Origin of the sequence: Rahnella sp. BIGb0603 (assembly GCF_024808755.1) — a bacterium.
Lineage (GTDB): Bacteria > Pseudomonadota > Gammaproteobacteria > Enterobacterales > Enterobacteriaceae > Rahnella > Rahnella contaminans.
The window spans coordinates 1,032,477-1,090,147 of sequence record NZ_JANUEX010000001.1; the positions used below are offsets into that span (position 1 = coordinate 1,032,477).

The 57,671-nt window shown below is 52.4% G+C and carries 55 protein-coding genes and 1 other RNA gene (2 of these 56 cut by a window edge); 19 read left to right on the forward strand and 37 right to left on the reverse strand.

What is annotated here, in order from left to right; all coding sequences use genetic code 11:
* Window positions 1-2,967, forward strand: the 3' portion of a protein-coding gene (gene sbcC / locus M2403_RS04920; RefSeq protein WP_259228622.1) for an exonuclease subunit SbcC. 291 nt of this gene lie to the left of the window's left edge; only the last 2,967 of its 3,258 coding nucleotides appear in the window; its start codon lies beyond the left edge, outside the window; its stop codon occupies window positions 2,965-2,967.
* Window positions 2,968-3,020: 53 nt separating this feature from the next.
* Here sbcC and mak read toward each other — a convergent pair whose 3' ends face one another.
* Window positions 3,021-3,941 carry a fructokinase gene (mak, locus tag M2403_RS04925; RefSeq protein WP_259228623.1) on the reverse strand — a complete coding sequence of 307 codons (921 nt, stop codon included), beginning with the start codon at window positions 3,939-3,941 and terminating at the stop codon, window positions 3,021-3,023.
* Between the two features lie 210 nt (window positions 3,942-4,151).
* On the opposite strand from mak, the gene rdgC reads away from it, so the two are divergent.
* Window positions 4,152-5,066 carry a recombination-associated protein RdgC gene (rdgC, locus tag M2403_RS04930; protein ID WP_101075448.1) on the forward strand — a complete coding sequence of 305 codons (915 nt, stop codon included), beginning with the start codon at window positions 4,152-4,154 and terminating at the stop codon, window positions 5,064-5,066.
* Window positions 5,067-5,135: 69 nt separating this feature from the next.
* Here the strand turns inward: rdgC and ppnP are convergent, their stop codons facing one another.
* From ppnP to M2403_RS04970, 8 genes are all read right to left on the reverse strand, one after another.
* On the reverse strand, window positions 5,136-5,426 hold the full coding sequence (ppnP, locus tag M2403_RS04935) for a pyrimidine/purine nucleoside phosphorylase (protein WP_101075794.1): 291 nt from the start codon (window positions 5,424-5,426) through the stop codon (window positions 5,136-5,138).
* A 194-nt stretch (window positions 5,427-5,620) separates the two neighbouring features.
* Window positions 5,621-6,298, reverse strand: coding sequence for an AroM family protein (locus M2403_RS04940; protein ID WP_165059273.1), 678 nt, complete (start codon window positions 6,296-6,298; stop codon window positions 5,621-5,623).
* A gap of 5 nt (window positions 6,299-6,303) precedes the next feature.
* Window positions 6,304-7,233, reverse strand: coding sequence for a DUF1177 domain-containing protein (locus M2403_RS04945; protein WP_259228624.1), 930 nt, complete (start codon window positions 7,231-7,233; stop codon window positions 6,304-6,306).
* Window positions 7,234-7,366: 133 nt separating this feature from the next.
* On the reverse strand, window positions 7,367-8,944 hold the full coding sequence (locus M2403_RS04950; RefSeq protein ID WP_259228625.1) for an OPT/YSL family transporter: 1,578 nt from the start codon (window positions 8,942-8,944) through the stop codon (window positions 7,367-7,369).
* A 68-nt stretch (window positions 8,945-9,012) separates the two neighbouring features.
* On the reverse strand, window positions 9,013-9,777 hold the full coding sequence (locus tag M2403_RS04955; protein WP_152327841.1) for an IclR family transcriptional regulator: 765 nt from the start codon (window positions 9,775-9,777) through the stop codon (window positions 9,013-9,015).
* Between the two features lie 556 nt (window positions 9,778-10,333).
* Window positions 10,334-10,858, reverse strand: a complete 525-nt coding sequence (gene aroL / locus M2403_RS04960; protein ID WP_165059270.1) for a shikimate kinase AroL — start codon at window positions 10,856-10,858, stop codon at window positions 10,334-10,336.
* Between the two features lie 276 nt (window positions 10,859-11,134).
* On the reverse strand, window positions 11,135-11,713 hold the full coding sequence (locus M2403_RS04965; protein ID WP_259228626.1) for a class I SAM-dependent methyltransferase: 579 nt from the start codon (window positions 11,711-11,713) through the stop codon (window positions 11,135-11,137).
* A gap of 250 nt (window positions 11,714-11,963) precedes the next feature.
* The gene (locus tag M2403_RS04970) at window positions 11,964-12,239 is read right to left on the reverse strand and encodes a DUF1471 domain-containing protein (protein ID WP_259228627.1); all 276 of its coding nucleotides are present in this window, start codon (window positions 12,237-12,239) and stop codon (window positions 11,964-11,966) included.
* Window positions 12,240-12,666: 427 nt separating this feature from the next.
* On the opposite strand from M2403_RS04970, the gene M2403_RS04975 reads away from it, so the two are divergent.
* A complete protein-coding gene (locus M2403_RS04975) occupies window positions 12,667-13,581 on the forward strand; it encodes a DUF808 domain-containing protein (RefSeq protein ID WP_259228628.1) in 915 nt (304 codons plus the stop codon).
* Between the two features lie 55 nt (window positions 13,582-13,636).
* On the opposite strand, the gene M2403_RS04980 is transcribed toward M2403_RS04975, so the two are convergent.
* A complete protein-coding gene (locus M2403_RS04980) occupies window positions 13,637-14,404 on the reverse strand; it encodes a class I SAM-dependent methyltransferase (RefSeq protein ID WP_208949872.1) in 768 nt (255 codons plus the stop codon).
* Window positions 14,405-14,544: 140 nt separating this feature from the next.
* Between M2403_RS04980 and M2403_RS04985 the strand changes: the two genes are divergently transcribed.
* From M2403_RS04985 to sseA, 3 genes are all read left to right on the forward strand, one after another.
* Window positions 14,545-15,336, forward strand: a complete 792-nt coding sequence (locus M2403_RS04985; protein WP_152327835.1) for a helix-turn-helix transcriptional regulator — start codon at window positions 14,545-14,547, stop codon at window positions 15,334-15,336.
* Window positions 15,337-15,468: 132 nt separating this feature from the next.
* Window positions 15,469-16,017, forward strand: a complete 549-nt coding sequence (locus tag M2403_RS04990) for a GNAT family N-acetyltransferase (protein ID WP_165059266.1) — start codon at window positions 15,469-15,471, stop codon at window positions 16,015-16,017.
* A gap of 34 nt (window positions 16,018-16,051) precedes the next feature.
* Entirely contained in the window at window positions 16,052-16,897 is an 846-nt protein-coding gene (gene sseA / locus M2403_RS04995; RefSeq protein ID WP_165059265.1) for a 3-mercaptopyruvate sulfurtransferase, read from the forward strand.
* 49 nt (window positions 16,898-16,946) lie between these two features.
* Here sseA and M2403_RS05000 read toward each other — a convergent pair whose 3' ends face one another.
* The 6 genes from M2403_RS05000 to purL form a co-directional block, all read right to left on the reverse strand.
* Window positions 16,947-17,744 (reverse strand): phosphate/phosphite/phosphonate ABC transporter substrate-binding protein, encoded by a 798-nt coding sequence (locus M2403_RS05000; RefSeq protein WP_259228629.1) that lies wholly within the window; start codon window positions 17,742-17,744, stop codon window positions 16,947-16,949.
* A gap of 15 nt (window positions 17,745-17,759) precedes the next feature.
* Complete coding sequence (locus M2403_RS05005) at window positions 17,760-18,767, reverse strand: fatty acid desaturase (RefSeq protein WP_259228630.1); 1,008 nt, start codon at window positions 18,765-18,767, stop codon at window positions 17,760-17,762.
* Between the two features lie 103 nt (window positions 18,768-18,870).
* Window positions 18,871-20,172 carry a bifunctional glucose-1-phosphatase/inositol phosphatase gene (gene agp / locus M2403_RS05010; RefSeq protein ID WP_259228631.1) on the reverse strand — a complete coding sequence of 434 codons (1,302 nt, stop codon included), beginning with the start codon at window positions 20,170-20,172 and terminating at the stop codon, window positions 18,871-18,873.
* Between the two features lie 173 nt (window positions 20,173-20,345).
* A complete protein-coding gene (gene pagP, locus M2403_RS05015; protein WP_165059262.1) occupies window positions 20,346-20,918 on the reverse strand; it encodes a lipid IV(A) palmitoyltransferase PagP in 573 nt (190 codons plus the stop codon).
* A 236-nt stretch (window positions 20,919-21,154) separates the two neighbouring features.
* Window positions 21,155-21,709: a lipid IV(A) palmitoyltransferase PagP gene (pagP, locus tag M2403_RS05020; RefSeq protein WP_405047805.1), complete on the reverse strand. Its 555-nt coding sequence runs from the start codon at window positions 21,707-21,709 to the stop codon at window positions 21,155-21,157.
* A 346-nt stretch (window positions 21,710-22,055) separates the two neighbouring features.
* A complete protein-coding gene (gene purL, locus M2403_RS05025) occupies window positions 22,056-25,949 on the reverse strand; it encodes a phosphoribosylformylglycinamidine synthase (protein ID WP_259228662.1) in 3,894 nt (1,297 codons plus the stop codon).
* A gap of 275 nt (window positions 25,950-26,224) precedes the next feature.
* Between purL and mltF the strand changes: the two genes are divergently transcribed.
* Window positions 26,225-27,685, forward strand: coding sequence for a membrane-bound lytic murein transglycosylase MltF (gene mltF / locus M2403_RS05030; protein WP_259228632.1), 1,461 nt, complete (start codon window positions 26,225-26,227; stop codon window positions 27,683-27,685).
* A gap of 21 nt (window positions 27,686-27,706) precedes the next feature.
* On the opposite strand, the gene tadA is transcribed toward mltF, so the two are convergent.
* The 4 genes from tadA to murQ form a co-directional block, all read right to left on the reverse strand.
* Window positions 27,707-28,219, reverse strand: coding sequence for a tRNA adenosine(34) deaminase TadA (gene tadA, locus M2403_RS05035; protein WP_152327825.1), 513 nt, complete (start codon window positions 28,217-28,219; stop codon window positions 27,707-27,709).
* Between the two features lie 151 nt (window positions 28,220-28,370).
* Window positions 28,371-29,009: a phosphatidylglycerophosphatase C gene (gene yfhb / locus M2403_RS05040; RefSeq protein ID WP_152327824.1), complete on the reverse strand. Its 639-nt coding sequence runs from the start codon at window positions 29,007-29,009 to the stop codon at window positions 28,371-28,373.
* 4 nt (window positions 29,010-29,013) lie between these two features.
* Entirely contained in the window at window positions 29,014-30,375 is a 1,362-nt protein-coding gene (locus M2403_RS05045; RefSeq protein WP_152328027.1) for a PTS transporter subunit EIIC, read from the reverse strand.
* Window positions 30,376-30,396: 21 nt separating this feature from the next.
* The gene (gene murQ / locus M2403_RS05050) at window positions 30,397-31,302 is read right to left on the reverse strand and encodes an N-acetylmuramic acid 6-phosphate etherase (protein WP_259228633.1); all 906 of its coding nucleotides are present in this window, start codon (window positions 31,300-31,302) and stop codon (window positions 30,397-30,399) included.
* Window positions 31,303-31,444: 142 nt separating this feature from the next.
* Between murQ and M2403_RS05055 the strand changes: the two genes are divergently transcribed.
* A complete protein-coding gene (locus M2403_RS05055) occupies window positions 31,445-32,293 on the forward strand; it encodes a MurR/RpiR family transcriptional regulator (RefSeq protein WP_152327822.1) in 849 nt (282 codons plus the stop codon).
* A gap of 31 nt (window positions 32,294-32,324) precedes the next feature.
* On the forward strand, window positions 32,325-32,648 hold the full coding sequence (locus M2403_RS05060) for a YfhL family 4Fe-4S dicluster ferredoxin (protein WP_405047806.1): 324 nt from the start codon (window positions 32,325-32,327) through the stop codon (window positions 32,646-32,648).
* A gap of 21 nt (window positions 32,649-32,669) precedes the next feature.
* Here the strand turns inward: M2403_RS05060 and acpS are convergent, their stop codons facing one another.
* The 7 genes from acpS to lepA all read right to left on the reverse strand — a co-directional run bounded on the left by acpS (window position 32,670) and on the right by lepA (window position 39,305).
* On the reverse strand, window positions 32,670-33,050 hold the full coding sequence (gene acpS, locus M2403_RS05065; protein ID WP_152327820.1) for a holo-ACP synthase: 381 nt from the start codon (window positions 33,048-33,050) through the stop codon (window positions 32,670-32,672).
* Window positions 33,050-33,781: a pyridoxine 5'-phosphate synthase gene (pdxJ, locus tag M2403_RS05070; RefSeq protein ID WP_165059255.1), complete on the reverse strand. Its 732-nt coding sequence runs from the start codon at window positions 33,779-33,781 to the stop codon at window positions 33,050-33,052. The genes acpS and pdxJ overlap by 1 nt, the downstream gene beginning before the upstream one ends.
* A gap of 101 nt (window positions 33,782-33,882) precedes the next feature.
* On the reverse strand, window positions 33,883-34,617 hold the full coding sequence (gene recO / locus M2403_RS05075) for a DNA repair protein RecO (RefSeq protein WP_152327818.1): 735 nt from the start codon (window positions 34,615-34,617) through the stop codon (window positions 33,883-33,885).
* A gap of 11 nt (window positions 34,618-34,628) precedes the next feature.
* Window positions 34,629-35,534, reverse strand: coding sequence for a GTPase Era (gene era / locus M2403_RS05080; protein ID WP_152327817.1), 906 nt, complete (start codon window positions 35,532-35,534; stop codon window positions 34,629-34,631).
* Window positions 35,531-36,211, reverse strand: a complete 681-nt coding sequence (gene rnc, locus M2403_RS05085) for a ribonuclease III (protein WP_013576719.1) — start codon at window positions 36,209-36,211, stop codon at window positions 35,531-35,533. The genes era and rnc overlap by 4 nt, the downstream gene beginning before the upstream one ends.
* Window positions 36,212-36,499: 288 nt before the next feature.
* Entirely contained in the window at window positions 36,500-37,477 is a 978-nt protein-coding gene (lepB, locus tag M2403_RS05090; protein WP_165059253.1) for a signal peptidase I, read from the reverse strand.
* Window positions 37,478-37,505: 28 nt separating this feature from the next.
* Entirely contained in the window at window positions 37,506-39,305 is a 1,800-nt protein-coding gene (gene lepA, locus M2403_RS05095) for a translation elongation factor 4 (protein ID WP_152327815.1), read from the reverse strand.
* A 422-nt stretch (window positions 39,306-39,727) separates the two neighbouring features.
* On the opposite strand from lepA, the gene M2403_RS05100 reads away from it, so the two are divergent.
* Window positions 39,728-40,546: a hypothetical protein gene (locus tag M2403_RS05100; RefSeq protein WP_152327814.1), complete on the forward strand. Its 819-nt coding sequence runs from the start codon at window positions 39,728-39,730 to the stop codon at window positions 40,544-40,546.
* A 58-nt stretch (window positions 40,547-40,604) separates the two neighbouring features.
* Here M2403_RS05100 and rseC read toward each other — a convergent pair whose 3' ends face one another.
* Genes rseC through rpoE form a run of 4 tightly spaced genes read right to left on the reverse strand, consistent with a single transcriptional unit; the run spans window position 40,605 to window position 43,300 of the window.
* On the reverse strand, window positions 40,605-41,069 hold the full coding sequence (gene rseC, locus M2403_RS05105) for a SoxR-reducing system protein RseC (protein ID WP_152327813.1): 465 nt from the start codon (window positions 41,067-41,069) through the stop codon (window positions 40,605-40,607).
* A 27-nt stretch (window positions 41,070-41,096) separates the two neighbouring features.
* On the reverse strand, window positions 41,097-42,047 hold the full coding sequence (gene rseB / locus M2403_RS05110) for a sigma-E factor regulatory protein RseB (RefSeq protein WP_152327812.1): 951 nt from the start codon (window positions 42,045-42,047) through the stop codon (window positions 41,097-41,099).
* The gene (rseA, locus tag M2403_RS05115) at window positions 42,047-42,694 is read right to left on the reverse strand and encodes an anti-sigma-E factor RseA (protein ID WP_152327811.1); all 648 of its coding nucleotides are present in this window, start codon (window positions 42,692-42,694) and stop codon (window positions 42,047-42,049) included. The genes rseB and rseA overlap by 1 nt, the downstream gene beginning before the upstream one ends.
* 30 nt (window positions 42,695-42,724) lie before the next feature.
* Window positions 42,725-43,300 carry an RNA polymerase sigma factor RpoE gene (rpoE, locus tag M2403_RS05120; RefSeq protein ID WP_101075416.1) on the reverse strand — a complete coding sequence of 192 codons (576 nt, stop codon included), beginning with the start codon at window positions 43,298-43,300 and terminating at the stop codon, window positions 42,725-42,727.
* A gap of 214 nt (window positions 43,301-43,514) precedes the next feature.
* On the opposite strand from rpoE, the gene nadB reads away from it, so the two are divergent.
* Window positions 43,515-45,116 (forward strand): L-aspartate oxidase, encoded by a 1,602-nt coding sequence (gene nadB, locus M2403_RS05125; RefSeq protein ID WP_206738866.1) that lies wholly within the window; start codon window positions 43,515-43,517, stop codon window positions 45,114-45,116.
* A gap of 46 nt (window positions 45,117-45,162) precedes the next feature.
* On the opposite strand, the gene M2403_RS05130 is transcribed toward nadB, so the two are convergent.
* Entirely contained in the window at window positions 45,163-45,909 is a 747-nt protein-coding gene (locus M2403_RS05130; protein ID WP_405047807.1) for a tRNA(1)(Val) (adenine(37)-N(6))-methyltransferase TrmN, read from the reverse strand.
* Window positions 45,910-46,065: 156 nt separating this feature from the next.
* Here M2403_RS05130 and srmB point away from each other — a divergent pair, with 156 nt between their 5' ends.
* Window positions 46,066-47,394, forward strand: coding sequence for an ATP-dependent RNA helicase SrmB (gene srmB / locus M2403_RS05135; protein WP_095924878.1), 1,329 nt, complete (start codon window positions 46,066-46,068; stop codon window positions 47,392-47,394).
* Window positions 47,395-47,481: 87 nt separating this feature from the next.
* Here srmB and grcA read toward each other — a convergent pair whose 3' ends face one another.
* On the reverse strand, window positions 47,482-47,865 hold the full coding sequence (grcA, locus tag M2403_RS05140; protein ID WP_112288177.1) for an autonomous glycyl radical cofactor GrcA: 384 nt from the start codon (window positions 47,863-47,865) through the stop codon (window positions 47,482-47,484).
* 337 nt (window positions 47,866-48,202) lie between these two features.
* Between grcA and ung the strand changes: the two genes are divergently transcribed.
* Window positions 48,203-48,889, forward strand: coding sequence for a uracil-DNA glycosylase (gene ung / locus M2403_RS05145; protein ID WP_259228636.1), 687 nt, complete (start codon window positions 48,203-48,205; stop codon window positions 48,887-48,889).
* 56 nt (window positions 48,890-48,945) lie between these two features.
* Here the strand turns inward: ung and grpE are convergent, their stop codons facing one another.
* Window positions 48,946-49,533, reverse strand: a complete 588-nt coding sequence (grpE, locus tag M2403_RS05150) for a nucleotide exchange factor GrpE (RefSeq protein WP_152327807.1) — start codon at window positions 49,531-49,533, stop codon at window positions 48,946-48,948.
* 137 nt (window positions 49,534-49,670) lie between these two features.
* Between grpE and nadK the strand changes: the two genes are divergently transcribed.
* The 3 genes from nadK (at window position 49,671) to bamE (ending at window position 52,765) form a co-directional block, all read left to right on the forward strand.
* Window positions 49,671-50,549, forward strand: coding sequence for an NAD(+) kinase (gene nadK / locus M2403_RS05155; RefSeq protein ID WP_104923140.1), 879 nt, complete (start codon window positions 49,671-49,673; stop codon window positions 50,547-50,549).
* A gap of 97 nt (window positions 50,550-50,646) precedes the next feature.
* Window positions 50,647-52,308, forward strand: a complete 1,662-nt coding sequence (recN, locus tag M2403_RS05160; RefSeq protein WP_217153998.1) for a DNA repair protein RecN — start codon at window positions 50,647-50,649, stop codon at window positions 52,306-52,308.
* 112 nt (window positions 52,309-52,420) lie between these two features.
* Entirely contained in the window at window positions 52,421-52,765 is a 345-nt protein-coding gene (gene bamE, locus M2403_RS05165; RefSeq protein WP_152327805.1) for an outer membrane protein assembly factor BamE, read from the forward strand.
* A gap of 77 nt (window positions 52,766-52,842) precedes the next feature.
* Here the strand turns inward: bamE and M2403_RS05170 are convergent, their stop codons facing one another.
* Together M2403_RS05170 and M2403_RS05175 are read right to left on the reverse strand one after the other, a co-directional pair.
* Window positions 52,843-53,127 carry an RnfH family protein gene (locus M2403_RS05170; RefSeq protein WP_165059232.1) on the reverse strand — a complete coding sequence of 95 codons (285 nt, stop codon included), beginning with the start codon at window positions 53,125-53,127 and terminating at the stop codon, window positions 52,843-52,845.
* Window positions 53,120-53,554 (reverse strand): type II toxin-antitoxin system RatA family toxin, encoded by a 435-nt coding sequence (locus M2403_RS05175; RefSeq protein ID WP_152327803.1) that lies wholly within the window; start codon window positions 53,552-53,554, stop codon window positions 53,120-53,122. Before M2403_RS05175 ends, M2403_RS05170 begins: the two co-directional genes overlap by 8 nt.
* 156 nt (window positions 53,555-53,710) lie before the next feature.
* On the opposite strand from M2403_RS05175, the gene smpB reads away from it, so the two are divergent.
* The 3 genes from smpB (at window position 53,711) to M2403_RS05190 (ending at window position 56,052) form a co-directional block, all read left to right on the forward strand.
* Window positions 53,711-54,193, forward strand: a complete 483-nt coding sequence (smpB, locus tag M2403_RS05180; protein WP_101075405.1) for an SsrA-binding protein SmpB — start codon at window positions 53,711-53,713, stop codon at window positions 54,191-54,193.
* 49 nt (window positions 54,194-54,242) lie between these two features.
* Window positions 54,243-54,606, forward strand: a transfer-messenger RNA (tmRNA) gene (gene ssrA, locus M2403_RS05185).
* Window positions 54,607-54,810: 204 nt separating this feature from the next.
* A complete protein-coding gene (locus M2403_RS05190) occupies window positions 54,811-56,052 on the forward strand; it encodes an integrase (RefSeq protein ID WP_259228637.1) in 1,242 nt (413 codons plus the stop codon).
* A 246-nt stretch (window positions 56,053-56,298) separates the two neighbouring features.
* Here the strand turns inward: M2403_RS05190 and M2403_RS05195 are convergent, their stop codons facing one another.
* Window positions 56,299-57,671: the 3' portion of an AAA family ATPase gene (locus tag M2403_RS05195; protein WP_259228638.1), read on the reverse strand. Its footprint extends 1,567 nt past the window's final position; the window shows 1,373 of its 2,940 coding nt (coding positions 1,568-2,940); its start codon lies off the right edge, out of view — the gene reads right to left on this strand; the stop codon is at window positions 56,299-56,301.

The following is a 57,671-nucleotide window of genomic DNA, read 5'->3' on the forward strand; positions in this document are numbered from 1 at the left end:
CGCCGGGCCAAAAACTCGCCGGACGGCAATTTACAGGCGCCGAAAGTGGAACTGGCACTGCTGGCCGATGGAAAAATTCTGGCCGACAAAGTGCGCGATAAACTTGATGCCATCGCCGAGCTGACCGGGCTGGATTTTGGCCGTTTCACCAAATCAATGATGCTTTCACAAGGCCAGTTCGCCGCGTTCCTGAATGCCGATGCCAACGACCGCGCGGAATTGCTGGAAGAACTCACCGGCACCGAAATCTACGGGCGGCTTTCTGAGCGCGTGTTTGAACAACATAAAGAAGCCAAAAATCAGCTCGACGGTTTGTATCAGCGTATGGCAGGTATCGAGTTGCTCAGCGAAGAGCAGCGTCAGGCGTTCGAAACGGAACTGGCCGCGCTGAACGCGCAGGAAATTATCCTCAGCCAGCAGGCGCTTCAGCGCCAGCAGGATCTGAACTGGCTGCAACAATGGCAACAGGTGCAGCAAAAATATCAGCAATCTCAGCAGCAGCTGACGGCGGCAGAGCAGGAAAACCTCGCCGCAGCGCCGCAGTTGCAACAACTCGCGCGCAGTGAACCGGCTGAAAAGCTGCGTCCGCTGCTCAGCGACCGGTTGCGCTGTGAGAAAGAAACACAGGAGTTACAGCAAGCGCTCACGCAACTGGTTCAGCAACAGCAACAACAGGCCGCACAGATGACACCGCTGGCTTTGGCGCTGGAACAGGCGAAAACCGCTCGCCAGAAACAGGCCGGAGAGCAGCGCCAGCTACAGACGCTGATGGACGAAAAAGTTCTGCCGCTGGATAGCGAAATTGCCCGGTGGCACAAATCACTGACTGACACGCAGCAGGCCGTCAGTGAAGTACAGAAACAGGCCAGTGAGCATAACGCGACGCTGGCGAAAATCACCGAAGAACGGCAGAAACTGGAGGTACAGAGTCAGCAGCATCAGGCGAAACACACCACGCTGACCGCCGCGCTTGAGACTCAGCAACAGCGTCAGGTTGAACTGGAAAAACAGCAGCCGCTGACGGCGTTGCAGAAGCGGCAATCTGAACTGGCGCAACTGCGTCCGGTACGCCAGCAGCTGTTCTCACTCGCACAGATTTTCCCTCAGCTCGACTCACGTGTCCGTCAGCAGCATCAGGATTTTGCGCAGAATCAGACGGCAATCGCGGAAGAAGAAGAACGCCTTGGCAAAATCCGTCTGCAATGCCAGAAACAGCTCGAGCATCTGAATGATGTCAAAGCGCGGCTGAAAAGCGAGGAACTGATCGTCAGCCTGACGGCAGAACGCGCGAATCTGCAAAGCGGCCTACCCTGCCCGCTGTGCGGTTCCACCTCGCATCCGGCGATTGAAAGTTATCAGGAGATCAAACCGTCTGAAACCGCGCAGCGTGTTGAGAAAATGCAGCTGGAATTTGATGCAGCGAAAGCCAGCGGAATCGAGCTGGCCGCGAAAATTAAAAGCCTGAAAGAACACCAATTGCGCCTGCAAACGCAGCTTGAGCACGACCAGCAGCAACTGAACGCGCATCTCGAAAACTGGAAGAAAATCAGCGCTCCGCATGGTCTGACGTTCACCCTGAATGATGCGGCGGACATTCAGCAATGGCTGGCGTCATGCGATCAGGAAGAACAGCAAACGCAGGAAACCCTCCGCCAGCATGAACAGCTGGCCCGTGCGCTGCAACAGGCGAAAGATGCCCTCAGCGAAGCCGCCGGCGAACAACAAAAAGTCCAGCAGCAGAGTGCATTGCTGGCAGAGCGTTTTACGCTGACGCAGCAAAACCTGACGAAGTCTCTGGAACAGCTTGAACGCCTGCAAACCCAGTATGCGGATGGCGAGAAAACGCTGAAGGAACTGACGGCGCAGCGCACAGAACTCTTCGGCGCCCGTCAGGTTACGCAGGTTCGCGAGCACTTACATCAGCAACAACAAGCCGCCGAGAAAGCGGTCAGCGAAGCCGAGACTGCCCTTCACCGGGCGCAGGAACTTCGCGACAAACTGGCCGGTCAGCTCGCCAGCACGCAACTGCAACATCAGCAGGCCACGGCCCGTCTGCATCAGGCACAAACAGACTGGCAACAGGCGCTGGCCCACAGCGAGTTTGCGGATGAAGACGCAGTGAAACTCGCGATGCTCGACGACGCATTACGCCAGCAACTCCTTCAGCGTAAAGACCAGTTGCAGAAACAGCGGGTACAGGCTCAGGCGTTGTTAAGCGACGCGAAAGAGACACTGGAGAAACAGCGGCTCGCACGCCCGGCGCATGTGAGTGAATACGAAAGCGATCTCACGGCGCTGATGGCCGAGCAGGAGTCGCTGTCACAAAGCCTGAAAGCGCTGCAACAGCGCACCGGCGAAGTGAGTAATCAGCTTAAATTCGATAAGGAACGCAGCGGCAGCCAGCAGCAGTTAATCGCGCAGATTGCGCAGGCGCAGCTGACCTGTGATGACTGGGGATATCTCAATCAGATGATTGGCTCCAGCGATGGCGCGAAATTCCGTAAGTTCGCGCAGGGGCTGACGCTGGATCATCTGGTGTATCTGGCGAACCGCCAGCTGGAAAAACTGCATGGCCGTTATCTGTTGCAGCGTAAAACCAGCGACGCGCTGGAGTTGCAGGTTGTCGATACGTGGCAGGCAGACGCCGTGCGTGATACCCGCACGTTATCCGGCGGCGAGAGCTTCCTGGTCAGTCTGGCGCTGGCGCTGGCGTTGTCAGATCTGGTGAGCGATAAAACCCGCATCGATTCGCTGTTCCTCGACGAAGGTTTCGGTACGCTCGACGCCGACACGCTGGACACCGCGCTGGACGCCCTCGACAGCCTGAACGCCTCCGGTAAAACCATTGGCGTGATCAGCCACGTTGAAGCGATGAAAGACCGCATTCCGGTGCAAATCAAAGTGACCAAGGTGAACGGGCTGGGCGTCAGCCGCCTGAGCAGTGAATTTAAAGTCCCGTCGCAGTAAACGATACAGCCGCATGATGCCGTGACATCATGCGGCTTTTGTCTGCCAGAAAATTACAACGCGAAGCGCGACTGCGGCCACAACCAGGCTGCACCGCGAACACCGCTGGAATCGCCGTGAACCGCTTTAAGGATCGGCGTTTCACATTCGCCGCCAAAGACCCACTGTTTGATCAGCACGGGAACGGTCTGGTACAGACGATCGACGTTGCTCATGCCGCCGCCAAAAACGATGACATCCGGATCCAGAATATTCACCACGTTGGCCAGCGCTTTAGCCAGACGACGCTCGTAGCGGCCCAGCGCCAGCTCCGCCGTTTCGTCGCCCTGCTCAACAAGCTCAATAATTTCCGCACCTTTCAGCCGCTGGCCTGACAGCCGGAAATAATCTTCTGCAAAACCGGTGCCCGACACAAACGTCTCCACGCAGCCGGATTTGCCGCAATAGCACGGCACGTCGCGGGCAAACTGAATTTCGTCTTCATCCTGCCACGGCAGCGGGTTGTGTCCCCATTCGCCTGCATTGCCGTTGCCGCCCGCGTGCGCCACGCCGTTAAGCGCAATACCGGAGCCGCAGCCGGTACCAATAATCACGGCAAACACGGTGTGACGGCCTGCGCCTGCGCCATCAGTGGCTTCGGAAACCGCCAGACAGTTCGCGTCGTTAGCAATATGCACTTCGCGTTTGAGCAACAGCGCCAGATCTTCATCCAGTTGCTGACCGTTCAGCCAGACCGAATTGGCATTCTTCACTTTACCGGTGAACGGCGACAACGTGCCTGGGATCCCGAGTCCTACGCTGCCGCGCTGGCCGGTGCCTTTCTCAGCATCCAGCACCAGTCCTTCAATCGCTTTCAGCGTGCGTTCGTAATCATTTCTTGGCGTATCCACCCGCTTGCGGAACAGTTCTTTCCCTTCGCCGGATAACGCGATGACTTCTATTTTTGTGCCGCCTAAATCAATGCCAATTCGCACGTTTTCTCTCCTGTTTCTGCCGGTAGGGTCAGTTATTTTTGAGGTTAAATCAGTGTAGAAGCTCGCTGCTGTCGTCACCAGAATAAGCTGTTATGCAATGTTTCATGCTGCGGTGATTTCTTAACGACGACCGGCGCTCAATTGGTTATCATGCCGCCCTGCATTCATTTAATCAGCGTACCACGAGTGCGCCGGGACAGGGATAACGCCATGTTATGGTTTAAGAATTTGTTGGTATACCGTTTGAGCCGTGAAGTTTCGTTATCTGCTGACGAAATGGAAAAACAGCTCAGCGCTTTCACCTTTACCCCGTGCGGCAGCCAGGATATGGCGAAAACCGGCTGGGTTTCACCGATGGGTTCCCACGGTGGCGACGCGCTGACTCACGTTAACGGCGGTCAGATCCTGATCTGCGCCCGTAAAGAAGAAAAAATCCTGCCTTCTCCGGTCATCAAACAGGAGTTACAGGCGAAGATTGATCAGCTTGAAGGTGAGCAACACCGTAAGCTGAAGAAAACCGAAAAAGATTCCCTGAAAGACGAAGTGCTGCACAGCCTGATGCCGCGCGCATTCAGCCGTTTCAGCCAGACATTCATGTGGATCGACACCGTTAACGGCCTGATCATGGTCGATGCCGCCAGCGCGAAAAAAGCGGAAGACATGCTGGCGCTGCTGCGTAAAAGCCTCGGTTCACTGCCGGTTGTGCCATTAACCATGGAAAGCCCGATCGAACTGACGCTGACCGAATGGGTGCGTTCAGGCCAGACGCCTGCCGGTTTTGCCCTGCAGGACGAAGCCGAGCTGAAAGCGATTCTTGAAGAAGGCGGCGTGATCCGCTGTAAGAAACAGGCGCTGGTCAGCGACGAAATCGCCACGCACATCGAGAATGGCAAACTGGTCACCAAGCTGGCCGTCGACTGGCAGGAACGCATTGCCGTTGTTCTGGCCGACGACGGCAGCATCAAACGTCTGAAATTCAGCGACGTGATCCGTGACCAGAACGAAGACATCGATCGCGAAGATTTCGCCGGACGTTTCGATGCTGATTTCGTGCTGATGACCGGTGAACTGGCTGCATTAATCCAGAATCTGATTGAGGCGCTGGGCGGCGAAGCCCAACGTTAATTTCAGGTCTGCAAGAATAAGAAAAGGCGCTCATTGGCGCCTTTTCTTTTTTTGCTGTGTCTGAATGATTTATTTGGTCAGATACTTGCAGAGATACGACGTGGTTTCGCCGACCTGCAAATTGAATTCACTTTTACCCGGAATGTAGAAGGTTTCGCCCGGTTTGAAGACCTGCCAGTCCGGAGAACCCGGGATCAGCACTTTCAGCGAGCCGCTGATGACGGTCATTTCTTCCGGCTTAGCGGTGCCGAAAGTGTATTCGCCGACGGCCATCACGCCAACGCTGGCTGAACCCGTACTGTCGCTGTCAAAACCAATCGACTTAACTTTCCCGTCAAAATACTCATTATTTTTCAACATAGATTGGCCCTTTGCGATAATTTTCAGAGCCTCCATATTAGGGGCACAAACCTCATTCTGTCACTGATTATTACCGCTTTATCTGCACCAGACGACACCGCCCGCAAAGCGGCGTCGCTGATTTGATTTTAGCGTCGCACAGTGCCATTGTGGGTGGCTATCCGCTCCGCACATAACCGCTTTACTCCCCGGCGTCAGACGATCAGTTCCGCCGCCAGTTTTGCCATCAGCACGTTCGACAACAGAACCGGAATGCTGAGATGTTTTTTCAGCAATTCGGCGTGATGCCGCGTGTAACCAATACAATCGAGTACCACCACTTCCGCACCCTGCTGCGCCAGACGCATCGCCGCTTCGATAATGGTCTGGTCATCGGAAATATACGGGCTGGCCACCGCAAAGCACGGCGGTTTGGACAGCTTCCGCCATTTGCCAGACTGCTCGACGATCTGCTCTTCGATCGGCACGACAATTCCTGCGCGATGCCCGCCGACAATCGCACCAATCAGTGGCGGGATAATCCGGTCAGGCTCGAGCAGAAGCGCATTGCGGGCGTGCAGCTTTTTAAATTCGCCGGTACACAGCAGCAAAATAGTCATGCAGCCGAGCGCTTCCAGAACGTCGATTTTTTCCTGTAATCCGCGCTCAACCCGATGCGCCGCCATGGTGACCTGCGAACCGTCCAGCAAACGCGAAACCAGCACCGCATCGCCTTCCGCAGGCGCATATCGCTGCTCAATTTGCTCCGTGCTCATTCCGTCCAGCAGGCCCACGTGGGTCACTGATTTGGCCGGCAGATGCGCCATCAGCAGCGGCATAATATCGCTGCGCGGCGCCTGTCCAATGGTTAACGTCGCAAAGGTCGTGATCATAAGGCTTACTTCCGGTTTTGCAGGTGGCGCAAGCTTCCGTACAGCGACAACAGGAGTTGATATTCGTCGGCATCAAAGAACTGGCACGTACCGCGCCCGAATTCTTTTGCGACTTCCACGGCAAACTTCGCCGCCAGGGCGATATCCACTTCATGGCTCGCGCCGGTACCGCAGCCCGGCACCACAGATTCTGCCGTGATCGCAACGCCAACCACCGGAACGCTGGTCGCCGTTGACGGCTGCAAAATGCTGTTGAGGTGATGAACGCCGTTGCCGTAGGGCGTAATGTCCTGTGTGGTGACAGGGAAAGTGACCGCCGGCTTGCCGCTGGTCATCTCCATAATGCGCACAAGGTCTTCGGAAACACGCAGGATGTAGCCCTCTTTCACCGTCGGCGAAATGGCGTAACCCTTGTGATTGATAATGCGGTTGCCCTTGGTGGTATCGATGGAAAGGATCGCATCCACGCCGTCGACGACTTCGTTGTCATTCATAGTCACGTCGTCGATCGGCGAATCCATGAAATCTACCGGATCGTGCGGGCGGGTTGGCGCGTTCGGGCAGATGTGGGTAGTGATAATGACATCGCCTTCCAGCGTATCGCCTTTACGCTGCATGTCCGCCAGTTTCAGCGCACAGGTTACTGCAGCAATCGCTCCGTCCGCGTCGGACACCAGACCAATACGCGTCGGGCGTGCACCAATCCCGCCCAGACGGCCGATAATCCCCAGTGTCGGTGCAGTGCCGCCGCTGCTTTTTCCTTTGCTGCCAGGCACGGTGATACGGACGAAATCCGTGCCGCCTTTCGGGCCATCCGCACGGTTTGTTCTGGCGATGACGCCCGGATAACGGGCAAATAAATCCACAACATCCTGACCGCTGACGTGTGCGCTATCCATCAGTTCAAATACCGTTAATATCTGTTGCAAACTCATCACAAAATCCTCTTAAAACTTCGTGACCGGCGCACAGGCGCAAAAGCCAAAACGGTCACGAACGCTGTTCATCATCGGAACAGTCAGTGTTTAATGCTGGCCAGATAACGGCCCTGGTGTTGGCAATAACGCTTTACTTTTTGGCACTGAAAACCGAGGTGAAGAAGCTGTAAAGTGCGTCACCGGCAATAAAACCTGCCGCCAGCACTTCCATTGGCGTACGCCCTTTTTCACCCCAGATACGAATAATGATGATGCGCAGCACGATACCGCAGACTACCGCCCAGCCCGCCATCACGCTGTTGATCAGAAGCCCGGTCGCCAGCAGTACGCCGAGCTGGCGTTTTGGGCCGCCAATCAACTGAATCAGCGCGCCCGGAATCGCCCAGATAAGCAGGCTGTGGGCAATACCCGGTTGAGCGCCCGCCTGTATTGTTTTGGCGTAAACGCGTGCGACCGGCGGCACTAAATCCTGCGCGAAGTAGCCGTAATGGGCGTACCACACCACAGGGATCGCAATGATAAAAGCCAGCAACGCGGCGAATAACTGAATGCGACGCCCCGCCAGTTCGGCCCGTAAGTCTTTACCATAACCGCGCAGAATGAATCCGGCTTTCAGGTCGAAGCCCATATCGGCAAACGCCGGGCCGGTCGCGGCGGTAAAGCCGGTCAGCACGCAAAGTGCCAGCGGCGGGAAACCAATCAGAATGCCGATAATCAGCGTGATCAGCGCCACGGCAAACGCCGGGAACCAGCCGGAATGCATGGCCGCAATGCCGACGATCAGCTCGTGGAAGAAAGCGGCAAAGGCGGCGTATGCCACGAACGCAATCAGCATGCCGACGGACATTTCGCTGTATAACCCCCCGGCCAGTGCCAGCAACGCAGCAATCGCGATATAGCCGAATGCGCCCAACCCCAGCGCCGTACGCACTTCTTTCGCCGGCTGAGTAAATGTCGTGCGGGCATCGGCATTTTTAGCGCGAACCACCTGAATCACCTGAATCAGCGAAACCAGCCCCGCGCCGACCATCATGCCGTGCGGAATGTACAGGGCATTAAGATCCAGCCCGCCCACCGGTTGTGCGTAAGCGCGGATCAGCAATCCGATGCCGAACATACTGAGCGCCCAGATATTACCGATGAATGCCGTCCCAAACGCCGCCATCGGAATTTTCAGTACCGCGCCACCGAGCCCGATCACCACGCCCGCCACCAGCAACCACGCCTGACGCCCGCCGTTATCGCCGGCTTTGATCGCTTCCGCCGCCGCCACGCCCGGAGGCCAGGCGTTACTGGCCGGGAAAACTTTGGTATCGAAGAGTCGGTAAAGCAGATAGGCGTCCAGCAGCATCGCGGCGGCAACACCGATAAACATCGGCATAATCAGCTGCGGCTGTCCGAGAACATAAGGCACGGCAATCGGCATCAGCAGGCTATTTGCTGCGCCAAAAGTTGCGGAAGAAATGACGGTTTGCGCCAGATTCTGGGTGTGGATTGAACGGTAGCGCTGAAAAGCCTGCATCGGAATGCGGGCCAGCAGCATGGCAAACAGCGCGCCGATAATAGAGGTATTAGGCGTAACACCTAACGTCGTTATTAACTGGACCCCGATGATAGCGCCTAAAATAGACAGAATAATCATCACGATGAGCGTGCCAATATCCTTTAGCGGATTTTCCTTATTATCTTTTGCACGTTGGTCTGACATAAGGCCCCTGGTGTTGGCTAAAAATGAATAAATAATCCGGGTCCGTTACTGGTCCTTGCGATGAAAAATCATTGCCAGTACTCATCACCCAATTTTTCGGCGACTTGCCGGGTCACAGCAATTAATCCTTCTTTTATGCCTTTCGGAATATTTTTACCCTGTTCGGGAGAAGGGAATGACAAACAAAGCCCTACCGTTTCATTTCTGTGTTTATTAAAAATGCTGGTCGCTAAAGAACTGATGCCCTGAAGCGTTTCATTATTGGCAAACGATAATCCTGTCTGCCGGACTTCCGCCAGCCTGGTCAAAAGAAGATCCATATTTGCAGGGGAATTGACGGAGTTAACCTGATATTCCCCGTTAAAACGCTGAACCACGTCTTCGTCGCTAAAACGCGCCAGGATCGCACGGCCAATGGCGGTCTCATGCGCTGGCAGCAGGCTTCCGGCTGGCGTCACTACTTGTAAATAGGTTCTGCCGGGGAACATACGCATGACCATAATGTCGCGCCCTTCCAGCATCGACACATAGCCCGTGCATTGCGTCAACTGACTCAGTTGCGTCATATACGGTGAAACAGAATCCACCAGCGGCACGGATAAATAATGGCTGGAGACTGCCAGCAATAATTTACCGATCCGGTATAAGCGGCTGTCCTGATCGCGTTCCAAAAGCCCTTGCGTTTCCATCGTCATCAGTAAACGTGAAACGGTACTTTTCGGTAATTTTAAATTTTCGACCACGTCACTGAATGACAAGCCGGGATGTCCCTGCCGGATCCCCTGGGTTGAAAATAACTTCAGCACCGCAGCCGCATTTTCTAAAGTGGTCATAAAGGAGTAAGTTCCGGTATATGGAACAGGGTTCCTGTTAAGTTAAATAAAAACTAAAGCTGATACGTGTCAGCGTCAAGACGTTTATTTAACCGCCAGAAGAAGACAGATAAATGAATATGCTTAAAGAAATTCCTAAAGCAATCGAATGGCGAGGAGAGGGAAATGAATGCCGAGTATTTATGAAGTGAACGATGTAAAACTCAGCAGATTATTTTGATTAAATATTACGCAAAATATACAACGCGATAGAAGCTTCGACCAGAATGATCGTGATCGACCAGATCGCGGGCATGGCTTTACTGTGCTGGTTAAAGAAAGACATCAGGGGTTTCATCATCGGGTCCGTTGTGGGTTTTCAGCGTCACGGCGCTGCGTCTAAGTAATCACCTGAGTTATTAGTTTACGCCCGCTCATACACCAGTACAATACTTAGGCGAATGTGATCCCTGTCACGAGAAATGGCCCGTTTTGTTTACAGCTTAACACCGGATTTCAGGCAAAAAAAAACGGGCCTCAGAGGACCCGTCGTGATGACGTTTTACCGCCGATGACGTTAGCGCGCCATCGGCAACGCCAGTGCATTCATGACAGAATTCACTACCCGCGCAGGATCCTGAGTACCATCCACCACGTGGTGAGCGGCTTCCTGATATAGCGCTTCGCGTTCGTTCAGCACCTGCATCATTTCTTCGGTGATAGGCCTGCCGGTCAGTGTCGGACGCTGATCTTCCTGCGGAGCATCTTCCAGACGATTTGCCAGCGTCGTTGCTGGTGAACGCAGATAAATAACCGTTCCGGCTTCCCGCATAAAATCACGGTTTTCCTGCGCCAGCACCGCGCCGCCCCCGGTCGCGATCACAGTCAGCGGTGAGCAGACAGCTTTCAAGGCTTCGGTTTCACGGCGACGGAACCCCTCCCAGCCTTCACGGTCGACAATATCTGCCACGCTGAGGCCTGAGGTGCGTAACAGGTACAGATCGGTATCGACAAATTTGTAGCCCAGCGCTTTTGCAAGCTCACTGCCAACTGTCGTTTTACCCGCGCCACGCGCGCCTACCATGAAAATGGGTTGTGTCATTACCGCTATCCTTTATTCCCCGAAAGTCCCGTATCTCACCTGATGAAAATCCATCATCAATATGAAGTCTTTGTCGCAAAAAGTGGTCTGGTGTACTGGTTTGCGCTGTACTCGCGAGATAGTACAACAAAAAAGCCTCACTGGCAGATTTTTGTCACCTGCCGGTGAAGCTTCTGTAGCGTTTTATTTACGCCATTCAGGGCATCATACTGAAAAATCCTTGTAGCGCAATGCCCTGCAAACCTCTCAGACAGCAAGAATGTCTAAGTGGCTGTATCAGCGGGGTTTACAGATATACACAATGGCCGGTGGAAAATTCTTCACCACGCGGATTTTTTTCCAGATGAAATAGCGCGACAGCAGTTTCTCAGACATCTGGCTGTACTGAAACAGAACCAGCACGCCGTCTTTGCTTTTCAGCTGCTGCTGCGTTTTTTGCAAAATCTTCATGCTGGTTCGCACCGGCATCGACAACAGCGGCAGGCACGAAAACACCGCGTCGTAATCCGTGCTCATGTGCTCGGCAGAATGCGCCATCACCTGCAAACGCCGGTCTTCCATCTGATTAAGCTTTCGGACAAACGCGGGCTGAATTTCAAACGCTTCCAGCTTCGCATCAGCGCGCATCCGGCTGAGGATCCGCCGGGTCAGTACGCCATCTGCGGCGCCCAGCTCTGCGATATCCAGCGACGTCGTCCAGTCAATCTGGCTCAGCATCGCATGGCACAACCATGGCGAGGACGGCATCAGCGTCCCCATCGTCCGTGGTGAGGTAATAAAATTCTGCAGATAAAAAAACTGGTTCTGAAGCGAAAGACCGGTGTTCTTAATTGTCATTCTTGCGGTATTCAACATATTAACTCCTCCTGAGGAATCAGACCCCCATTAAGCCAAAAAATTCTTAAGAAATGATTAATAAGGGGAATAAACATCAGAAATTTTTAACTCAGAAAAATCACATGGGATGATTCTCAAAAAGGTCAAAAATAACAGAGGTGGCACAAATAATAAAAAGGCCAATGTCAGGTGACATTGGCCTTCTCACACTTATTAGCTAAATAACGTCTTAATAAAAATTTTTCGTTATCAGCAGATAATTTTAATCTTATTTATACAGCTCAACGTTCGCACGGGTCAGGCTGGAATCACCGGGAGTACCGGCACCGACTACGCGGTAATGTGTCGCGCCTTTATCGCTGGCAATCTGTTCCAGCTGGTCATGCAGGCTGCCAGGGACTGTGCTTGGTGCACTCACTGAAACCATACCCAGTGACTGGTAGTTACCACTTTGCGCCTGCATTTCAGAGATAGGCGTTGCGGCAAGTGCTGAGAATGAAGCGACGGTAATTACAACTGCAGTAAACATAGGTAAGAGTTTCATAATACGCACCTTTCTTTTGTTAGTTTCGTTAATTAATGGAGCGGAAGTAATCCGTGGAATTAATTATCGGCGAATCAATGAAAGGGGACGTAATGCAACGTAAAGAAGTTTAACCATTGTGGTAAAAATAAGGAGAGAATGAAAGTAAACATTTCCTGCCAGATAACTGGCCGAAATTCAAAGATATTTAATGGAGAAAGTATGGAGAGTTTTCAAAGTTATTTATAACCTGCACAACATTCGCACAAATCGACGAGAGAGTGCAATCGCTGTTATGATTATTTTTTAGGGTTTTACTTGTCGCCGTGATCACCTGCACAGCCGTGGCGACAGAAGAACGGTTTTCGCGTGTGCGAAAACTGATTTTAACAACAAAATTCCCTGCATCTTCTCTGCGGAATGATGACCGGGACATAAGGGAGTGTTTATGGCGGGTGGCAGCCTTCTGGCCTTGATCGACGATATTGCATCCATACTTGATGATGTAGCCGCAATGAGTAAGGTCGCGGCAAAAAAAACAGCCAGTGTGTTGGGAGACGATCTGGCACTGAACGCGCAACAAGTTTCCGGTGTTAAAGCCGACAGGGAATTGCCGATTGTCTGGGCGGTGGCAAAAGGTTCGATGGTCAATAAGGCCATTCTGGTACCGCTGGCGCTGCTGATCAGCGCGTTCATTCCGTGGGCAATTACGCCGCTGCTGATGATTGGCGGTGCGTACTTATGTTACGAAGGCTTCGAGAAAATCGCGCACAAACTGATGCCCGGCGATCATCATGAAGAGAAACCGGCGACACCGCAGGTAAAAGATGAGGCCGATGCCAAAAAACGGGAGAAAGAAAAGGTAAAAGGTGCCGTGCGTACCGATTTCATTCTTTCTGCTGAAATTATCGTGATTTCGCTGGGTATCGTCTCATCCGCGCCGTTTATCAATCAGGTCACCGTTATGGTGCTGATTGCCGTCGCCATGACCATCGGCGTTTACGGGCTGGTCGGCGCGATAGTCAAAATTGACGACGCGGGTTTGTATCTCAGTAAGCTGTCGGGCGAGAGCAGTGTGATGAATGGCGTACGCGCGTTCGGCCGCGTCATCGTGAACGCCGCCCCGTGGCTGATGAAAACCCTTTCTGTCGTTGGCACAATCGCGATGTTCCTGGTGGGCGGCAGTATTATCAGCCACGGTTTGCCGTTTATGCACAGCCTGATTGAACCGCTGACCCACGGCCACGAAAGCTGGATCAGCACGCTGATTACCGGCGCAACGGATTTAGTAGTCGGCCTTATCGTCGGTGCCGCCGTTCTGGCACTGGTAATGCTCGGGCAGAAGATGTTCGGGAAGAAATAGCGCAGCATAGGTTTCGCCCTCCTCTCACCGGAGGGCGAAACCCCTTTCAGGCACTTTACCCCTTAGAAGCCACCAGCATCATAATGTCGCTGGTAAACGAACCGTCGGGCTGGATCTCAAAGTGGCGGGCAACGTCGTCTGACATCTTTTTTTGCAACTCGCGGATGGCGACGGAGAAATGCTCCGGCGTGCGCATGCGGGCAATCCAGCTGGTGAATTCCAGCACCAGACGGTCGGTCGTGACTTCGCCGGCAATCAGACCGGCTCCGGACGCCATTTCCAGCCATTCGCCCGGAGAATAGTTGCGGACGTGCGAGGTGTCGCGCAAAACCTCGACCGTTTGCAGATAGATATCCAGCAGCGGATGCCCCGGCGACACCACGTCCATCATGATAAATTTGCCGCCCGGTTTCAGCACACGCGCCACTTCACGCAGCGCCAGCCCGACATCGTGCCAGTGGTGCGCGGAATACCGGCTGATAATGATATCTGCACTGGCGCTGGCGAACGGCAGTGATTCTGCCACCCCCTGCTGAGTGGTGATATTTTCCAGTTGCTTATCTTTCGCCGCCTGCGCCACCACTTCCAGCATTTGCGCCGACAAATCATAGGCAATCACATTTTTTACGGCGCGCGCTGCAACAAAACTGGCGTGCCCTGCGCCGCAGCCCAGATCAATGACCTGCGCATCCGGGAATGGCGCCAGTAAAACGGCCAGACGTTGTAAATCTGCGCCCTGCGAGTGAACGGCGCTCGTCAGGTAATTTTGCGCCTGCGAACCAAATTGCTTATCGACCGCCTGACTGTGGGTATTTGTTGTCATTTTCATTGCTCCTGTTTGCCTTATTATTTTCGTCGAAACGCCGGTTTCAGATGACCTCAAAATCACTATAGGCATTGTTCTATACGGGTACAATATGAGCATTTATACTGGTATGAGTTACTTCCAGCCTGAGAAAAAATATGATTGATAACGTAGAGTCGCTCAGCGGCCCGGGAGCTTTAGGCGCCTTTTTACGCACGCATCGCGAACGCGTCACGCCGGAAATGGTGGGCCTTCCCGGTTCTGCACGACGCAGAACCAGCGGGCTGCGGCGCGAGGAGCTGGCACAAATCAGCGGCATCAGCGCCACGTGGTATACCTGGATTGAACAGGGGCGCGATGTGTCTATTTCTGCCGCCACGCTGGACAGGCTGGCGAAATCCCTGCAAATGGAACCGGCCGCCCGCGAATATTTGTTCAGTCTTGCGTCGGTGAAAGATCCGCTTGCCGTGCCCCTGTCCGGCGCACCGGATGACAGCCTGAAAAATTGCGTCAATCAGATCACAGGCCCCGGTTATCTGCTCGACAGTTGCTGGAATGTGCTGGCGTGGAATCCCCCCGCAGGTGCGTTATTCAGCGGCTGGCTGGGAAAAGTTGAACGGCCTAATCTGCTGGATTTTATGTTTCTGCATCCGCTTTCCCGGCAGCTGGTACCCGACTGGGCAGAACGCGCTAAACGCGTGGTGGCAGAATTTCGTGCTGAGACCAGTCATTACGCTCATTCCGACGCCGTGCGTCAGAAAGTGATCAGCCTGCGCGGGCAAAGCAGCGAATTCAATCAGTGGTGGACGCAGCAGGAAGTGCTGGCGCGCGAAGGCGGCGCGCGGCGTTTTAACCACCCGCTCAGTGGCGAAACGCGGTACCGGCAGCAAACGTTTTTCCCGGCGGGTTATGCCGATTGCAAACTGGTGATGCTGGTGCCGGAAAGCTGAATTGCGCTGACGGACAGCCTGCTGTTTTTTCTCACTTATTTGATCTCTACGCTAATTGACATCCAGCGGCCGGATATGTGAGGCTGATTTGATTGGTTTCATAGATGATTTCCGGCTTCCAGGACACCGCAGATGATGACACGCCAGATTTATCAGGACGAAAAAATCGAGATCCGCGCCGCAACCGAACTGGAAGCGATCACGCATTTTGCTGCCGTTCAGGCTTCCGTCGCCGAGATTGGCGAGTGGGAATCCTGGTGCACAGATAAATATTCGCTGGAAGACAGCCGGAAATATCTCACCGACAGCGAGCACAAACGTCATCGCGGCACAGAATTCAATTTCTGTCTGTTTGAACGCGCCACCGGCAATCTGATTGGCAGCGTGGGCATCAACCGCATCAGTCAGGATTATAAGTTTTCTAATCTCGGCTACTGGATCCGCACCGGTTATACCGGTCAGGGTCTGGCCACGCTGGCGGTCAGGGCCACGGCGCAGTTCGCGTTTAAAGAGCTCGAACTGACGCGACTGGAAATCGTCGCGATGGACGGCAATGACCGCAGCCGCCGCGTCGCGGAAAAAGCGGGCGCGACGTCCGAAGGTTTACACCGCAACCGGCTTTATTATCATGGTCAGCCGCGCGACGCCTGGATGTATTCCCTGATCCCTGGCGATCTCTGAGGCTGGCTCCACAAAAAAGATAAGGCAACAGAACATGACTTTCTCTACCCATACCGTTTCTACCGACTGGCTGGCGAAGAATCTGAATTCACCGGACGTGGTCATTATCGATTGCCGTAAATCGAAACCGGGTATTACTCCGCCGATTGATTTTCATGGCAAATATCTCGAGGCGCACATTCCCGGCGCCATTTATGTCGAGGTCGACAGTATTTCCGACTGCACCACCGGCCTGCCGCACATGATGCCAACAGCAGAAGAATTCTCCGCGTCGATGAGCCGCCTTGGCGTGGCCGATACGCAAACCATCGTGCTTTACGATGAAGGGGATTTGTTCTCCGCCCCGCGTGTCTGGTGGATGCTGACCAGTTTCGGCGCGAAAAGCGTGCGCGTGCTCGATGGCGGGCTGAATGCCTGGATTGCCGAAGGTAAACCAACTCAGAGCGGCGAACACACCCGCGTGCCGTCGACGTTCAATGCCAGACTGGTGCGCCCGGTCGTCGCCAGCGCGCAGCAGGTGAAAGATGCCATCGGTAAAGTGCAGATTATCGATGCACGCTCGCAGGCGCGTTTCAAAGCCGAAGCACCGGAACCGCGTCCGGGACTGCACGGCGGGCATATTCCACAGAGCCTCAGCGTACCGTTTACCGAACTGACGCAGGAAGGTCGCATGAAATCGCCGCAGGAGCTGAAAGCAACATTTGAACGGTTGGGGGTGGATCTGAATAAACCGGTGATCACCAGCTGCGGTTCCGGCGTTACCGCCGCGGCGCTGGCTTTCGGGCTTGACGCGCTGGGCGTGAAAGATGTGCTGTTGTATGACGGTTCATGGGCCGAATGGGGCGATGTGAACGAAGATTTCCCGATAGAAACGCACTGATTATCCGCGGGATCTGACAGACAAAACCGGACGCTGAAGCCCGGTTTTTTTAGCTGACAGATTCCGGCATCAGCTCACGCACGCCAAACTCCTCAGCAATTCTTTTCATCTGCCTGATCACTTCATACGCCGGTCGCGGCACCTCGGTAAACGCTTCAATCAGCAACGGTTTACTCACCGGTTCGCGGGAAACTTCATGCAATGCCTGTCTCAGCATCGCCAGATGTTCAGGGGACGTCTGCGCGGAGGTGATCAGCGGAAGCCCCGGCACGGCAGCCGTTTGCCCGACGACAACCAGCCCGCTGACCCGTTCAGGATCGGTGCGACGCAGCAGTTCGAGAGTCACGCAGTCAATCGCCGCAATGTCGGCTTTATGCTGCTGCACGTACAGAAGTGATTCGAGATGGCTGCCGGTTGCCAGCGCCTCAGAGAAGTATTTTCCGTTTTCGGCCAGCGGCGCAACCAGTGCGCGCAGGCTGTTGTAGCCTGACTGCGAATCTGTGCTGTTGAAAGCCAGCCTGCGATGGCGAAAGCTGGTCAGATGTAAGCCGCTGTGTTCTTCACGCGCCAGCAGAAAGCTGCGGTAGCGAAAACCATCACAACCGGGCGCACGGTAACTGAATGTGCCAACCAGCTGCACCTGCGGCAGGCTTTCCACCAGCGGGAAACCGCAGGTCTGGCTCAGCAACAAATCTTTACTCTGCCAGTGCGCCAGCAAATTCGTCGGCCAGCTCAGTGAAACCGGCAGCGGTTTCATGCCCAGCCGCTTGAGTTTACCCAGTAAAGCGACGGTGAAAATTTCCACGTCCAGCGGAGAAATGGCGTACATCGGTAAAGACATCAGCATGATCTGGCAGCTCCGTCAGGGGGTGTCCTGCTGATAATCATAGTCGCTGTGACTGTTTTCTGCTGCCGGATCTCCCGCAGCAAACGGATGCATTTCCACCGCGACCGGCGCGCGCGTATGCTGCCGGAACCACTCGCGGTAGCCTTTTACGACAAACCCTTCGCTGCGCCGGATATACGCATCGCGGTCAGCAAAATATATCTGCCTCAGCGCAAACCACGGCACGCCCGGCAAATCATGATGTACCAGATGATAGTTGAGATTCAGAAATAACAGGCGCCAGACAAAACCGGCTTCGTTGAGCGTGGAACGTGTTTCGGGTGAGTGTTCAGCGCGATGCTCATAGAACGAGCGCACTTTCGTCAGGCTCAGGGCCGGATAGCTGATTGCCAGCACAAACCAGCCCGGAGATACCCCCTGGCGCGCCATCCAGACCAGCAACAGCGCCAGCAAAATCCCATGAACCAGCCACATCGCGACGGTACGCCATTCACCGCGAAAGACGGCCAGCAGTGCGCCAGTCAGCGTGCTGAAAATATCCATCAGCGGGCCGAGTATCATCCGGCCAGGCAAGGTATTGCGCAGACGGACAACGGCCATCATCGCAGGCGTCAGGCTTTCCCAGCTTCTGCGGCTGAAATAATAGGCTTCGGGATCGTCACCGGGGATCGTCAGATGTTCATTTTTGTGATGCTGCAAATGCGTGTCGCGGTAAAGCCCGTAGGGATACCAGACCGCCAGCGGCAAGGTGCCGAGCAGCTGGTTCAGCCAGGCTTTACGTGTGGGATGGCCGTGAATAAGTTCGTGTTGCAGCGACATATACCAGGCGGTAAACCCGATGAGCAAAGGCGTGCCGAGCCACGGACCGAGGCTGTTCCAGAAGTACACCACGGAAAACCAGCCGCCGTAAATGGCGAAAATCAGGCACCACGTCGGTATTTCCAGCCGCCACCAAAGGCTGCGGGAACGCGCTTTAATTTCGCCCCGTTGGTGCGGGCTAAGATAGAAAGAAGAGGACGCCATAATGTGCCGGAGTAAGAAAACGTCGGCACATTATCGGATGACAGTTTGCTGCCGCTAACTAACTTAAAACACTATCTATTGCCAGTTAGCGGTTAAAGCCGGCTCAGCCCTGCAAATCTTTCCGTACGGCCTGAGTGAACTGTTCCATCGGGCAGAAGCCCTGCTTATCCACTTTGCAGCCTTCGATTTGCAACGTGACGCGCTCAGGAGGATTTTTCAGGCTCAGGGCTACGTTGTTACGGATCTGACGTGCTGTCGGATAAACGTATTCGATCTTCATCAGATCTTTATCCGCTTTCTTGTCATGCCAGCGCTGGAAGACCACCGTACCGCTGATTGGCGTACGTTCAAATTGTCCCGGCAGGGTGTAATCCTGCGTTTTCAGTGCCGCAAGCAATGAAGCGATGTTCGAATCATGCCCGACCAGCAGAGCCAGTTTTGCCTGCTGTGCAGCTTTCTCATCCGCGGTCGAGGCCTGTTTCGGATCAAGCGCGCCGGAGATGAACGTCAGTAAAGGCTTCGCGGCATTGGCAGCAATCGCCGGAGAGCCAAACAGCGTTTCGTGATACAGATTTTTGATGGTTTCCAGTTTCGTCCACTGATCGTCTGTGCTGATTTTCCCCCACGCTACATCCTTCAGCGGGAAACCTTCGTAATACTGCAGCATGAATGCATCTGCCGCACCGGTTGCCATACGCAACGGCCCGGTAATTCCCGGTTCTTTACCCTGCGTCAGCACTACATCCGAAGGCTGAGACGCCAGATCGCATTGCTGTTTCTCTTTGCAGATTTTGCTGTTTTTATAATCGAGAATATTTTCGAGCAACGCATAGTTCGGCTTCAGACGCTGATTCAGGCCCGGCAAACCGCCCTCGCCCGCGTGCTGGCTGATGGAATTCAGCGCACTGGTTTTAAAACTGTCATTCACTTCGGCGGTAATGATCGGGTTGAATACCGGATCCATTTTGCCAATTTCTACACGGTTGATGACCGGCACATCACAGCCTGGAAATGCGCCGGTGGTGATATGTTTCGCGGTATCAATTGTACGCGGCAGGCTGTTGGCATAGGCGAAAACCTGCTGAGTTTCCGGGCAACCCGCAGCAGGCAGAAGCTTATCTTTCGCCAGCCATGCGCGAAGGTAATGCCCCATATGCTCGGAGATTTGGCCGCCTTTCGGGGTCAGTAAACCCCCTTCTGTTTTCCAGACCGGCCAGGTGTGCGTGGTAGATTCCGCCAGGACATCACCATAATTCACCAGCGGTGCACGGATGCCGTGACGGCTGAGAACCAGTACCTGTTGCAGTTCCAGGTTATCGGATTGTGCGGCCTGAGCGGCGGGCAGTGAGAGTGGTAACAAGCAGGCAAGTGCGGTTAAAGCGAGATAACGCGGCGTTGTTTTCACGAGTGATCCTCTTTATGAATATTCCCTGAAATAAAAAAGTACCGCACTCATTCTGCGTTCAACAGATTGATAAGTGCGGTGAATTTTCAGCATAGGTGAATATTGAGAAAAAGAGGGAGATCGTGCTCACAACCCCGGCCTGCATTGTCACAAAAGTGTAACAATGCAGAGCATCAGAACTGATACCTCAGCCAGGCGAAGAACACGTTCCCGTTGTTGTAGGTTCCCGGAATATACGTGGCCTGGAAAGTCAGCTTGTTATAACCGATGGAGGCCAGCGGTAAAACGATAGGAATAGGAATATACTTATAGTCATCACGCGCCGTCACGGCGGCCGTATAACCCAGACCTAAACGGAAATCTTTATCCTGCGCAGGTGTCCATATTTTCTCCCAGCCATAACCGCCGATCGGCTCCCATTTATTGTGCGAGTCTTTAAACGCCATAAAATAAATGCCGTTCCAGTTTCCTTTATCATCATAACGGGAAATACCGTAACCGCCGCCCCATGGTCGCTCGTTATATTTGTCAGTTTTCTCTTTATCGTAGGTCAGCCGGTTATGCCAGGTAATAACCGGCAGATACAAATCCTGAGAATCAGAGTCATTCCAGGTGGTGGAGACCTTGTCTTTAAAATCGGACCAGACATTGGCTGCCAGCGATTTGTATTGCACGGTATCCGGATCGCTGACCGGATGTATTCCACTGTTGTTGGCCCACAGGTTTGGGCTAAAAATTACAGACATTAATAAACCGACATCCCTGAGATTTTTCTTATTTACCATATTCAACGTCACTCCTTATCGAAGCAATATCATAAACAAAGCATAAGAAAACAGGTTAAACAGGGTTGTAACAAAAAACGTTTAGACACTTAATTACCTGAAAATTAAGGGGTGCAAACTTAAATTATCAGAATAGTCTGTAATGCTTCTGACTGTTTTAAATTTAATAAAGGTATTTATTAAGTAAAGAAATTCAGTTAAAACTGAAAGCGGAACCAGCCAAACAGAACATTGCCTTTTGTATTCGTCCCCGGCACGTAGGTCGCCTGGAATGTCACCCGCGAATATCCGGCAGACACCAGCGGTAACACCATAGGGAAAGGCACGTAATCATAGTTGTCACGTGCAGAGATGGCAGCAATGTATCCGGCTCCCAGGCGAAATTCCTGATCGCTGAAAGGCTGCCATATCTTTTCATATCCATATCCGGCAACGGGTTCCCAATGATTAAAGGAATCTTTAAACGCCATGGCATAAAGCGCGTGCCAGTTTCCTTTATCGTCATAACGTGAAACGCCGTAACCGCCTCCCCACGGATGTTCATTATATCCGTCAATTTGTTTTTTACTGTGCGTGTGACGATTATGGCGGGTTAATACCGGAATAAAGAGATCTTGCTGTTGAGGTTTATTCCAGGTTTCAGCGATATTATTTTTAAATGAAGACCACAGCCCGTCATTTTTTTCGTGTGAAGACATTTCCTGCTGCTGATAATTAGCAACATTTTCCTGCGCCTGTCCATTAATGGACATTAATAATGTACACGTCAAAAGTGAATAAGAGAGTATTGCGCGAGAATTCGCGGAGATTATATTTTCCATTGGCGTAAATGCCCTGTTGAGTTGACCAGGGCATTATATGGCGCTTAACACATATAAATATTTAATAATATATTCAGTAAATATAAACTACAGAGACCAAGAAATGCTATTTCATTGTAAAACAGCCGGTTACAAATTTACCCAGCGGCCGTTTTTGACATATCTTCTTACACTCACGAAATTAATATCATGATTAGTTTATTTTTTGATATTCAGACATAAAAAAAATCCGCAGGCTTTCGCACTACGGATTTTTATTACTGAAGTTTTTTAATGATTAGCCCAGCTGTTTACGCGCGTTGCGGAACATGCGCATCCACGGGCTGTCTTCACCCCACTCTTCCGGGTGCCATGAGTTGCTGACGGTGCGGAAGACACGCTCAGGGTGCGGCATCATGACGGTGACGCGGCCTGAGAGGTTAGTGACAGCGGTGATACCGTTCGGAGAACCGTTAGGGTTGGCCGGATAGTTTTCAGTCGCCTGACCGTTGTTGTCGACAAAACGCAGCGCCACCAGATTGCTGTGTTCGATCTGTGCCAGATGCGCAGCATCACGCACTTCCACATGGCCTTCGCCATGGGAAACGGCGATTGGCATACGTGAACCGGCCATGCCCTGCATGAACATTGACGGGCTGGCGGTCACTTCTACCAGGCTGAAACGCGCTTCAAAGCGATCAGACAGGTTGCGCACAAAGCGCGGCCAGTGTTCAGCGCCCGGGATCAGTTCTTTCAGATTCGACATCATCTGGCAACCGTTACACACGCCAAGCGCCAGAGTCTGCGGACGGTGGAAGAATTCAGCGAACTCTTCACGCACGCGGTCGTTGAACAGGACAGACTTCGCCCAGCCTTCGCCCGCGCCCAGCACGTCACCGTAAGAGAAACCGCCGCACGCCACCAGCGTGTGGAAGTCCTGCAAATCACGGCGACCGGCCAGCAAATCGCTCATATGCACGTCAACCGCATCGAAACCGGCGCGATGGAAAGCCGCCGCCATTTCAACGTGGGAGTTAACGCCCTGCTCACGCAGCACGGCCACTTTCGGACGCGCACCTTTCGCAATATAAGGCGCAGCCACGTCTTCGTCCGGCGCAAAATTCAGTTTCACGTTCAGGCCAGGATCAAGATCGCGGGTTTTGGCCTGATGTTCCTGATCGGCACATTCGGGGTTATCGCGCAGGCGCTGCATCTGCCAGGTGGTTTCTGCCCACCAGGTACGCAACGTGGTGCGGCTTTCGCTGTATACCGGCTTATCGTCCTGCGTGATGATGAAGCGGTCACCGGTTTCAACAGTACCGAGGTAATGCGTGCAGTCTGCCAGACCGAACTGTGCCAGCGTATGTTCGACGGCTTCACGGTCAGAAGCGCGAACCTGAATCACTGCACCCAGCTCTTCGTTAAACAGCGCCGCCAGAGAATCGTTGCCCAGAGCGGCGATATCCGCCGTCAGGCCGCAGTGACCGGCAAAGGCCATTTCCGCCAGCGTGACCAGCAAACCACCGTCGGAACGGTCATGGTAGGCCAGCAGTTTCTGTTCAGAAACCAGCGCCTGCATGGCGTTGAAGAAGCCACCTAGCTGTTCAGCACTGCGCACATCCGCTGGCGTGTTGCCGAGCTGACGATAAACCTGCGCCAGCGCCGTCGCGCCCAGTGCGTTGTGACCGGCACCCAGATCCACCAGCAGCAATGCGGTGTCGCCTTTATCGGTGCGCAGTTGCGGCGTCACGGTATGACGCACGTCTTCGACGCGGGCAAATGCCGTGATGACCAGAGACAACGGTGACGTCATCTCGCGTTGTTCGTTGCCTTCCTGCCAGCGGGTTTTCATCGACATGGAGTCTTTGCCCACCGGAATGGTGATACCCAGTGCCGGGCAAAGCTCTTCGCCCACCGCTTTCACCGCGGCATACAAACCGGCATCTTCGCCCGGGTGACCGGCCGCAGACATCCAGTTAGCAGAAAGCTTAACGCGTTTCAGGCTGCCGATTTCGACCGCGGCCAGGTTCGTCAGTGCTTCACCGACGGCCATGCGGCCGGAAGCGGCAAAGTCCAGCAAGGCGATTGGCGCACGTTCGCCCAGAGACATCGCTTCACCGTGATAGCTGTCGAGGCTGGCGGTAGTGACCGCGCAGTCAGCCACCGGGATCTGCCACGGTCCCACCATCTGATCGCGTGCAACCATACCGGTCACGGTGCGGTCGCCGATGGTGATCAGGAAGGTTTTCTCCGCCACAGCAGGCAGATGCAGAACGCGGTTTACCGCTTCGGCAATCTGAATATTTTCGCCGTTGAGATCATCGCCCTTCGCTTTGAGCGTGGTGACGTCACGGGTCATTTTCGGGGTTTTACCCAGCAGTACGTCCAGCGGCATATCAATCGGCTGGTTATCGAAATGGCTGTCTTCCAGAGACAGATGCATTTCTTCTGTGGCTTCACCGATCACCGCGTACGGTGCGCGCTCGCGTTTACAGATCGCATCGAACTGCGCCAGCTGAGCCGGTGCAACCGCCATGACGTAACGTTCCTGCGATTCGTTACACCAGACTTCCAGCGGGCTCATGCCCGGCTCGTCGTTCAGGATGTCACGCAGCTGGAAGCGGCCGCCACGGTTGCCGTCGCTGACCAGTTCCGGCATCGCGTTGGATAAACCGCCAGCGCCAACGTCATGGATAAACAGAATCGGGTTGGCTTCACCGAGCTGCCAGCAGCGGTCGATCACTTCCTGGCAACGGCGTTCCATTTCCGGGTTATCGCGCTGTACGGAAGCAAAATCCAGATCCGCGTCAGACTGGCCGGAGGCCATTGAAGAAGCCGCACCGCCGCCCAGACCGATATTCATCGCCGGGCCGCCGAGCACAATCAGTTTCGCGCCAACGGTGATTTCACCTTTCTGCACGTGATCAGCACGGATGTTGCCGATACCGCCCGCCAGCATGATCGGTTTGTGATAACCGCGCAGCTCAGGGCCATTGTGGCTGTTGACGTTTTCTTCGTAAGTACGGAAGTATCCCAGCAGCGCCGGACGACCAAATTCGTTGTTGAAGGCTGCGCCGCCCAGCGGGCCGTCAGTCATAATATCCAGCGCGGTAACGATACGATCCGGCTTACCGAAATCTTCTTCCCACGGCTGTTCGAAGCCCGGAATACGCAGGTTAGAAACCGAGAAACCGACCAGACCGGCTTTCGGTTTTGCACCGCGACCGGTTGCGCCTTCGTCACGGATTTCGCCGCCGGAACCTGTCGCCGCACCCGGCCACGGAGAGATCGCCGTCGGGTGGTTATGGGTTTCAACCTTCATCAGGATGTGCGCCTGCTCCTGATGGAAATCGTACAGACCGTCTTTCGCATCGGCGTAGAAACGGCCGACCTGCGAACCTTCCATCACGGCAGCGTTATCTTTGTACGCAGAAAGCACGTGATCAGGCGTCTGTTCGAAGGTGTTTTTGATCATCTTGAACAGGGATTTCGGCTGCGTTTCGCCGTCGATAATCCAGTCAGCGTTGAAGATTTTATGGCGACAATGCTCTGAGTTTGCCTGTGCGAACATATACAGTTCGATGTCAGTCGGGTTGCGCCCCAACGACGTAAAGGCCTCCATCAGGTAATCAATTTCGTCCTGCGCCAGCGCCAGACCCAGTTTGGTATTAGCGGTTTCCAGCGCGATACGGCCTTCGCCGAGAATATCGACATGCTGAACCGGTGCAGGCTGTTGCTGCGCGAACAGCGCGCTGGCGTCTTCGAGTTTGCCAAAGACGGTTTCCATCATGCGATCATGCAGCAATGCGCCCAGCTGCGACCATTGTGCTTCGGTCAGTTCAGGAGCCTGAACATAAAACGCCAGACCGCGCTCAAGGCGAAGAACCTGAGATAAACCGCAGTTGTGTGCAATATCAGTCGCCTTGGAAGACCACGGAGAAATGGTGCCAGGACGCGGGGTAACCAGCAGTAAACGACCTGTTGGCGCATGTTCAGCGAGAGAAGGACCGTATTTCAGGAGGCGTTGCAGCTTGGTTTGTTCGTCCGAATTCAGCGGCGCGCTGACATCGGCAAAGTGTACATATTCGGCGTAAATATCATTGACCGGAAGGCGTGCTTCCTGACAGCGGGATAATAATTTGTTAATGCGAAAAGCCGACAAAGCGGGCGAACCACGCAGTATTTCCATAATCACAGATCTCTCGTCTTCGAAGACACTGACCACAGTGCTTCATTGGGCGCAACAGGGGGAAAACGCGGGCTATTATAAAGAAAGCTTGCGGCATACGAAACCGTTTGCGTCGGGAATATTGATATTCACTCATAACCTTATAAATATTGCGGTTAATATGAATAATGTTGCAGACTGCCGTTTTGTTGAGCAAAATGCGTCAGCACTGGGGATATAACCATAGAAACTGCACAGCACATCGTAAAAAAACAAGAGCGCCGCAGCGAGATAACTATTTGACGCGACTAAAAATTAACTATGTTCTGATGGGGATTGCCGCCCTGTTGCTGGCGCTGGCCTTATGGCCTGCCGTCCCGTGGCACAGAGGCGAAGGCGACCAGTTGGATCAGATAAAATCCCGTGGAGAATTGCGCGTAAGCACGCTCAATTCTCCACTGACTTTTATGGACTCCCCGGAAGGAAATCTCGGCTTCGATTACGAACTGGCTAAACGCTTCGCAGATTATCTGGGCGTAAAGCTGGTGGTGAATCAGCACACCACGATCGAGTCCATGTTCGACGATCTGGACAACAACAAAACCGACATGCTGGCTTCCGGGCTGGTGTATAACAATGCGCGCCTGAAAAACTACCGTGCCGGGCCGGAATACTATTCCGTTTCTCAGCAACTGGTTTACCGGCAGGGAACCGCGCGCCCGAAAAGTTTTGCGGATGTGAAAGGTACGCTGGTGGTTTCCGCCGGCAGTGCGCACATCCTGACGCTGGAAGCCGCCGCCAAAAAATACCCCAATCTGACGTGGACTACGACGGACAAGCTCTCGCCGCGCGATCTGTTGCAACAGGTTGAGAACGGCAAACTGGATTACACGCTGGGGGATTCCGTCACCATCGCCCTGATGCAGCGCGTTTATCCGCGTCTGGCCGTGGCTTTTGATGCCACGGAAGATGAGCCGGTGACCTGGTATTACCGCAAGGAACCGGATGACGACAGCCTTTCTGCGGCGATGCTGGACTTTTTCAGCCAGATTTCCGAAGACGGTACGCTGGAGAAACTTGAGGAGAAATACCTCGGGCACGTCGGCGATTTTGATTATGTCGATACGCGAACTTTCCTGAACGCCATCGACAGTACGCTGCCGGTTTTACAACCACTGTTTGAAAAATACGCGGATAAAATTGACTGGCGGCTGCTGGCGGCGATTGCCTATCAGGAATCCCATTGGGATCCGCAGGCAAAATCTCCGACCGGCGTGCGCGGCGTGATGATGCTGACTCGCACCACAGCGGATGGCCTGAATGTCGATGACCGGACCGATGCCGAGCAAAGTATTCGCGGAGGCGCTCTGTATCTGTCGCACCTGATGGATAAGATGCCGGAATCGATTCCTGAAGATGAACGGATCTGGTTTGCGCTGGCAGCATACAACATGGGTTACAGCCACATGCTCGACGCCCGTAAGCTGACGGCGCAGCAAAAAGCCAATCCGGACAGCTGGGCCGATGTGAAGCAGCGTCTGCCGATGCTCAACCAGAAGCGCTATTTCAGCCGCACAACGTATGGCTACGCGCGCGGCACGCAGGCGTACAATTATGTGGAAAACATCCGCCGCTATCAGCTCAGTCTGGTCGGGTATCTGATGGAGAAAGAGAAGCAACAGGCGCAGAAAGCGGCGTTGCAGGCTCAGCTGGGCCAGGGTTATCCGGTCGTGGACGCAAAAGAAGCCCTGGCGCCGTAGCATTTATAGCAACGAGCGGGCTTATTCTTCAGAGGTATTACCGGCTTGCGCAGCGCGCTCTGCCAGCCGCAGCGCCTTTTTCTGGCTGCGGCGTAAACGAAAGAACGCGCTCAGCTGTTCGGAACATTCTTCCGCTAAGACGCCCGGCAGAATTTCTACTCGATGATTCATGCCCGGATGGCGCAAAACGTCCAGCAGGGAACCGGCGGCACCGGTTTTGGCATCCGCTGCGCCATACACCACGCGACGGATACGGCTGTGGATCATCGCCCCTGCGCACATAACGCAAGGCTCAAGCGTGACGTACAGCGTGGCGTCCAGCAGACGGTAATTTTGTACAGCACTTCCGCCGAGGCGCAGCGCCATAATTTCCGCATGCGCAGTCGGATCATGATGCCCGATAGACCGGTTCCAGCCTTCGCCAATCACCTGATTATCCAAAACCAGCACAGCCCCCACCGGCACTTCGCCTTCATCCTGCGCTTTCAGCGCCAGATTCATGGCATATCGCATCCAGTGTTCGTGTTCTTTCATTTCTGCAAACCCGTTACATAACTCTGCGTCCGACACTTCAACCTCAATCTCTTTTTAGCGGCCAGCAGTATACCTGCGTCATCCCAATGCAAACAGGCCGGAAACCGGCCTGTTTTAGAATGATAGTTAAGACGAAGGTCCGGCGGCGGAATTATTCCAGTTGCTGGAGTTCGCCCTGCTTGCTGACGCGAAAGCGGTGCTCGCAGAAAAACAGCAGCGGGTTGTCCTGTTTGCTGTCGCTGTAGCCACTGTAAAGTTTCAGCGGAGAACCGATGCGGCGTTCAAGCTGAACCACTTTCTCCTCACCCAGGCAGCGCAGAGGCAGCACCCAGCCGCCTTTACCGCGCGCAATGCGGCTGCCCACCAGACGCACTTTAGGCAGAAACAGCGACGCGTTATACACCTGCTGAACCAGATTTTCCGGCGATCCGGTGATCAGCCACACTTCGGTATCATCACTGTCGAGGTATTCACGCAGCCGCCGCTGTACAACCGGGAACTCCACCACTTTGTGGCGAAACGCGGTGACAAACTGCAATTCCAGCGCTTTAAGCCGGGCTTCGCTGTGACCAAAAGTGATCGACCAAAGTAGCAAACTCATCGGCCAGCGCGCGGCCCGCCCGTGCATCAGCAATCCAATCGCCACCAGCGGCAAGACCGGGATCACCAGAATCAGGTTCTGCGGCATCCGCCGGAGCAAAAACCGCAAAAAACTCCCGAACATGTCCTGCTGGTGCAGTGTTCCATCAAGATCAAAAAACACGACCCGTCGATCAGGCTTCGTACTCAATCCGTTACTCCTCGGGATCGTTGAACCCCATCAGCCAGGTAAAAATAAAACCAGCCAATACCGTAATGACTAAACCGGCGAGATACAACATGACTTTGCCGGAAATAATGGTCAGCGCCAGCGGCAATCCGGAAATACCAAAAGTGATCACCGTCGCGACTTTCCAGTAACAGATTAGCGCACCGCCGACCGCGCCGCCTAAACAGGCACCGATAAAAGGCCGCCCCAGCGGTAATGTCACCCCGAAAATCAGCGGTTCGCCGATACCTAAAATACCGACCGGCAGCGCGCCTTTAATCACTTTTTTCAGCCGCGCATTGCGGGTTTTCATGTATACCGCCATGGCCGCCCCAACCTGCCCGACGCCTGCCATCGCCAGAATAGGCAGTAACGGGTTAGAACCGTGCGCCTGAATCAGTTCAACGTGGATCGGCACAAGCCCCTGATGTAACCCCGACAAGACCAGCGGCAGGAAAGCGCCCGCCAGCACTGCGCCAACCAGCAAACCGCCTTTATCTATCGCGATATTAACGCCGTGCGCGATGCCGTCAGAAATGAAACCGCCGATCGGTTGCAGGATGACAATAGCGAGCGTGGCAGTAATCAGCGTGGTAATCAGCGGATTCAGGATCAGCTCCACCGATTCCGGCAGTAAATTACGCAGCCGTTTTTCAAGCCAGCACATCAGGGCTACCACTAAAAGCACGGCAATTACTCCGCCGCGTCCCGGCTGCAACGTTTCGCCAAACAGCGTAATTTGCGCCAGCGCCGGGCTGGAGAGAATGCCGGCCATTACGCCGCCCATCGCCTGTGAACCGCCGAACACGCGGGCCGCATTCACGCCCACGAGAATATTCATGATGGCGAAAACCGCGCCGCCAAAAATCGCTAACAGCCCGAGAATATTCGGGAAATCCGTGGCAATGGAACCGGCAATATCTGGCCGCTTGAGCAGGTTGATAATGCCCATGATCAGCCCCGACGCGATAAAGGCCGGTATCAGCGGAATAAAGACATCAGCCAGTTTGCGCAGCGCCCCGCTCATCGGCGCGGAGTATTTGGCTTTCGCGCTGGCTTTGTTACGCGCGATATCATTCTGAACCGGCGCATCGGTGGTTCTGAGCAATGTGCGCATGGCATCCACGACTTTCGCCGCCGCACCCGGCCCGACGATAAACTGATGCTGATCCCCCTGCTTAAGGTAGCCTTTAATGCCTTCCAGTGTTTTCAGGCGGGTCAGATCCAGACGCGCGTCGTCATGCACTTCCACACGTACGCGGGTCATGCAGTTTTCCAGTTTACTGATATTTCCTTCGCCGCCGACACCCTGCAAAATCTGTGAAGCCAAGAGATTCGTTTTATCCATCGCCATGCTTTTCTCTCCGTATTATTCCGCCAGAGCAGCGCGCAGGAATCCATTATGGTGACTCAGGCGTGCCTTCGCTTCGGACGCATCAATACCTGCCAGCAGCATCAGGATAGCCGGTTTAACGTCGAAATCGGTTTGCGATAATGCCTGTTCAGCGTCTGCGCGCGAGGCTCCGGTGGCTTCCACCACAATGCGGCAGGCGCGGTCGACGAGCTTCACGTTGGTGGCTTTTACATCGACCATCAGGTTCTGGTAAACCTTGCCGGTTTTGACCATCGCACCGGTCGAAATCATATTCAGCACCAGTTTTTGCGCCGTGCCGGATTTCAGACGGGTCGAACCGGTCAGGGCTTCCGGGCCAACCACCGGTGAAATTTCGATGTTTGCCTCGCGGGCAATCGGGGAATCCGGGTTACAGGAAATGGCGACCGTCGCGCATCCCAGGTCCGTTGCGTAGCGCAGTGCGCCAATCACGTAAGGCGTGCGGCCGCTGGCAGCAAGCCCGACGACGGTATCTTTGTCCGTAAGGTTGAGTTTTTTTAAATCTTCAACGCCCAGCGTTTCGCTGTCTTCCGCACCTTCCACGGCTTTCAGCATCGCGCCAGGGCCGCCGGCAATCAGCCCGACGACCATCCCGTGCGGCACGCCAAAAGTCGGCGGACATTCAGATGCATCGAGAACGCCGAGGCGGCCACTGGTTCCGGCACCGAGATAAATCAACCGGCCACCGGCTTTAAAAGAGGCCGCCGCGCTGTCTACCGCTTTCGCAATTTCCGGTAAAACTTTCTGAATCGCTTCCGGCACTTTACGATCCTGCTGGTTGAAGCAGGTCACCAGTTCAAGCGTGGACATCTCATCCAGATTCATGGTTTCCGGGTTACGTGTTTCTGAAACAAGGGTTCCCAGGTTAGCGTTATGGCTCATGATGTTCTCCTGAATATTTAATTCAAATTAGTTACGTGATATTTGAATATTTTATTCATCATTGCGAGGAATATTTGCTATTTTAGATAACATAATCCGTAAAACGTGATGTCAGTATTCAGAGAGGCTGGGAAAAACCACCATGAGCTGCATGATCCGCATCCGCCAGCTTTACCCGACACTGGCACAAAATGACCGAAAACTGGCTGACTTTTTACTGGCGCAGCCGGAACAGGCGCGCCATCTGAGTTCACAAAAACTGGCTGAAATGGCCGGTGTCAGCCAGTCCGGCGTGGTGAAATTCGCTCAGAAGCTGGGCTACAAAGGCTTCCCCGCGCTGAAACTGGCCATGAGTGAATCGCTGGCATCTCCCAATAACAGTGAGCCGGTTACCGTCCATAATCAGATTCTGAGTACGGACAGCCTGCACGTTGTCGGGGAAAAGCTGCTGGCCGAAAAGCAGTCTGCGCTGCGTGCTACGCTGGATATCAACAGCGAGCCGCGTCTGCAAATAGCCCTTTCAATGCTGACAGATGCCAGAAAAATTGTGCTGACGGGCATCGGCGCGTCAGGGCTGGTCGCGAGAGATCTGGCGTATAAATTGCTGAAAATCGGCGTCACAGCCATCGCGGAATCCGATACGCACGTGCTGATTGCCACCGTTCAGGCACTGTCAAAAGACGATTTATTGCTGGCGATTTCTTCCAGCGGTGAGCGCAGTGAAATCAATCTGGCGGCACGGGTGGCGAAAGAGAGCGGCGCAAAAGTGCTGGCACTGACCGGCTTCTCGCCAAATTCATTGCAGCAGCAGGCTGACCATTGCCTGTATACGGTCGCCGAATTACCGGCAACGCGCGGCGCGGCTCTTTCGGCTACCACCGCGCAATCTTCCCTGACAGATTTACTGTTTGTTGCACTGGTTCAGCAGGATACAGAGCATGCGCCGGAACGGATCCGCCACAGCGAAGAGCTGGTGAAAAAGCTGGTTTGATCAGGATCATTTGAGATGTGGAAAGGCGCGGGTGCGGATCCTACGCCAGCGCAATTCTGCTATACTGCGCGCCCTGATTATTGAAGATACGAGAAAGACTATGGCCCTGCTGATCACACACAAATGCATAAATTGCGATATGTGCGAACCGGAGTGCCCGAATCAGGCGATCTCGATGGGCAATGAGATCTATGAAATCGACAGCGATCGCTGTACGGAATGTATCGGTCATTACGATAAACCGACCTGTCAGAGTGTCTGCCCGATCGACAATACGATCATCATCAATCCAGCACATAAAGAAACTAACGAAGAGCTGTGGGATAAATTCGTGATACTGCATCACACCGTATAATTCACGGCGTGATGCACTGAATTAATTTTCGATAATTACGGTTGCACAGGCATAACGGCGTTCATCAGCCAGTGTGACATGCACCGATTTCACGCCCATTTCTGCCGCCATTTCCGCTGCGCGCGCATGGAATACCAGCCCCGGTTTCCCGAGACTGTCATTGACCACTTCAAACTGCTCAAACGCCAGACCGTTGCGGATCCCGGTTCCCAGCGCTTTTGCTGCGGCTTCTTTGACGGCAAAACGCTTGGCCAGAAAGCGAACCGGCTGCTGATGTTGCTGGTAAACAGCCCATTCATTCGCGCACAGAATACGGCGCGCCAGCCGGTCACCACTGCGTTCAATCACAGCTTCGATACGGGTTATTTCAACGATATCCGTACCTAAACCTAAAATGCTCATTAACGGCGTGCTTCCCGCATCAGGTTTTTCATTTCGCGCACGGCACCAGACAACCCGTCAATCACCGCCTGACCGATAATCGCGTGGCCGATATTCAGCTCATGCATTTCCGGCAGCGCCGCAATCGGCTGCACGTTATGGTAAGTCAGACCGTGGCCCGCATTAACCTTCAGGCCTTTGCCTGCGGCGTACGCTGCACCTTGTTTGATGCGTTCCAGTTCAGCCAGACGCTCAAGATCAGTTTGGGCTTCAGCGTAAGCACCGGTGTGAATTTCAATATAAGGCGCACCGACGGCAACTGCGGCGTCAATCTGACGCAAATCCGGGTCGATAAACAGGGAAACCAGAATGCCCGCTTCGCTGAGACGGGAAACGGCGACTGTCATTTTGTCGAGCTGACCAGCCACGTCCAGCCCGCCTTCGGTGGTCACTTCTTCGCGTTTTTCCGGCACCAGGCAGCAGAAATGCGGCAGAATTTCACAGGCGATCCCGACCATTTCATCGGTCACGGCCATTTCCAGATTCATACGGGTCTGGATAGTCTGGCGCAAAAGACGCACATCACGGTCGGTGATATGGCGGCGATCTTCTCGCAGGTGAACAGTAATGCCGTCCGCCCCCGCCTGCTCGGCGATAAACGCAGCCTGGACCGGATCAGGATAAGCCGTACCACGCGCATTACGCAGTGTCGCGATGTGATCAATGTTAACGCCCAACAGCAACTCAGCCATAACAGCTCCAGATTTTTGAATGGATTGATTTAAGAATGGAACAAAAACGTTTTACGCAGTTTACACCTTAGCGGATGTCGGGGTGTAGAGCAGAGTCTGAATTAACCGACAGAATTGTCAGAAGATGAGACGGGCTTTTTAACCTGAAACTGGCGGAACAGCTCACGGCTTTTCAGCGGTTTCCCGCCGAGATACGGCTTCAGCGCCATGCGCGTGAAACGTTTGGCAGCGCGCAAGGTAACGACGTCAAATTCACGGCTGGCGAGGGCTTTTAAATCCCTGCCGGTGAAACTGGAATTGTCGATAACCAGGCTGGCGATAAACCCTTTCTCTTCGCGGTAACGGTAAGTCATGGTGTCACTGACTTCTTCGCCGCTGCCAGCGCAATGCAGAAAATCCACGCCGTAGCCCAGATGGTACAATAGGGATAATTCGAACTGGCGCAGGGCATATTCCGGCGAGCCTGTGGCACCGGCCAGATTTTGCAGGCAATTCAGATAATCGAAGAATAAGGCGGAATAGTTCGCTTCCTGCTCGAGTACGCGGGAAACCAGTTCATTAACGTACAGGCCGCTATAAAGCATCAAACCAGAAAGGGGAAGTGCCAGAGAAACCGGCTCGGCGTTGCGCAGGGTTTTGACTTCTCCGCGACCGCTCCAGCGAACCAGTAAAGGCGTAAAAGGCTGCAGGCAGCCTTTCAGATTGGACCGGCGGCCACGCGCACCTTTAGCCAGTATGCGTACCCGCCCTTGTCCCTCAGTGAAGAGATCCAGCATCAGGCTGGTTTCACTGTAAGGTCGCCCATGCAAAACAAATGCGCGTTGCCAGCCTTCCATAGGCGCGGACCTTATAAGTCGTCTACATAACCCAGGCTGCGCAATGCACGTTCGTCATCTGCCCAGCCGGATTTGACCTTAACCCACAACTCAAGATGGACTTTCGCTTCGAACATGTTTTCCATGTCCTGGCGGGCTTCGATGCCAATCGTCTTGATTTTAGAGCCTTTGTTACCGATAACCATTTTCTTCTGGCCTTCACGTTCTACCAAAATCAGGCCATTGATATCGTAACCACCACGCTCGTTAGTGACGAAACGTTCGATTTCAACGGTGACTGAATACGGCAGCTCTTCGCCCAGGAAACGCATCAGTTTTTCACGGATGATTTCAGAGGCCATAAAGCGCTGTGAACGGTCGGTAATGTAGTCTTCCGGGAAGTGATGAATCGCTTCCGGCAGACGTTTGCGAACCAGAGCAGCGATGGTGTCTACGTTGGTCCCTTTCTCAGCAGAGATAGGCACGATATCGACGAAGTTCATTTGCTCGCTAAGGAACTGCAAATGCGGCAGTAATTTAGATTTATCGGTGACGTTATCAATCTTGTTGATAGCCAGCAGAACCGGCGATTTCAAATCACGCAGTTTGTTGACGACCATTTCGTCATCAGCAGTCCAGTTTGTGCCTTCAACCACGAAGATCACCAGTTCAACATCACCAATTGAGCTGCTTGCAGCACGGTTCATCAGGCGGTTGATTGCACGTTTTTCTTCGATGTGCAGCCCCGGGGTATCCACGTAAATAGCCTGATATGGCCCTTCGGTATGGATGCCCATGATGCGGTGACGCGTGGTTTGTGGTTTGCGTGAAGTAATGGAGATTTTTTGCCCCAATAATTCATTAAGCAATGTAGATTTGCCGACGTTAGGACGGCCTACGATTGCAACAAAACCACAGTAACTTTTTTCTTCGCTCATTCAAGCTCCAGCTGTATCAGCGCTTGTTCCGCTGCCGCCTGCTCGGCTTTTCGGCGACTTGAACCGGTTCCTACAACCGGCTGGTTCAAGCCACTGACCTGGCAGTGGATGGTAAACTCCTGATCGTGCGCTTCACCGCGAACCTGCACAACCAGATAAGAAGGCAACGGCAGATGGCGACCTTGCAAAAACTCCTGTAAACGGGTTTTTGGGTCTTTCTGCTTATCACCGGGACTGATTTCGTCTAAACGACTACGGTACCAATCGAGAATCAGCTTTTCGACGGTCTGGATATCACTGTCCAGGAACACGCCGCCAATGAGTGCCTCCACCGTATCCGCGAGAATTGACTCACGGCGGAAACCACCACTTTTCAATTCGCCCGGCCCTAAACGCAGGCATTCGCCGAGATCGAATTCACGTGCCATTTCAGCTAACGTATTTCCGCGTACCAGCGTGGCACGCATACGACTCATATCGCCCTCGTCTACGCGAGGAAAGCGATGGTACAAAGCGTTAGCAATTACATAACTAAGAATTGAGTCACCCAGGAACTCTAAACGCTCATTGTGCTTACTGCTGGCGCTGCGGTGAGTCAGTGCCTGCAATAAAAGCTCCTGCTGTTGAAAAGTGTAGCCCAGCTTCCGCTGAAGCCTGTTTATTACAATGGGATTCATGAGTTACCAATAGATCAAGAATGCGTCAAAAACTTCAGCATACGGAACAGGCCTGCTTCGCCCTAAGCCAATCCAAAGCTGTTTCGTTTGCAGTGGCTCCCTCTGTTCTTTTGTGTTTTTGTTCTTTTCAAAGAAAAACTAAAAATCAGGGGGCCAACTTTTATCGCCCGAAAGGATATTCTACAACGGGTGAAAATATAATGCTGCGCTAATATAGCCGCCAAAACAGAAGTTGCAGGAGCCAGAGCTTCCTGCAACTTGAATTATCGGGCTGCTGACGCCAGCAGATTAATGAATCCCACCAATACGGCTTAAACGAACACCGGTCGGCCATTCACCTTCCTGCTTTTTAAAGCTCATCCAGATTGCAGAGGCTCTGCCCACTAAATTCTGCTCTGGCACGAAGCCCCAATAACGGCTATCGGCACTGTTATCACGGTTGTCGCCCATCATGAAATAATGGCCGGCCGGAACAACCCAGGTTCCCAGAGGCTGACCCGGTTGCTGATAATACGCACCCAGTTGGTCACGCGCGCCAGGCACGGTCAGAATACGGTGAGTCACATTGCCCAGCGTTTCATTGCGTTGCACCAGACGAACGCCGTCCTGCGGAACGTTGCCGGTCGGCGGAGTCTCAAAGAAACCGCTGCTTGCTTCGCCTCCAGAAGACTGGCCGAAAGTCTGTACAAAATCACTGGCTGTGCCCGTGTCGTAAGTCACCGCAAGCGCCGTATTGCAACTCTGTCCATTTTCACAGGCAGGCTGAACGGTCACCTGCTTGCTGAAGGGATCATAGGTTACGCGATCGCCCGGCAGCCCCACTAAACGTTTAATATAGTCAACGCTCGGATCACGTGGGTATTTAAATACCACCACATCGCCACGTTTTGGTTCGCCAGTCGGAATAAGCTTGGTCTGAGTGATCGGATCTTTCAGACCATAGGCGTATTTTTCCACCACAATGAAATCGCCAATCAACAGCGTTGGCATCATTGAACCGGACGGGATCTGGAAGGGTTCATAAATAAATGAACGCACCACGAACACGACTAACAGTACCGGGAATACAGAAGCACAGGTTTCCACCCAGCCTGGCTGCTTCGCGACCTTGCTCAGCGTGACGTCGTCAACTGCACCGCCAGTTTCGGCCTTAATTTTAGCAATTTTCGCCCGACGTGCGGGTGCCAGCTTGAAACGATCAAGGCACCAGATAATCCCTGATACCAGCGTTGCAATCGCCAGAATCAGGGCAAACATGTTAGCCATGCATACTCCCTACAACTCAATTAAGGATTTATTTGCTGTCTTTGCCTACGTGAAGAATGGCCAGGAACGCTTCCTGTGGTAACTCAACGTTACCCACTTGCTTCATGCGTTTCTTACCATCTTTCTGTTTCTGCAACAGTTTTTTCTTACGGCTTACGTCACCGCCATAACACTTGGCGAGAACGTTTTTACGTAATTGCTTAACCGTCGAACGGGCAATGATGTGAGCACCAATCGCCGCCTGGATTGCAATGTCGAACTGCTGACGCGGGATTAATTCCTGCATCTTCTCAACCAGCTGGCGTCCACGGAACTGTGAGTTGCCACGGTGAGTGATCAGCGCCAGCGCATCCACACGGTCGCCATTGATTAGAACATCAACACGCACCATGTCAGAAGTCTGGAAACGTTTGAAATTGTAATCAAGAGACGCATAACCGCGCGAAGTGGACTTCAGACGGTCAAAGAAATCGAGCACGACTTCCGCCATTGGAATTTCGTAAGTCAGCGCAACCTGATTGCCGTGATAAACCATATTGGTCTGCACGCCACGTTTCTCAATACATAACGTGATCACGCTGCCCAGATATTCCTGCGGCATCAGCATGTGACATTCGGCGATAGGCTCGCGTAATTCGAGAATGTTGTTCAGCGCAGGCAATTTAGAGGGGCTGTCGACATAAACGGTTTCGTTACCGGTGGTCAGGACTTCATACACTACCGTCGGTGCGGTGGTGATCAGATCCAAATCGTATTCACGTTCCAGACGTTCCTGAATGATTTCCATGTGCAGTAAGCCCAGGAAACCACAGCGGAAGCCGAAGCCCAGCGCGGTAGAACTTTCTGGTTCATAGAACAGGGAGGCGTCGTTCAGGCTGAGTTTACCCAGCGCGTCACGGAAGTTTTCATAATCATCAGAGCTGACCGGGAACAGGCCGGCATAAACCTGAGGTTTCACTTTTTTGAAACCAGGCAACGCTTTGTCCGCAGGCTGACGCGCTAATGTCAGGGTATCGCCTACCGGCGCGCCCAGGATGTCTTTGATCGCGCAAACCAACCAGCCAACTTCGCCGCAGTTCAGGATGTCTTTATCAACACGTTTAGGCGTGAAAATACCCAGACGATCGGCGTTATACACCTGTCCGGTACTCATGACTTTAATTTTGTCGCCTTTTCTCATGGTGCCGTTTTTGATACGCACCAGAGAAACCACGCCAAGGTAGTTATCGAACCAGGAGTCGATGATCAGTGCCTGCAGCGGCGCTTCAGGATCACCTTCCGGCGGCGGAACATCACGAACCAGACGTTCCAGCACTTCTGGCACGCCAACACCGGTTTTCGCCGAGCAACGTACCGCGTCGGTCGCATCGATACCCACGATGTCTTCGATTTCCTGTGCAGCACGATCGGGATCAGCGGCTGGCAAATCGATTTTGTTAAGAACCGGAACCACTTCCAGATCCATTTCCATCGCGGTGTAACAGTTTGCCAGGGTCTGCGCTTCTACGCCCTGACCGGCATCGACCACCAACAACGCACCTTCACAGGCGGCCAGAGAACGGGAAACTTCATAAGAGAAGTCAACGTGCCCCGGGGTGTCGATAAAGTTCAGATGATAAACCTGACCGTCTTTCGCTTTGTAATCGAGGGTGACGCTTTGCGCTTTAATGGTGATGCCGCGTTCACGTTCCAGATCCATTGAATCGAGAACCTGCGCTTCCATTTCACGATCGGACAAGCCACCGCAAATTTGAATAATACGGTCTGACAGCGTCGACTTACCGTGGTCAATGTGGGCAATAATGGAGAAATTTCGTATATGCTTCATTATAAAAGTTTTTCTGCCTTGGTATTTCTGAATCATTCGCCATGAACATACAGCGACGGTTTGTAGGTTGGCTGTCTTTCGCCTAAGTCGCAGCATTCTACATGCCAGCACTGGGAAAACCTAGTCTCGGCACACCCTAACTCCAGATTATGCGAGCTTTCCCATCAGGAAGAGGTCAACTTTTCATTTATTTTCATTTGTCGCCTCTTTGCGCCTGCCAGCAACGTCCATTAATCCGAGTCGGGAAAATACAAACGCCTTCTGTTTATTTTAGGAAAATGCCCATATACAAAAACAGACACCGCGACTTAATATATTGTTATAAAAAGAAATAACTCTCCCCCAACCTACTTAGGTTTTAATTACTGTCTTCTTTAAACAACTTTTTTATTTTAATTCAATCCGGTCACAAGGTTAGCGATATGATCAATGAAGGGCGGCTGCTCAGTCAGCATGGCTTTGCCAAAGCCAACTCGTGGATCACTCTGGTCCTGTCAGTTCTGTTACTGATCGGCGGCGCGGTGCAAATTGCATTCCTGCTGGCTTTCGGGCATACCGCAGCCGGGCTGCACAGCGTTGTGCTGTCTGCTTTGCTCAGCATTGCGCTGGGGATTGTCCTCATCATGCTAAGACGCTTCATCCGTCCACATCAAATCTATCAGCTGCATGAAAACGGTATTTTAGTTATAAGCCAGACGGATAAAAAGAATCGTTTTATTCCGTTCGAAAGGATTATAGATATATATCGTTTCAGAACCGGTAAATATACACGTCGCATTTTAAACACGATGATATTTCGTGAAGAAAATAGCAAAACCTGGCATCGGATCACGCCAAACATTGCTCATTCCGAGCGGTTAATTGAAGTTATTAAAAACGAACAACTGATGTTTCGTGGTCCGTGGGCATTAAATACATTGGCTCAGGGTGGCGATATTCTTTTTACCCGTCTGCTCAATGCCCGCTGCGGATTTAAACGGTTTCTCAGCTCTAACCTTCTGGCAACGCACGAAAAACGAATCAGGTTGAGCGCGCTGATGCTGACCACGGATGAAGGGAAAACGGTGCCGGTTGAAGACATTCAGTTTATCAGCGGTGGCAGCAACAGCCCGCTGATTCGATTGCTAGATAAACACGGCAGGATCCTGTTTTCCGTGCACTATACCTCGCTCTCAAGCGCAGATCTTTTCATCGCGCTGATTGAGCATATGATTCAGAACCGGATACCTGTCAGAAACTAAAAATGCCACTGAATCAAAAGAAACAGTGGCATTTATACGGATCACGAATGGAGAGGTTTTAGCTGTCAGCAGAGTAGCGGAATGCATTCGGTGGTAACCCGACCTGCAAGACCACCGGCTGATAACCAGCTTTGCCGTCGACTTTTGCCGCCAGCGCTTTTGCAATCAGGAAGCCCAATCCACCGCCGAGCACAGCACCAATCACTGCATACATATCTTCTTTCAGCAGGGCCTGTAGCAACCCGCCGCCAGCAATGACACCAAACAATGGCGTCATATAAACCAAAAATGCCGAACGAAGAAGGCTTCCCTCGGGGATCCCAAGTTCGACTTTCTGACCCGGTTCCAGACGTTCATTGATGCTGACCTGAAGATTATGCTCGGTTTGTGGCCCTAACTCATTCAATACGCGGGCACCACAACCTGAGCGTGAATGGCAGCTACTGCAACCCGCCTGCGTTTCACAACGCAGCGTTGCAATACCATTTTGCCACGAGATAACTGTGGCCCATTCTTTCATCATGTGATCACCCGTTTTTTTAGTCAAAAGTCATTTTGCGGAGAAGACGATACTGTCAGCAATACGTTTGGCTGTTGAAGGTGGCAATTCTCCGACAACGGTAATTTCATTGCCGTTGCGAATTTCTGTCTGCACCGTTCTGCGCCCCTGCCTGATTAACTGCTCAGAGGGCCCGCTGGTCGTAGAGCTGATATTGACGGAGAAACTGAATAATCCATCAGTATACAGACGTGATTCTATCGTGACGGGCATATTTGGCAAGTTTCTGCGACTGCTTGCCACTTCCGTGACACCCGCCGGAAGCCATTTCACCTGCCAGCTAAATTTCGCCTGCTCGGAAGCAGGTAAAGAAAGCACAGGCGGTAAACTTGCTTTTTCCAAATCAGCCAGCATGCCAATGGCTTGCTTTCCATCATCAAAACTGATGACACGGAACTGCTCCAGTGTTTCACCGTCTCTGTCTAACAGATCAACACGCATAGGCAATTTCGTCTGCTCGTCCACCCAGATGACATAGCTGAAACGCGTACCATCCCGCGAAACAACGCGGATAACCTGACTCAGGCGATCGGCAGCACGGGCGCGACCTACGGCAATAAAGTCGTAGTATTTTGAAAGCAGGGAGAAATCACTGAAAACGATGGAAGGAAGGGAATCAACGATATGATCGCCATCCAGAGTGAAAGGCTGTAACCCGGTCTCAAAGTAGCTGATGTCTTTTCCACGCTGGACAATTTCACGGCGCGGCCCATCCATCAGAACCAGCTGAGCGAGTAAGACTTCCTTCGAGACAGCATGACGATAGCGAAAGGAGTCAATCCCCTGCTTCGTGATGTTGATAAAACCCATTTCATAATTCAGCGACTGGCTGGCTTTACCCATTTCTTGTAATAACGCCTCGGAAGTCGGTTCTGCCGAGGCGATACTTGAAGAAAGCAGGCTGCCCGTCGCTAAACAAACGGCAAACCAAAATTGCTTCATTACTGCGTTTGCGTTCCTAAAGACTGAGTTCCGGGGACCTGAACAGCAGCTTGCTGTGGCGTGATCGGTTCGAGCTGAAGCTGCTCAGAGTGCAAGCGGCGCTGCAGTTCGTAATCCTGCAACATAGCATTGATGCGTTTACGTTGCTCCTGCACATTTTGTTGCCCGCTGGTGGTATTGCCTTCATTTGGCACGCCGAAGCTCACCGGAGAAGCTTTACCCATCATAGGCAACGTATTGAACGCAGGAGTTTCCGGAGAAGCACCCGTTGCGTCAGGCTGATTGTAGTGCTGCACACCCACAATCACGGCCAGAGACACACACGCGGCCACACCAATCTGGGTCAGCTGGCTCGCCCAAGGACGAACTTTGTGCCAGAAAGGCATTTTCTGCCAGGTATGAGGCTGAGGCTGCGATTCTGTAGCAGAACCCGGCACCAGTTTAACCGGCTCGTTTGCCAGCGCTGCGGCCACACGGTCTGCGATATCCAGATGCACTACATTCCCAATATCACCGCGTAAGGTATCGCGGATCAAATGATAACTCTGCCAGCTTTGCTGAAGCTTATTATCCGTTGATAAAGAACTTAACAGTTCTGAATCAATCGCTTCACCATCCATCAGAGCGGAAAGCTTTTCTTTCTGCATGCCTAAGTACCCTTCCTGTGTCCGTCATCTCTAACGCTGGATGAGCGGTTGAACTTTGTTATCAATTGCTTCCCGGGCACGGAATATACGGGATCTGACCGTACCCACCGGACAATCCATGATGGCAGCTATTTCTTCATAGCTCAGCCCATCCAACTCCCTCAAGGTAATCGCCATGCGAAGATCTTCAGGAAGCGCTTCAATAGTACGGAAAACTATCTGTCGTAACTCTTCAGACAACATCAAGTTCTCTGGGTTCGAAATTTCTTTCAGGGCACCACCACTTTCGAAGTTTTCGGCTTCATTTGCGTCGACGTCACTTGAAGGCGGACGTCGTCCCTGAGCAACCAGATAATTTTTCGCTGTGTTGACTGCAATACGGTACAACCAGGTATAAAAAGCACTGTCGCCGCGGAAAGATTCCAGCGCGCGATACGCTTTAATAAAAGATTCCTGAACCACGTCAGGCACATCGCCCTGTGGCACATAGCGGGATACAAGGCTCGCTACCTTATGCTGGTAACGAACAACCAGTAAATTGAACGATTTTTGATCACCCTTCTGGACCCGCTCAACCAGAACTTGATCGGCTAACTGCTCGCTCATCCGAGGTAAAATCTCCCCAAAACCATCTCCGCGCTTAAAGTCGTACTGCCAGCTTTCATCATTATATTCCTGAGCAAGTACTGCTTGGAGTTCACATGAAACATAAAGTTCCACATCGCCATTGTTTTTTCTATTGAAGTCTCATGCCCGTGGCTTTTTCACGGAGGTTTAGGCTAACATGAATTTCCCTCTTCTTCTGCAAACATCATACGTTATGCAACCTTCATCTGAATTTGTTAGCGATGTATTGATAATCGGAAGTGGCGCTGCGGGCCTTTCTCTGGCTTTGCGACTTGCAGACCACTGTCACGTCACTGTTCTCAGTAAGGGCCCGCTCAACGAAGGCTCAACGTTTTACGCACAGGGCGGGATCGCCGCCGTTTTCGACGAAACAGACAGCATTGCCTCACACGTTGATGACACATTAGTTGCCGGCGCAGGTTTGTGCGATAAAGAAGCGGTGGAATTTATCGCCAGCAACGCACGTCATTGTGTCCAGTGGTTGATCGACCAGGGCGTGCTGTTTGATACCGAAACTAACGCGAGTTCAGAAGAGCGTTATCATCTGACGCGCGAGGGCGGTCACAGCCACCGTAGGATCCTGCATGCTGCTGATGCTACAGGTAAAGAAGTAGAGACTACGCTGGTTGGGAAAGCAAGGGCGCACGCCAATATTTGCGTTAAAGAACGCTATAATGCGGTTGATTTAATTACTTCAAGCAAACTCGGATTACCGGGCACACAACGCGTCGTCGGTGCTTATGTCTGGAACCGTGATAAAGAGCACGTGGAAACACTGCGGGCCAAAGCGGTTGTGCTGGCCACTGGCGGTGCAGCGAAGGTCTATCAGTACACCACGAATCCGGATATCTCTTCCGGTGATGGCGTGGCGATGGCGTGGCGTGCAGGCTGTCGTGTGGCCAATCTGGAATTTAATCAGTTTCATCCGACCTGCCTGTATCACCCGCAGGCGCGTAACTTCCTGCTGACTGAAGCTTTGCGTGGCGAAGGTGCTCTGCTCAAACGCCCTGACGGCTCACGATTTATGCCTGATTTCGATGCACGTGGCGAACTGGCACCGCGTGATGTAGTGGCTCGGGCAATCGACCATGAAATGAAGCGTCTTGGCGCGGACTGCATGTATCTTGATATCAGCCATCGTCCGCCGGAATTCATCAAGCATCATTTCCCAATGATTGATGAAAAGCTGCAAACACTGGGCATCGACCTGACCAAACAGCCAATTCCGATTGTACCTGCTGCGCATTACACCTGCGGCGGTGTCATGGTGGATCAGCACGGGCGTACCGATCTCGACGGTTTGTATGCGATTGGCGAAGTCAGCTACACCGGTCTGCATGGCGCAAACCGCCTGGCGTCTAACTCACTGCTGGAATGTGTGGTGTATGGCTGGTCTGCGGCGGAGGACATCATTAAGCGCCTGCCTCACGCAAAACTGGCGAAAAACATTCCGCAATGGGATGAAAGCCGGGTGGACAATTCCGATGAGCAGGTGGTTATCCAGCATAACTGGCATGAACTGCGCCTGTTTATGTGGGACTACGTGGGAATTGTGCGCACGACCAAACGCCTTGAGCGTGCCCTGCGTCGCATCATGACGCTGCAACAGGAAATTGACGAGTATTACGCCAACTTCCGTATTTCTAATAATCTGCTGGAATTGAGAAATCTGGTACTGGTGGCTGAACTCATCGTCCGCAGCGCACTGGAACGTAAAGAAAGCCGCGGGCTGCACTTCACGCTAGATTATCCCGATTTAGAGGAAAACCCTCAGCCGACAATCTTGCAGCCTTAGTCGCTAAAAAGTGCGAAGGAACGCACTTTAAAAGATACAAAATCCGTCAGTAATTCAGATAAAAATCCGCAATCAGCGCGCAGAACGCTTCGCTGTAAATACCTTCAGATTTCCGTAAATCCAGTTCTACTTCCTCTCTCTCAACGGGCTGCTTCGATAACGTCAGTAACAGGCGGTTAAGGGGTTTTCCCGGACGATCGCGCACGGCCATCCGCCATGCGCTGAACCAGCCCTGCTGATGCGCCAGCGTTTCAAATGCCAGGCCAATGTCATAAGGCAGCACAACACTGAATAATCCTTGCGGCGTAATCAGCTTTCCGGCGCATTCAAGCAGCGATGCGTGTGTGAGGGTTTCGGTATAACGGGCCGCATTTCGCGCTTCATCTCGGCAGGCTACCGCCGATTCAAAATAAGGCGGATTGCTGACAATCAGATCATACTCAGCCGGATGCTGCCGTGCGTAATCATTAATATCCTGCGCGAATACAGACAGTCGTTGTGCCCAGATAGATTCGCCAAAATTTTCCGCAGCTTGTTCAGCAGCGGCAGGTTCGAGTTCAACGGCATCAATAGCGGTTTGAGGGTCACTGCGCTGAGCCAGCATTATGGCAATAAGGCCGCTGCCGCAGCCGATATCCAGAATGCGTTTAGCCCCGCTGACGGGAGCCGTCGCGCCCAGTAGAACACCATCGGTACCAACTTTCATCGCGCAGCGGTCATGCGCGACAAAAAACTGTTTAAAGGTAAACCCGTTGCGCCGCAAAGGCCGGGCCGAACTGACTTCTTTTGCCACTCATTTCACCGTAATTACGCCGGCCATCAGGCCTCTGAACGAAAACTGTCGTAGCATAGGGTAAAGAGATGTGGAGGAAAAGGCACGTAAACCGCTTAAATAGGTGAAGATCGCGTCTAACACGTCTATAATCGGCGCCCCAAGTAGAGGTAGACCATGACTGTAACCACTTTTTCCGAACTCGAACTCGATGAACGCCTGATTGACGCCTTAGGCGACAAAGGCTATAGCCGCCCGACTGTCATACAGGCAGAGGCAATTCCGCCAGCAATGGACGGACGCGATGTGTTGGGTTCGGCTCCTACCGGCACCGGCAAAACCGCGGCATTCCTGTTGCCAGCCTTGCAGCATTTGCTGGATTTCCCGCGTAAGAAATCTGGTCCTCCCCGTATTCTGATCCTCACGCCAACACGTGAACTTGCCATGCAGGTTGCTGAACAGGCGCGTGAGCTGGCAAAACATACCGATCTGGATATCGCGACGATCACCGGCGGTGTGGCATATATGAACCACGCCGAAGTGTTCAGCGAAAACCAGGATATCGTCGTTGCGACGACCGGCCGTTTGCTGCAATACATCAAAGAAGAAAACTTTGATTGCCGTGCAATTGAAACGCTGATCCTAGACGAAGCCGACCGCATGCTGGACATGGGTTTTGCTCAGGATATCGAAACGATTTCTGCCGAAGCACGCTGGCGTAAACAGACGTTGCTGTTCTCCGCAACGCTGGAAGGGGAAGCCATCCGTGAATTCGCAGAACGCATTCTGACTGAACCGGTAGAAATTGAAGCCGATCCGTCACGCCGCGAACGCAAAAAAATCCTGCAATGGTATTACCGTGCTGACGATCTGGCGCATAAAACCCAGATGCTCATCCATTTGCTGAAACAGGAAGACGTCACTAAATCAGTGATCTTCGTGCGTAAGCGTGAGCGTGTGCATGAGCTGGTTGCCTGGCTGCGTGAGGCAGGGATTAACTCCTGCTACCTGGAAGGCGAAATGGTACAGGTTAAACGTACCGAAGCCGTGAAACGTATGGTCGAAGATCGCGTTAACGTGCTGGTTGCCACCGATATTGCTGCCCGCGGTCTGGATATTAACGACATCAGCCACGTCTTTAACTTTGACCTGCCGCTGACCGCTGATATCTATTTGCACCGTATCGGCCGTACCGGTCGTGCTGGCCGCAAAGGCACCGCGATCTCCTTCGTGGAAGCGCATGACCATCTGCTGCTCGGTAAAATCGGTCGTTACCTGAACGAACCGCTGAAAGCACGCGTGCTCGAAGGCTTCCGTCCTAAGACCAAAGCACCTAGCGAAAAAGTCACCGGTAAACCCTCGAAGAAAGTGCTGGCGAAACGCAAAGAGAAGCAGAAAGCGGATCAGGAAAAATCAAAGGTGAAAGTGAAAGTTCGCCATCGTGACAGTAAAAACGTTGGTAAGCGCCGCGTTAAACCTGACGCTGCGAAAGACGCATCCAAATAAAGCCTGATTTGATGCAAAGAAAAACCGCCCCGAAAGGCGGTTTTTTTATATCCGTCAATCACAGGAACCTGAAAGGCTCAGCAGCGATTACAGGCTTTCAGTGAAGGTACGGGTAATGACGTCACGCTGCTGTTCAGCAGTCAGTGAGTTGAAACGTACCGCATAGCCAGACACACGAATAGTCAGCTGTGGGTATTTTTCAGGATGTTTCACTGCATCTTCCAGAGTTTCACGGCGCAGTACGTTAACATTCAGGTGCTGGCCGCCTTCCACGCGCACGGTTGGCTGAACTTCCATTGGCACTTCACGGTATTCGAATTTGCCAAGATCGCTGACAGCTACGATCTGGTCTTCCGCAAAACCCGCTTTAGCACATACACAACGCGCTTCAGCTTTTTCATCGTCGAGCAGCCAGAAAGAGTTTTTCAGCGCTTCGTTGTCAGTTTTAGTAATTTGGATCCCGGTGATCATATGTTGCCTCCAAGTTGGCTACGATACTGTTAAATGATTGATGTCAGGCCGGACCACAACCTGTTTTCCTGTTGTCAGATATAACAGCAGAGCACCCCGCATTCTTTGATAAATATCAATCTTTTCCGTGTGGGTATTTCATACCCTCAGCATATTTATGTTTTATATCAATTTTTCCAAGATGGCCGGTTAAATTATTTTTGTAAATTATCAACAAATTTTGCATAGAACGTTAAGTTGCAGATAAACATCGGTAAAAGCTCACGCGGGTTTCACTCAGCAGGATGAGCAGGTAAGCTACTGCCAGTTTAAAATTACCCTCAAAAGGAGAGCGTCAATGTCCACTACTCTCACCTGGCATGACGTGATTGGTCAGGAAAAAGAACAGCCCTATTTCGTTGATACCTTGAAGTTTGTCGCAGCTGAACGCGCAGCGGGCAAAACTATATATCCGCCACAGCAGGATGTGTTTAACGCCTTCCGCTCCACTGAGCTGGCAGACGTCAAGGTGGTGATCCTGGGTCAGGATCCTTACCACGGTCCCAATCAGGCTCATGGTTTATCTTTTTCCGTACGCCCCGGGATCCCTGCTCCGCCTTCTTTAGTGAACATGTACAAAGAACTGGCCACTGATATTCCCGGCTTCGAACGACCGTCTCACGGCTATCTGCAAAGCTGGGCCGATCAGGGCGTAATGCTGCTGAACACGGTGTTGACCGTTGAAGGCGGTCAGGCGCATTCCCATGCCAAACTGGGCTGGGAAACCTTCACCGACAAAGTCATAGCCGCGCTTAACGAAAACCGTGAAGGGATTGTTTTCTTGCTTTGGGGCTCTCATGCACAAAAGAAAGGCAACATTATTGACCGCAACCGCCACCATGTTTTGAAAGCGCCGCACCCTTCTCCGCTTTCGGCACATCGCGGTTTTCTGGGATGTAAGCACTTCTCGCAGGCGAATGCTTTACTGGAACAACAAGGTCTGGCACCGATTGACTGGGTACCAGTATTACCCGAACAGGCATAAAAAAGAGGCACCCGCGAAGGTGCCTCTTTCGTCATATCAGTCTGTGAAAAACAGAATCAGGCTTTGGCTTTAGAAACCGCAACCATTGCAGGGCGTAACAGACGGCCGTTCAGAGTGTAACCCTTCTGCATCACCATCATCACGTGATTAGGTTCCAGCTCTTCTGATTCCATCATCGTCATCGCCTGATGCAGTTCCGGATTGAAAGGCACGTGGATATCGCTCACCACTTCCATACCGAATTTGCGCACAGCATCCAGCAGAGATTTCAGGGTCAGCTCGACACCTTCAATCAAACCTGCCAGCTCTGAATTGGATTTATCAGCCAGATCCAGTGCACGTTCCAGATTATCGATAACTGGCAGCAGCTCACCGGAGAATTTCTCCAGAGCGAATTTATGCGCTTTCTCGATATCTTGCTCAGTACGGCGACGGATGTTTTCCACTTCCGCTTTGGCACGCAGCAGGCTGTCACGCTCACGCTGCTGGAGTTCTTTCAGTTGTGCTTCCAGTTCAGCAATACGTTCATCGCGCGGGTCAACGACATCTGCCGCCTGAGTTTCCGCTTCCGCATGCAGCTCTTGTTCCTGATTCAGTTCTTCAGAGACTTGCTCGTCAGGTGTCTTATGTTCTTTACTACTCATGAATCTCTCCGCGTTTTAGCATTAATCTTGCTAGTTGGCTTATTATGGGGATCAAAACCGGGGTTTCAAGGTTTGGTTTTGAATGAAACCGGTCATAATGCAGGTGTCATCACACCCTGCTGAGGATAACCACAGCGATGAATAAAAAATTTGAGTGCATTGGGATCGTCGGGCACCCACGCCATCCTTCGGCACTTGCCACCCATGAAATGCTTTACCATTGGTTAATCTCAAAAGGTTATCAGGTCGTCGTTGAACGGCAGGTGGCACAGGATTTAGCCCTGGAAGGCGCACAAACCGGCAGCCTGGCGGAGATTGGCAAACTGGCCGATCTTGCCGTTGTAGTTGGCGGTGACGGTAATATGCTGGGCGCCGCGCGCGTTCTGGCACGCTATGACATCAAAGTCATCGGCATTAACCGCGGTAATCTCGGTTTTCTGACCGATCTTGATCCGGATAACGCCCTTCAGCAACTCGATGATGTTCTGCAGGGCGAATACATCAGCGAACAGCGTTTCCTGCTGGAGGCCATGGTACGCTGCAAAGACCAGCAATGTCGCGTGAGCACGGCCATTAATGAAGTCGTTCTCCATCCGGGGAAAGTCGCGCACATGATTGAATTTGAAGTCTATATTGACGACAAATTCGCCTTCTCTCAACGCTCCGACGGTTTGATTATTTCAACCCCGACCGGTTCTACCGCCTATTCTCTTTCAGGTGGCGGCCCTATCCTTACACCGACGCTTGAAGCTATCGCGCTGGTGCCAATGTTCCCGCACACGCTTTCCGCGCGCCCGCTGGTCATCAATAGCAGCAGCACCATTTGTCTGCGTTTTTCACATATGAGCAATGATCTGGAAATCAGCTGTGACAGCCAGATCGCCCTTCCCATCCAGCCGGGTGAAGAAGTGGTGATCCGCCGAAGTGAATTCCATCTAAACTTAATCCATCCAAAGGATTACAGTTATTTCAATACATTAAGCACCAAACTCGGATGGTCAAAAAAACTCTTCTGATTTGATAAAAAATAGTTCGCCAGCCCCTTTACTGTATATAAAACCAGTTTATACTGTATGTAATTACAGGTCTGTTGTTATGTACAGGAAGGTGATCATGCTGGCGCAATTAACTATCAGTAACTTTGCCATTGTCCGTGAATTAGAAATCGATTTTCATGCCGGTATGACGGCAATCACCGGCGAAACCGGTGCAGGTAAATCCATTGCTATTGACGCACTGGGCCTTTGCCTAGGCAACCGCGCCGATGGCAGCATGGTTCGCCTTGGCGCAAGCCGTGCAGATATTTGCGCTCGTTTCACCCTTGCCGATACACCTTCCGCAAAACACTGGCTGGCCGATAATCAGCTGGATGAAGGGCATGATTGCCTGCTGCGCCGCACGATCAGCAGCGATGGTCGCTCACGTGGCTTTATCAACGGAACGCCTGTGCCGTTGTCCCAACTGCGCGAACTGGGCCAGCATCTTATTCAGATTCACGGCCAGCACGCCCATCAGCTTCTGCTCAAACCTGAGCATCAGAAAGACCTGCTCGATGCATATTCAGACCAGCCTTTGTTACTGGCAGAAATGCGCACCGCTTACCAGAACTGGCACCAAAGCTGCCGCCAGCTGGCACAATATCAGCAGCAGATGAATGAGCGTGAATCACGCCGCCAGCTCCTGCAATACCAGTTAAAAGAGCTCAATGAGTTTTCCCCTCAGCCGGGTGAATACGAGCAAATTGATGAAGAATATAAGCGTCTGGCAAACAGCGGACAGCTGTTGTCTCTCAGCCAGAGTGCTCTGTATTTGCTGGCCGATGGTGAAGAACAGAATATTGTCAGCATGCTCTACACCGCCCGTAATCAGTTAACTGAACTGGCTGAACTCGACAGCAAAATGAACGAGCTGATCATTATGCTGGATGAGGCCTCGATTCAGGTTAGCGAAGCCAGCGACGAACTGCGTCATTACAGCGAACGTCTGGATATGGATCCGAACCGCTTGTACGAACTGGAACAGCGCCTGTCCCGCCAGATGAACCTCGCACGTAAGCATCATGTCAGCGCTGAAGAGCTGCCAGAATTGCATCGTCAGTTACTGGAAGAACAAAAGGCACTGGATGAGCAGGAAACGAATCAGGCCGAGCTTAGCGAAGCGGTACAACGTCATTATCAGAAGGCCGTGACCATTGCCGAACAACTTCACGAAAAACGCCAGTATTTTGCTGATGAATTAACTCAACTGATCACGCAAAGTATGCAGGCACTGTCCATGCCGCACGGTAAATTTAAAATTCAGGTTCAGTTCGAACCTGAACATCTAAGCATCGAAGGTGCGGATCGCCTGGAATTCCAGGTTACGACTAACCCGGGCCAGCCTCTTCAGGCGCTGGCTAAAGTGGCATCCGGCGGTGAGCTGTCGCGTATCGCGTTGGCGATTCAGGTCATTACTGCACAAAAAATGGAAACTCCGGCACTGATCTTTGATGAAGTGGACGTCGGTATCAGCGGACCAACTGCCGCAATTGTCGGCCGCCTGTTACGCCAATTGGGTGAATCGACACAAGTAATGTGCGTAACTCACCTACCTCAGGTTGCAGGATGTGGTCATCAGCATTATTTTGTCAGCAAGGAAACCGACGGCGAAGTGACAGAAACCCAAATGAATCGTCTTGATAAGAAGGCGCGTTTGCAGGAACTGGCACGCTTGCTGGGCGGAAGTGAAGTCACCCGAAACACGTTAGCCAATGCAAAAGAGTTGCTCGCAGCGTAAAAAGCTCAACTTTTTTACATTTAAGCGGTCATACAGGTGCCCCGCAAAGGTTTCAAACTGATGAAAGGTCTATTATCATCGGCATCTTATGCCCTAAAGGAATGTAATGACTATGCGCTGTAAAACGCTAACTGCCGCCGCTGTAGCTCTTCTAATGCTTACTGCGGGCTGTTCCACTCTGGAAAAGGTGGTTTATCGGCCTGACATCAATCAGGGGAACTACTTGTCTCCTGCTGATGTACAAAAAATTCATACCGGCATGACTAAGCAACAAGTTGCTTATGTTCTTGGCACGCCGATGTTGCACGACCCGTTTGGCAGTGATGTTTGGTATTACGTGTTCCGTCAGGAGCCAGGTCATGAAGGTATAACTCAGCAAACATTAACGCTGACCTTCAACCAGGGTGGCGAGCTGACCAACATCGATAACAAACCGAAGTTGAACGATCAGCAATAAATCGCCCGGGTGTGATGGTCGTTGGTAGCTACCAAAAATCATCTTTCAGGGTAAAAAAATAAGGCGCCTCAGGCGCCTTATTTTTTTGAACGTTCGGCACGAATACGCCGCAGCTCTTTCGGATCCGCAATCAGCGGCCGGTAAATTTCAATCCGATCACCGTCGCTCACCGTGTCCACCAATTTTACGGGCCGGCTGTAAATCCCCAGCTTGTTCTTCTTTAAATCAATGTCCTGACGCAGTTCAAGCAAGCCTGAAGCAATAACCGCCTGTTCAACATTGCTGCCTTCTTCCAGTTTGACGGTTCGCAGATACTGACGTTCTGGCAACGCATAGACCACTTCAACGCGGATTTCAGGCACTGTAGACCTCTTTTGCACGTAAAGTGAACGCCTGAACCATGCTTCCTGCCAGCTCTTTGAAGATTTTACCGAACGCGAGCTCAATCAGCTTATTCGTAAATTCGAAATCCAGACTGAGCTGAACTTTGCAGGCTTCAGGGCTCAGTTCGATGAAATCCCATCCGCCGGTTAGCTTCCGGAAAGGGCCATCAACCAGCTGCATATCAATACGTTTATTGCTTATCAGCGTATTTTTCGTGGTAAACGTTTTACTGATGCCAGCTTTAGAAACATCGACAGCGGCTGTCATCGACGTGTCACTGTTTTCTAAAATCCGACTGCCGGTACAACCGGGCAGAAATTGCGGGTAAGCATCGACATCATTAACCAGGGTGTACATCTGTTCCACGCTGAACGGCACAAGCGCAGAACGACTTATCTGTGGCATATCATTTTCCAGGAGTCATAAAACGTACAGATAATACCATTTATCTGCGCGGTAATAAAAACTACGAAGCATAGCGCGCCACAAACAGGAAAAACATCTGACTCTGACCGCGTGGGGATTTCATTCGGCATCGCTTACAGTATAATAAGTGTCACTATGACAAAGAAAAAAGCACATAAACCCGGTTCCGCGACTATCGCGATGAACAAACGCGCTCGCCATGAATACTTCATCGAAGATGAGATCGAGGCGGGGCTTGCTTTGCAGGGATGGGAAGTCAAATCGATGCGCGCTGGAAAAGCAAACATCACTGACAGCTATGTCACATTCCGCGACGGTGAAGCCTTTTTATTCGGCGCAACCATTCAACCTCTCAACGTGGCGTCAAGTCATGTGGTTTGTGATCCGACCCGCACAAGAAAATTACTGCTGAACAAACGTGAGTTAGAAACGCTGTTCGGTAAAGTGACACGCGATGGTTACACCGTCGTCGCGCTTTCTATGTACTGGAAAAATGCCTGGTCGAAAGTGAAAATCGGCCTGGCAAAAGGTAAGAAAGAGCACGACAAGCGCGATGACATTAAAGATCGTGAATGGAAAGTAGACAAAGCACGTATCATGAAGAACTCAAACCGCTAAGTCTCTGGCTTAACATACAGTTTTTCTGATATACTGCTAAATAGTACTTGGGGCTGATTCTGGATTCGACGGGATTTGCGAAGCCCAAGGAGCATGCCGAGGGGCGGTTGGCCTCGTAAAAAGCCGCAAAAAAATAGTCGCAAACGACGAAAACTACGCCCTAGCAGCTTAATACCCTGCTTAGAGCCCTCTCTCCCTAGCCTCCGCTCTTAGGACGGGGATCAAGAGAGGTCAAACCCAAAAGAGATCGCGTGGACACCTTGCCTGGGGTGAAAGCGTTAAACCCAATCAGGATAGTTTGTTAGTGGCGTGTCCATCCGCAGCTAACCGGCGAATGTAAAGATTGGACTAAGCATGTAGTGCCGACGGTGTAGTAATTTCGGACGGGGGTTCAAATCCCCCCAGCTCCACCAAAATTCTCCATCGGTGATTACCAGAGTCATCCGATGAAGTCCTGAGAGCCCGCACGGCGCAAGCCCTGCGGGCTTTTTTGTGCCTGCAATTTGTCCCGCGAAGTCTGATGCCAACTAATTAAATCCGAACCTTTTAGGCACCTTGTTAGGCACCTCATAAAGCATTATTGTTTTTGAGGTGCCTAAAACTATGGAAACCCGGCAATGGCAAGACAAACTAAACCTCTATCCGTGAAGGAAATCGAATCTGCTAAACCCAAGGAAGCGGACTACGTTCTCTATGATGGTGATGGACTTGAGCTACTCATCAAATTCAGCGGGAGTAAAATCTGGCAGTTTCGCTACATTCGACCTGTTACCAAGAAACGTGCGAAGAAGAGCGTAGGCCCCTACCCGTCAGTTACCCTTGCCGATGCCAGAAACTATCGGGCAGAGTCTCGCTCTCTCCTTGCGAAACAAATCGATCCACAGGAACATCAGCAAGAACAACTTCGTAGTTCGCTTGAAGCTAAAACCAATACTTTCCAGCTCGTGGCTGAACGTTGGTGGAATGTGAAGAAAGCCAGTGTGACCGAAGACTACGCAGAGGATATCTGGCGCTCTCTTGAGAGAGATGTTTTTCCTGCGATTGGCGACATTAGCGTTACAGATATTAAAGCTCACACACTGGTTCAGGCCGTCCAACCGGTTCAAGCCAGAGGAGCACTGGAAACCGTTCGTCGCCTGTGCCAGCGCATTAATGAGGTCATGATCTATGCCCAAAACACAGGGCTGATTGATGCTGTTCCCAGCGTTAATATCGGTAAAGCCTTCGAGAAGCCTCAGAAAAAGAACATGCCCAGCATTCGACCGGATCAGCTACCACAACTGATGCAGACAATGCGAACAGCCAGCATTAGCCTTTCCACACGCTGCCTATTCATGTGGCAACTTCTTACTATTACCCGCCCCGCCGAAGCTGCTGAAGCTCGCTGGGAAGAGGTAGACATAGAAGCGCGAGAGTGGAAGATTCCTGCAGCACGCATGAAAATGAACCGCGACCATACTGTTCCATTGTCAGATGAGGCATTAGCTGTTCTGGAAATGATGAAGCCGTTAAGCGGCAACCGAGAATTTATATTCCCTAGCCGTATCAAGCCCAACCAGCCCATGAATAGCCAAACCGTTAACGCATCACTAAAACGTGCAGGTTTTGGTGGTGTACTTGTTTCACACGGTCTGCGATCTATTGCTAGTACGGCCCTAAATGAGCAAGGCTTTCCGCCTGATGTTATTGAGGCAGCATTGGCACACGTAGACAAAAACGAAGTACGCCGCGCATATAACCGCAGCGATTATCTCGAGCAACGTCGTCCAATGATGCAATGGTGGGCTGACTTTGTGAAAACAGCAGATAATGGAAGTGTGATTGAGAGTGGGATAAAAGGAATGCGGTTGGTTGGATGACTTACGTGAACCAAGACCAGCTCAGGGTTTTGGGCTGGGCTGGGCTGATAAAAACACGATGTCTGCGTTCAGTTTAAAAGCGTGAATGCGTATCCAGTTGCGGACAAGTTCGAATTAAACACGTTGGACATGTCATCGTAGCCGGAATGAGCATTGTCACACTTGCCGAGCGTGGCTTTAATTTGCGCCCCAGTCATATATAGTGATCCCTTCGTTCAGAGCTATATTTTCAACAACGTAGTCGGCTCAAAGTGACCGTACTCCAACACCTCCGCCAACCGGAGCCAGTGTCACTAGTTGTACTTGCACGCCATCATTTGAAAGCTTGCGAGCAAAGAATCGGGCTTGCACAGGGTCATGCGTCGTTACAATCGTTTGAAACCCATAGTCAACAATATAGTCGCGAAGCACATCAAACACGGCTGAGGCATGTACCAAGTCATGATGCTGCGTTGGGTCATCCAGCAGTAAAGCTTTCCAGGGCGACCAACGATGAACCTGTGCCATTGATAATAGGAATGAAAGCTGTAAGTCCGCTTTCTGCGCTTCGCTGGCCACTTTGTAAGCCGGTGCCTCACGCTCTCCAACAGGCACCTGTACATGGGCATGAGGTTTATTACGGCGGCGAAGGTATTGAAGGCCAGTCTGACTAAATCTTGGCTCGCGAACAATTCGACTAAGGAGCGATTGCCATAATGGTTCGATATCAAGCAAGCGAGTATGGATCTGCTCAACTTCATTCGTTAAAGCTGTTGAGAAGGTATCCAGCGTCAATCTTCTTTCATCAATACGCTTCAATTCATTTGATGCTGCGTCAAGATTTTGTATGAGATAAATACCGTGTTCCAACTCACTACGATCTCCCCGCTGGGTGTCGATGATTTCCTGCGACTTCCGATAGTCAACGGAGCCGCGCAATCGTGCGATATCCCGTCTAATCTCACCAAGCTCGGAGAGTGAACCGACTAAGCGCGACGTTGCCAACTCACAATCAGCCAACGTTGTGGTCAAAATAGACTGTTCTGGTTCACCGGAAAGATGTTGTAATGTCCAACGTTCACGGCATTCCACTACCCGATTAAAGTAGGATTGCCACTCTACATGCGTACTATCAAAAAGCGATTTAGATTGGCGCAGATTCGCTTCCCCGACATCGACGAGTGCTTCGGCTTGCCGCCGTTCAAATAGCTTAGTATCTGCGAGTTCCCCCAACCTAGCCACATCTTCTTTAATCAATTCTAGGGAGCGAGGCGGTGTTGTTAGTGATGAGAACTCCTCAAACTGTTGCTGGAGCATTGAAACTATCGTTTCGCGACGGTGTAAGGTTTGCGCTGTTTGGTTTTCGTTTTCAACCGCGCGATGAGCATGTTGGCGATATTGCGTAACCGCCTCAACCGAGTGGCGTGGCGCTAGCTGCTGTGAAAACTCATCAAGTGCCACCTTAGCCAAGTCGAGTTCCTTACGTCGTGCAGCCAGCCGTTCGCTTGCGATCTCAAGATTCGCTTCCTCGAAGATTTGAAGTTGGCGCACTAAATCGACTCGCCCCAGAAGAAAATCTCGGTCACTGATCGCGCGATCGCGTAAGGCGACGCTTTGACCGTGCAATTGTGTGGCTTCAT

Coding starts and splice junctions, on each gene's coding strand:
- M2403_RS04975 (WP_259228628.1), top strand. CDS start 12,667: ATGGCGGGTGGCAGCCTTCTGGCCTTGATCGACGATATTGCATCCATA.
- lepA (WP_152327815.1), bottom strand. CDS start 39,305: ATGAAGCATATACGAAATTTCTCCATTATTGCCCACATTGACCACGGT.
- rseA (WP_152327811.1), bottom strand. CDS start 42,694: ATGCAGAAAGAAAAGCTTTCCGCTCTGATGGATGGTGAAGCGATTGAT.
- rnc (WP_013576719.1), bottom strand. CDS start 36,211: ATGAATCCCATTGTAATAAACAGGCTTCAGCGGAAGCTGGGCTACACT.
- aroL (WP_165059270.1), bottom strand. CDS start 10,858: ATGACACAACCCATTTTCATGGTAGGCGCGCGTGGCGCGGGTAAAACG.
- M2403_RS04955 (WP_152327841.1), bottom strand. CDS start 9,777: ATGACCACTTTAGAAAATGCGGCTGCGGTGCTGAAGTTATTTTCAACC.
- pagP (WP_405047805.1), bottom strand. CDS start 21,709: ATGTCCATTAATGGACAGGCGCAGGAAAATGTTGCTAATTATCAGCAG.
- M2403_RS04970 (WP_259228627.1), bottom strand. CDS start 12,239: ATGAAACTCTTACCTATGTTTACTGCAGTTGTAATTACCGTCGCTTCA.
- nadB (WP_206738866.1), top strand. CDS start 43,515: ATGCAACCTTCATCTGAATTTGTTAGCGATGTATTGATAATCGGAAGT.
- rseC (WP_152327813.1), bottom strand. CDS start 41,069: ATGATGAAAGAATGGGCCACAGTTATCTCGTGGCAAAATGGTATTGCA.
- M2403_RS04940 (WP_165059273.1), bottom strand. CDS start 6,298: ATGATCACGACCTTTGCGACGTTAACCATTGGACAGGCGCCGCGCAGC.
- smpB (WP_101075405.1), top strand. CDS start 53,711: ATGACAAAGAAAAAAGCACATAAACCCGGTTCCGCGACTATCGCGATG.
- grcA (WP_112288177.1), bottom strand. CDS start 47,865: ATGATCACCGGGATCCAAATTACTAAAACTGACAACGAAGCGCTGAAA.
- M2403_RS04965 (WP_259228626.1), bottom strand. CDS start 11,713: ATGTTGAATACCGCAAGAATGACAATTAAGAACACCGGTCTTTCGCTT.
- tadA (WP_152327825.1), bottom strand. CDS start 28,219: ATGAAAGAACACGAACACTGGATGCGATATGCCATGAATCTGGCGCTG.
- rpoE (WP_101075416.1), bottom strand. CDS start 43,300: ATGAGCGAGCAGTTAGCCGATCAAGTTCTGGTTGAGCGGGTCCAGAAG.
- ung (WP_259228636.1), top strand. CDS start 48,203: ATGTCCACTACTCTCACCTGGCATGACGTGATTGGTCAGGAAAAAGAA.
- M2403_RS05190 (WP_259228637.1), top strand. CDS start 54,811: ATGGCAAGACAAACTAAACCTCTATCCGTGAAGGAAATCGAATCTGCT.
- murQ (WP_259228633.1), bottom strand. CDS start 31,302: ATGAGCCATAACGCTAACCTGGGAACCCTTGTTTCAGAAACACGTAAC.
- M2403_RS04985 (WP_152327835.1), top strand. CDS start 14,545: ATGATTGATAACGTAGAGTCGCTCAGCGGCCCGGGAGCTTTAGGCGCC.
- bamE (WP_152327805.1), top strand. CDS start 52,421: ATGCGCTGTAAAACGCTAACTGCCGCCGCTGTAGCTCTTCTAATGCTT.
- M2403_RS04980 (WP_208949872.1), bottom strand. CDS start 14,404: ATGACAACAAATACCCACAGTCAGGCGGTCGATAAGCAATTTGGTTCG.
- acpS (WP_152327820.1), bottom strand. CDS start 33,050: ATGAGCATTTTAGGTTTAGGTACGGATATCGTTGAAATAACCCGTATC.
- M2403_RS05100 (WP_152327814.1), top strand. CDS start 39,728: ATGATCAATGAAGGGCGGCTGCTCAGTCAGCATGGCTTTGCCAAAGCC.
- M2403_RS05005 (WP_259228630.1), bottom strand. CDS start 18,767: ATGGCGTCCTCTTCTTTCTATCTTAGCCCGCACCAACGGGGCGAAATT.
- recO (WP_152327818.1), bottom strand. CDS start 34,617: ATGGAAGGCTGGCAACGCGCATTTGTTTTGCATGGGCGACCTTACAGT.
- lepB (WP_165059253.1), bottom strand. CDS start 37,477: ATGGCTAACATGTTTGCCCTGATTCTGGCGATTGCAACGCTGGTATCA.
- grpE (WP_152327807.1), bottom strand. CDS start 49,533: ATGAGTAGTAAAGAACATAAGACACCTGACGAGCAAGTCTCTGAAGAA.
- pagP (WP_165059262.1), bottom strand. CDS start 20,918: ATGTCTGTAATTTTTAGCCCAAACCTGTGGGCCAACAACAGTGGAATA.
- era (WP_152327817.1), bottom strand. CDS start 35,534: ATGAGCGAAGAAAAAAGTTACTGTGGTTTTGTTGCAATCGTAGGCCGT.
- M2403_RS04990 (WP_165059266.1), top strand. CDS start 15,469: ATGATGACACGCCAGATTTATCAGGACGAAAAAATCGAGATCCGCGCC.
- recN (WP_217153998.1), top strand. CDS start 50,647: ATGCTGGCGCAATTAACTATCAGTAACTTTGCCATTGTCCGTGAATTA.
- rdgC (WP_101075448.1), top strand. CDS start 4,152: ATGTTATGGTTTAAGAATTTGTTGGTATACCGTTTGAGCCGTGAAGTT.
- rseB (WP_152327812.1), bottom strand. CDS start 42,047: ATGAAGCAATTTTGGTTTGCCGTTTGTTTAGCGACGGGCAGCCTGCTT.
- M2403_RS05000 (WP_259228629.1), bottom strand. CDS start 17,744: ATGCTGATGTCTTTACCGATGTACGCCATTTCTCCGCTGGACGTGGAA.
- M2403_RS05175 (WP_152327803.1), bottom strand. CDS start 53,554: ATGCCACAGATAAGTCGTTCTGCGCTTGTGCCGTTCAGCGTGGAACAG.
- nadK (WP_104923140.1), top strand. CDS start 49,671: ATGAATAAAAAATTTGAGTGCATTGGGATCGTCGGGCACCCACGCCAT.
- ppnP (WP_101075794.1), bottom strand. CDS start 5,426: ATGTTGAAAAATAATGAGTATTTTGACGGGAAAGTTAAGTCGATTGGT.
- srmB (WP_095924878.1), top strand. CDS start 46,066: ATGACTGTAACCACTTTTTCCGAACTCGAACTCGATGAACGCCTGATT.
- M2403_RS04950 (WP_259228625.1), bottom strand. CDS start 8,944: ATGTCAGACCAACGTGCAAAAGATAATAAGGAAAATCCGCTAAAGGAT.
- sseA (WP_165059265.1), top strand. CDS start 16,052: ATGACTTTCTCTACCCATACCGTTTCTACCGACTGGCTGGCGAAGAAT.
- M2403_RS05045 (WP_152328027.1), bottom strand. CDS start 30,375: ATGGATAAAACGAATCTCTTGGCTTCACAGATTTTGCAGGGTGTCGGC.
- M2403_RS04945 (WP_259228624.1), bottom strand. CDS start 7,233: ATGAGTTTGCAACAGATATTAACGGTATTTGAACTGATGGATAGCGCA.
- pdxJ (WP_165059255.1), bottom strand. CDS start 33,781: ATGGCTGAGTTGCTGTTGGGCGTTAACATTGATCACATCGCGACACTG.
- M2403_RS05055 (WP_152327822.1), top strand. CDS start 31,445: ATGAGCTGCATGATCCGCATCCGCCAGCTTTACCCGACACTGGCACAA.